52 protein-coding genes and 3 pseudogenes (1 of these 55 running past the window's edge) are annotated in these 57,671 nt (G+C 42.3%); 22 read left to right on the top strand and 33 right to left on the bottom strand.

The window, feature by feature from the left end; translation table 11 throughout:
- Positions 1-1,932: the 3' portion of an outer membrane beta-barrel protein gene (locus tag B2400_RS09975; RefSeq protein WP_293933056.1), read on the top strand. 855 nt of this gene lie to the left of the window's left edge; 1,932 of the gene's 2,787 nt are visible here — the last part of the coding sequence; the start codon falls outside the window, past its left edge; the stop codon is at positions 1,930-1,932.
- Positions 1,933-1,943: 11 nt separating this feature from the next.
- On the opposite strand, the gene pncA is transcribed toward B2400_RS09975, so the two are convergent.
- From pncA to B2400_RS09960, 3 genes are read right to left on the bottom strand one after another with little or no spacing between them, the layout of a single operon-like run.
- Positions 1,944-2,534, bottom strand: coding sequence for a bifunctional nicotinamidase/pyrazinamidase (pncA, locus tag B2400_RS09970; protein WP_293933054.1), 591 nt, complete (start codon positions 2,532-2,534; stop codon positions 1,944-1,946).
- A 20-nt stretch (positions 2,535-2,554) separates the two neighbouring features.
- Complete coding sequence (locus B2400_RS09965; RefSeq protein WP_149527314.1) at positions 2,555-3,229, bottom strand: response regulator transcription factor; 675 nt, start codon at positions 3,227-3,229, stop codon at positions 2,555-2,557.
- Positions 3,230-3,233: 4 nt separating this feature from the next.
- On the bottom strand, positions 3,234-4,664 hold the full coding sequence (locus B2400_RS09960) for a sensor histidine kinase (protein ID WP_293933052.1): 1,431 nt from the start codon (positions 4,662-4,664) through the stop codon (positions 3,234-3,236).
- 116 nt (positions 4,665-4,780) lie between these two features.
- On the opposite strand from B2400_RS09960, the gene B2400_RS09955 reads away from it, so the two are divergent.
- Together B2400_RS09955 and B2400_RS09950 are read left to right on the top strand one after the other, a co-directional pair.
- Complete coding sequence (locus B2400_RS09955; RefSeq protein WP_293933050.1) at positions 4,781-6,202, top strand: DUF4270 family protein; 1,422 nt, start codon at positions 4,781-4,783, stop codon at positions 6,200-6,202.
- A 3-nt stretch (positions 6,203-6,205) separates the two neighbouring features.
- Positions 6,206-7,189 carry a Kelch repeat-containing protein gene (locus B2400_RS09950; RefSeq protein ID WP_149527317.1) on the top strand — a complete coding sequence of 328 codons (984 nt, stop codon included), beginning with the start codon at positions 6,206-6,208 and terminating at the stop codon, positions 7,187-7,189.
- 644 nt (positions 7,190-7,833) lie between these two features.
- Here B2400_RS09950 and B2400_RS09945 read toward each other — a convergent pair.
- The gene (locus B2400_RS09945; protein ID WP_293933048.1) at positions 7,834-8,823 is read right to left on the bottom strand and encodes an aspartate-semialdehyde dehydrogenase; all 990 of its coding nucleotides are present in this window, start codon (positions 8,821-8,823) and stop codon (positions 7,834-7,836) included.
- A gap of 512 nt (positions 8,824-9,335) precedes the next feature.
- Between B2400_RS09945 and B2400_RS09940 the strand changes: the two genes are divergently transcribed.
- The 4 genes from B2400_RS09940 (at position 9,336) to B2400_RS09925 (ending at position 12,912) form a co-directional block, all read left to right on the top strand.
- A complete protein-coding gene (locus tag B2400_RS09940) occupies positions 9,336-10,283 on the top strand; it encodes an NAD-dependent epimerase/dehydratase family protein (protein ID WP_293933046.1) in 948 nt (315 codons plus the stop codon).
- A 4-nt stretch (positions 10,284-10,287) separates the two neighbouring features.
- The gene (locus tag B2400_RS09935; protein WP_149527320.1) at positions 10,288-11,013 is read left to right on the top strand and encodes a YebC/PmpR family DNA-binding transcriptional regulator; all 726 of its coding nucleotides are present in this window, start codon (positions 10,288-10,290) and stop codon (positions 11,011-11,013) included.
- 115 nt (positions 11,014-11,128) lie between these two features.
- Complete coding sequence (locus tag B2400_RS09930; protein ID WP_293933044.1) at positions 11,129-12,115, top strand: hypothetical protein; 987 nt, start codon at positions 11,129-11,131, stop codon at positions 12,113-12,115.
- A 53-nt stretch (positions 12,116-12,168) separates the two neighbouring features.
- The gene (locus tag B2400_RS09925; RefSeq protein WP_149527322.1) at positions 12,169-12,912 is read left to right on the top strand and encodes a DeoR/GlpR family DNA-binding transcription regulator; all 744 of its coding nucleotides are present in this window, start codon (positions 12,169-12,171) and stop codon (positions 12,910-12,912) included.
- A gap of 3 nt (positions 12,913-12,915) precedes the next feature.
- On the opposite strand, the gene B2400_RS09920 is transcribed toward B2400_RS09925, so the two are convergent.
- Genes B2400_RS09920 through B2400_RS09910 form a run of 3 tightly spaced genes read right to left on the bottom strand, consistent with a single transcriptional unit; the run spans position 12,916 to position 16,842 of the window.
- Positions 12,916-14,034, bottom strand: coding sequence for a CapA family protein (locus B2400_RS09920; protein WP_260043633.1), 1,119 nt, complete (start codon positions 14,032-14,034; stop codon positions 12,916-12,918).
- A complete protein-coding gene (locus B2400_RS09915) occupies positions 14,012-15,388 on the bottom strand; it encodes a hypothetical protein (RefSeq protein ID WP_293933040.1) in 1,377 nt (458 codons plus the stop codon). The genes B2400_RS09920 and B2400_RS09915 overlap by 23 nt, the downstream gene beginning before the upstream one ends.
- Before the next feature lie 5 nt (positions 15,389-15,393).
- Positions 15,394-16,842, bottom strand: a complete 1,449-nt coding sequence (locus B2400_RS09910; protein ID WP_293933038.1) for a lipopolysaccharide biosynthesis protein — start codon at positions 16,840-16,842, stop codon at positions 15,394-15,396.
- Positions 16,843-16,964: 122 nt separating this feature from the next.
- On the opposite strand from B2400_RS09910, the gene B2400_RS09905 reads away from it, so the two are divergent.
- The gene (locus tag B2400_RS09905; RefSeq protein ID WP_293933036.1) at positions 16,965-17,888 is read left to right on the top strand and encodes a sugar transferase; all 924 of its coding nucleotides are present in this window, start codon (positions 16,965-16,967) and stop codon (positions 17,886-17,888) included.
- Here B2400_RS09905 and B2400_RS09900 read toward each other — a convergent pair.
- A complete protein-coding gene (locus B2400_RS09900; protein WP_223110835.1) occupies positions 17,885-18,577 on the bottom strand; it encodes an FkbM family methyltransferase in 693 nt (230 codons plus the stop codon). The genes B2400_RS09905 and B2400_RS09900 overlap by 4 nt on opposite strands.
- 96 nt (positions 18,578-18,673) lie before the next feature.
- A complete protein-coding gene (locus B2400_RS09895; RefSeq protein WP_293933033.1) occupies positions 18,674-19,339 on the bottom strand; it encodes a hypothetical protein in 666 nt (221 codons plus the stop codon).
- A gap of 492 nt (positions 19,340-19,831) precedes the next feature.
- On the opposite strand from B2400_RS09895, the gene B2400_RS09890 reads away from it, so the two are divergent.
- From B2400_RS09890 to B2400_RS09860, 7 genes are all read left to right on the top strand, one after another.
- Positions 19,832-20,590, top strand: a complete 759-nt coding sequence (locus B2400_RS09890; RefSeq protein ID WP_293933031.1) for a glycosyltransferase family 2 protein — start codon at positions 19,832-19,834, stop codon at positions 20,588-20,590.
- Positions 20,571-20,807: a DUF3820 family protein gene (locus B2400_RS09885; RefSeq protein WP_187773904.1), complete on the top strand. Its 237-nt coding sequence runs from the start codon at positions 20,571-20,573 to the stop codon at positions 20,805-20,807. Before B2400_RS09890 ends, B2400_RS09885 begins: the two co-directional genes overlap by 20 nt.
- A gap of 88 nt (positions 20,808-20,895) precedes the next feature.
- On the top strand, positions 20,896-21,867 hold the full coding sequence (locus B2400_RS09880; RefSeq protein WP_149527329.1) for a rhodanese-related sulfurtransferase: 972 nt from the start codon (positions 20,896-20,898) through the stop codon (positions 21,865-21,867).
- An 86-nt stretch (positions 21,868-21,953) separates the two neighbouring features.
- Positions 21,954-22,295 (top strand): TM2 domain-containing protein, encoded by a 342-nt coding sequence (locus tag B2400_RS09875; protein ID WP_149527330.1) that lies wholly within the window; start codon positions 21,954-21,956, stop codon positions 22,293-22,295.
- Positions 22,193-22,705, top strand: coding sequence for a DUF2752 domain-containing protein (locus tag B2400_RS09870; protein WP_293933028.1), 513 nt, complete (start codon positions 22,193-22,195; stop codon positions 22,703-22,705). Before B2400_RS09875 ends, B2400_RS09870 begins: the two co-directional genes overlap by 103 nt.
- Positions 22,681-23,139: a DUF4870 domain-containing protein gene (locus B2400_RS09865; protein ID WP_293933027.1), complete on the top strand. Its 459-nt coding sequence runs from the start codon at positions 22,681-22,683 to the stop codon at positions 23,137-23,139. The genes B2400_RS09870 and B2400_RS09865 overlap by 25 nt, the downstream gene beginning before the upstream one ends.
- Positions 23,136-23,930: a M48 family metallopeptidase gene (locus B2400_RS09860; RefSeq protein WP_293933025.1), complete on the top strand. Its 795-nt coding sequence runs from the start codon at positions 23,136-23,138 to the stop codon at positions 23,928-23,930. The genes B2400_RS09865 and B2400_RS09860 overlap by 4 nt, the downstream gene beginning before the upstream one ends.
- On the opposite strand, the gene B2400_RS09855 is transcribed toward B2400_RS09860, so the two are convergent.
- The 8 genes from B2400_RS09855 to trmB form a co-directional block, all read right to left on the bottom strand.
- Positions 23,927-25,366: a M28 family peptidase gene (locus B2400_RS09855; protein ID WP_293933023.1), complete on the bottom strand. Its 1,440-nt coding sequence runs from the start codon at positions 25,364-25,366 to the stop codon at positions 23,927-23,929. The two genes, B2400_RS09860 and B2400_RS09855, sit on opposite strands and share 4 nt — an antisense overlap.
- A gap of 164 nt (positions 25,367-25,530) precedes the next feature.
- Positions 25,531-26,448 carry a sugar phosphate isomerase/epimerase family protein gene (locus B2400_RS09850; RefSeq protein WP_293933022.1) on the bottom strand — a complete coding sequence of 306 codons (918 nt, stop codon included), beginning with the start codon at positions 26,446-26,448 and terminating at the stop codon, positions 25,531-25,533.
- Positions 26,449-26,451: 3 nt separating this feature from the next.
- A complete protein-coding gene (locus B2400_RS09845; protein WP_149527336.1) occupies positions 26,452-27,774 on the bottom strand; it encodes a Gfo/Idh/MocA family protein in 1,323 nt (440 codons plus the stop codon).
- A 22-nt stretch (positions 27,775-27,796) separates the two neighbouring features.
- Positions 27,797-29,311, bottom strand: a complete 1,515-nt coding sequence (locus B2400_RS09840) for a RagB/SusD family nutrient uptake outer membrane protein (RefSeq protein WP_286651154.1) — start codon at positions 29,309-29,311, stop codon at positions 27,797-27,799.
- A gap of 10 nt (positions 29,312-29,321) precedes the next feature.
- Positions 29,322-32,624 (bottom strand): SusC/RagA family TonB-linked outer membrane protein, encoded by a 3,303-nt coding sequence (locus tag B2400_RS09835; protein WP_293933018.1) that lies wholly within the window; start codon positions 32,622-32,624, stop codon positions 29,322-29,324.
- Between the two features lie 90 nt (positions 32,625-32,714).
- On the bottom strand, positions 32,715-33,953 hold the full coding sequence (locus B2400_RS09830; RefSeq protein ID WP_293933016.1) for a FecR family protein: 1,239 nt from the start codon (positions 33,951-33,953) through the stop codon (positions 32,715-32,717).
- Between the two features lie 69 nt (positions 33,954-34,022).
- Positions 34,023-34,625 carry an RNA polymerase sigma factor gene (locus tag B2400_RS09825; RefSeq protein WP_293933014.1) on the bottom strand — a complete coding sequence of 201 codons (603 nt, stop codon included), beginning with the start codon at positions 34,623-34,625 and terminating at the stop codon, positions 34,023-34,025.
- A 193-nt stretch (positions 34,626-34,818) separates the two neighbouring features.
- The gene (gene trmB / locus B2400_RS09820; RefSeq protein WP_149527341.1) at positions 34,819-35,472 is read right to left on the bottom strand and encodes a tRNA (guanosine(46)-N7)-methyltransferase TrmB; all 654 of its coding nucleotides are present in this window, start codon (positions 35,470-35,472) and stop codon (positions 34,819-34,821) included.
- 56 nt (positions 35,473-35,528) lie between these two features.
- Here trmB and fcl point away from each other — a divergent pair, with 56 nt between their 5' ends.
- Positions 35,529-36,470, top strand: coding sequence for a GDP-L-fucose synthase (gene fcl, locus B2400_RS09815; protein WP_149527342.1), 942 nt, complete (start codon positions 35,529-35,531; stop codon positions 36,468-36,470).
- Here fcl and B2400_RS09810 read toward each other — a convergent pair.
- The 3 genes from B2400_RS09810 to B2400_RS09800 form a co-directional block, all read right to left on the bottom strand.
- Positions 36,467-37,021 (bottom strand): hypothetical protein, encoded by a 555-nt coding sequence (locus B2400_RS09810; protein WP_293933011.1) that lies wholly within the window; start codon positions 37,019-37,021, stop codon positions 36,467-36,469. The two genes, fcl and B2400_RS09810, sit on opposite strands and share 4 nt — an antisense overlap.
- A gap of 6 nt (positions 37,022-37,027) precedes the next feature.
- A complete protein-coding gene (locus tag B2400_RS09805) occupies positions 37,028-37,522 on the bottom strand; it encodes a hypothetical protein (RefSeq protein WP_187773906.1) in 495 nt (164 codons plus the stop codon).
- Positions 37,523-37,609: 87 nt separating this feature from the next.
- Positions 37,610-37,879 (bottom strand): YtxH domain-containing protein, encoded by a 270-nt coding sequence (locus B2400_RS09800; protein WP_149527343.1) that lies wholly within the window; start codon positions 37,877-37,879, stop codon positions 37,610-37,612.
- Positions 37,880-38,182: 303 nt separating this feature from the next.
- Between B2400_RS09800 and bla the strand changes: the two genes are divergently transcribed.
- Positions 38,183-39,085, top strand: a complete 903-nt coding sequence (bla, locus tag B2400_RS09795; protein WP_293933009.1) for a class A beta-lactamase — start codon at positions 38,183-38,185, stop codon at positions 39,083-39,085.
- An 85-nt stretch (positions 39,086-39,170) separates the two neighbouring features.
- Positions 39,171-40,259: pseudogene (locus B2400_RS09790) on the top strand (YifB family Mg chelatase-like AAA ATPase); the annotation flags it as partial.
- 274 nt (positions 40,260-40,533) lie between these two features.
- Here B2400_RS09790 and B2400_RS09785 read toward each other — a convergent pair.
- From B2400_RS09785 to B2400_RS09745, 9 genes and pseudogenes are all read right to left on the bottom strand, one after another.
- Positions 40,534-41,619 (bottom strand): thioredoxin domain-containing protein, encoded by a 1,086-nt coding sequence (locus B2400_RS09785; RefSeq protein ID WP_293933007.1) that lies wholly within the window; start codon positions 41,617-41,619, stop codon positions 40,534-40,536.
- A gap of 51 nt (positions 41,620-41,670) precedes the next feature.
- Complete coding sequence (locus B2400_RS09780) at positions 41,671-43,089, bottom strand: RagB/SusD family nutrient uptake outer membrane protein (protein WP_286651161.1); 1,419 nt, start codon at positions 43,087-43,089, stop codon at positions 41,671-41,673.
- Between the two features lie 43 nt (positions 43,090-43,132).
- On the bottom strand, positions 43,133-46,726 hold the full coding sequence (locus tag B2400_RS09775) for a SusC/RagA family TonB-linked outer membrane protein (RefSeq protein WP_293933005.1): 3,594 nt from the start codon (positions 46,724-46,726) through the stop codon (positions 43,133-43,135).
- A gap of 168 nt (positions 46,727-46,894) precedes the next feature.
- A complete protein-coding gene (locus B2400_RS09770) occupies positions 46,895-48,025 on the bottom strand; it encodes a FecR family protein (protein WP_286651163.1) in 1,131 nt (376 codons plus the stop codon).
- A 122-nt stretch (positions 48,026-48,147) separates the two neighbouring features.
- Positions 48,148-48,741, bottom strand: coding sequence for an RNA polymerase sigma factor (locus tag B2400_RS09765; protein WP_293933002.1), 594 nt, complete (start codon positions 48,739-48,741; stop codon positions 48,148-48,150).
- A 268-nt stretch (positions 48,742-49,009) separates the two neighbouring features.
- Positions 49,010-49,381, bottom strand: a complete 372-nt coding sequence (locus tag B2400_RS09760) for a transcriptional regulator (protein ID WP_293933000.1) — start codon at positions 49,379-49,381, stop codon at positions 49,010-49,012.
- A gap of 222 nt (positions 49,382-49,603) precedes the next feature.
- Complete coding sequence (locus tag B2400_RS09755) at positions 49,604-50,614, bottom strand: helix-turn-helix domain-containing protein (protein WP_293933089.1); 1,011 nt, start codon at positions 50,612-50,614, stop codon at positions 49,604-49,606.
- Positions 50,615-50,757: 143 nt separating this feature from the next.
- Positions 50,758-50,985, bottom strand: a complete 228-nt coding sequence (locus B2400_RS09750) for a recombinase family protein (protein ID WP_293933087.1) — start codon at positions 50,983-50,985, stop codon at positions 50,758-50,760.
- 90 nt (positions 50,986-51,075) lie between these two features.
- Positions 51,076-51,510, bottom strand: a pseudogene (locus B2400_RS09745) (recombinase family protein); the annotation flags it as partial.
- Between the two features lie 107 nt (positions 51,511-51,617).
- Here B2400_RS09745 and B2400_RS09740 point away from each other — a divergent pair.
- Positions 51,618-52,103 (top strand): annotated as a pseudogene (locus B2400_RS09740) (ATP-binding protein); the annotation flags it as partial.
- 54 nt (positions 52,104-52,157) lie between these two features.
- On the opposite strand, the gene B2400_RS09735 reads toward B2400_RS09740, so the two are convergent.
- Genes B2400_RS09735 through rsfS form a run of 4 tightly spaced genes read right to left on the bottom strand, consistent with a single transcriptional unit; the run spans position 52,158 to position 55,970 of the window.
- Entirely contained in the window at positions 52,158-52,793 is a 636-nt protein-coding gene (locus B2400_RS09735; protein ID WP_293932998.1) for a rhomboid family intramembrane serine protease, read from the bottom strand.
- Positions 52,793-53,440, bottom strand: a complete 648-nt coding sequence (locus tag B2400_RS09730) for a LutC/YkgG family protein (RefSeq protein ID WP_293932996.1) — start codon at positions 53,438-53,440, stop codon at positions 52,793-52,795. Before B2400_RS09730 ends, B2400_RS09735 begins: the two co-directional genes overlap by 1 nt.
- Before the next feature lie 43 nt (positions 53,441-53,483).
- Positions 53,484-55,562 (bottom strand): ATP-dependent zinc metalloprotease FtsH, encoded by a 2,079-nt coding sequence (gene ftsH / locus B2400_RS09725; protein ID WP_149527355.1) that lies wholly within the window; start codon positions 55,560-55,562, stop codon positions 53,484-53,486.
- Positions 55,563-55,595: 33 nt separating this feature from the next.
- The gene (gene rsfS, locus B2400_RS09720; protein ID WP_260043567.1) at positions 55,596-55,970 is read right to left on the bottom strand and encodes a ribosome silencing factor; all 375 of its coding nucleotides are present in this window, start codon (positions 55,968-55,970) and stop codon (positions 55,596-55,598) included.
- A gap of 49 nt (positions 55,971-56,019) precedes the next feature.
- On the opposite strand from rsfS, the gene B2400_RS09715 reads away from it, so the two are divergent.
- The 3 genes from B2400_RS09715 to B2400_RS09705 all read left to right on the top strand — a co-directional run.
- Positions 56,020-56,799 carry a biotin--[acetyl-CoA-carboxylase] ligase gene (locus B2400_RS09715; RefSeq protein ID WP_149527357.1) on the top strand — a complete coding sequence of 260 codons (780 nt, stop codon included), beginning with the start codon at positions 56,020-56,022 and terminating at the stop codon, positions 56,797-56,799.
- Positions 56,800-56,890: 91 nt separating this feature from the next.
- Positions 56,891-57,343 carry a protein-disulfide reductase DsbD domain-containing protein gene (locus B2400_RS09710; RefSeq protein WP_260043557.1) on the top strand — a complete coding sequence of 151 codons (453 nt, stop codon included), beginning with the start codon at positions 56,891-56,893 and terminating at the stop codon, positions 57,341-57,343.
- 74 nt (positions 57,344-57,417) lie between these two features.
- A partial coding sequence (locus tag B2400_RS09705) for a hypothetical protein (RefSeq protein WP_293932990.1) occupies positions 57,418-57,671 on the top strand: 254 nt, incomplete at its 3' end.

Genomic DNA, 57,671 nt, shown 5'->3' with positions numbered 1-57,671 from the left:
GGTAATAATAATACCGATCGCGGGATTGCGGACACCTATGCAGGCGCATTGAACTATAGCAATACCTTTTTGGCGGACAAGATGGATTTCAATGCAGATTACAATTTCCGTCGCTCCGATGCTTACACCAATTCTTTAACCGCATTGGAATACCTCATGCAGGAGCGAGCAAATCAGTTTCAAGATTCGCAGACCGAGTCTAACGTGGGCAACATTAACCATAACTTTAGTACGCGAGTGAAGTGGAAGATCGATAGTTTAAACCAGTTGGACTTCTCTCCAAATTTCACCTATACCGAAAACAACAACCATAACATTGGAAATAGTATCCGTAGAATTGGTGAATCTGAGCTTTTGAATACTTCAGACCGTAATAACACCAACAACACTAGCAATTTCACGTTTGGCGGTAATATGACTTATATGCGTAGGCTGAAAAATCCTGGGCAGACCATTTCCTTAAATGTCAATGGAAACAAGAGTACCAATGACGGCTTCGGCCAGACCCTCGCTTTTAATGAATACTATAGGGATTCGCTCTTAAGCCGTATTGACACCAACAATCGGGAAAGCATTACCAATGGCTATGGATCGGGCATCAACAGCCGACTCAGTTATACGCATCGCTTAGCACAATATTCAAGATTGCAGGCGAACTACAACTTCCGAAATACTAGAAATTATTCCGACCGTAAAACAATGGAGTTTCTTGCAGAGACAGGACAGTATGACGAGCTCAATGAACGCCTCTCTAACGAGTTTCAGAACGATTTTAATTTCCATAGCGTAGGTGCCTCTTACGCCTACAACAAACGTGATACCCTACGTATCCAGGTAGGACTTAATTACGAACATGGAATGCGCGTGAATGATCGAACTTTTCCAATCGACCTTCGTACGACAGCTGATTTCGCCAGCCTTTTACCGGAAGTAACAGCCGTTTATTATTTTACGAAGACTAAAAACGTCGAATTCAATTACAACACAAACACCAATACGCCTAGCATCAATGATTTACAGGATTATGTCGATGTATCCAACGAGCTGAATATCCGCAACGGTAATCCGAATTTGAATCAGGAATATATTCATACCGCACAATTGCGTTATCGGGATGTAAACCGAACAAATGGCAGAAGTTTTAATAGCAATATCAACTTCAGTTATACCAACAACAAGATCGTACGCTCGGTGTTGATTACCGATACGACGATGGTCCTCTTCGACGATGTTATTCTCGGAGCGGGTGGACAGTACTCAGTTCCTGTGAATGTGGATGGAGTCTACTCAATCCGGGCGACAAATAGCTATGGTTTACCAATAAAAAAACTAGGCATTAACCTCAATCTAAACAGTAATCTATTCTACAATAAGAACTTTGCTTACCTGAACGATAAGCTAATTCCAAGCAAAGGATATGGTTTCAGTCAACATGTCGGGATCTTCACAAACTTCAGCAAAAACATTATAATCGGTATGAATTATAATGCGAACGTGAATTTCACGAACAACCCGACTGCGCGCATACAGAATTACACGGTACAGACCCACCGAGTGAGCAATACTTTGACGCTGGAGTTTTTGAAGCGCATGGCCTTCTCTTATAATTTAGCTTATTTATACAACTCCGGTATTGGTGGTTCTGAGGGGATTTCAACGACTTTATTAAATGCCTCCTTGGGCTATAAAGTCTTCAAGCAGAAGAATGCGGAATTGTCTCTAAAAGCATTCGACTTATTGAATAATGCTTCGAGCATCCGACGTACGGCGTCTGAAACTGCCATAAGCAGCGTAACATCCAATACCCTAAATCGGTATTTCTTATTGAGTTTCACGTATAACCTGCGGAACTTTGGCGGAAAGATGATCTTCGGTGATGATGACGGTGGTCGAGGAGATCGACCTCGAGGAAACCGCAGAGGAAGAAATTAAAAGGAAAGGGGCTACAATAATGAGCCCCCTTTTTGTACAAATTCGTTTTTCTTTTCGATAAAGGCTCCCTTATCGATTGCTTTAGTTGCCTTGCTGACAATACTTGTTTTAAAGCCTTCGTCTAGTGCATCCATAGCGGTATAAAATACGCAATAGTCTGCCGCGAGTCCACAAACATGCACCTCTGTCACCTGGCGATCCTTTAAATATCCTGCGAGGCCTGTATTCTTGCGACGGCCATTATCATAAAATCCACTATAGCTATCGATCTCGGGGTCCATGCCTTTTCGGAAGATTGCTTCCACACGGTCGGTTTCTAATTTTTCCGATAATTCAGCGCCATAAGAACCTTGGATGCAGTGGTCAGGCCACAGAACCTGCTGCAGGCCATTGAGCTCGATGACATCGAAGGTGAGCTTATCAACATGTTGGCTTGCGAAACTCTTATGATTATTGGGGTGCCAGTCTTGGGTGGCAACAATCAGGTCGTAATCTTTTTGGATGCTATTTATAACTGGGATAATTTCGTCTCCCTTTGCAACGGCTAGTGCACCCTCTGGTAGGAAATCGTACTGTACATCGACGATAATAAGTGCTTTCATGTGGTTTTATTTTAAGGTAATCAATCCAAAGATAACATATATCCAACGCCTCGGATATTCGTTATCTTGATTCGCTCATCGGCGGATAGGTATTTGCGTATTCTACTGATGAATACGTCCAGGCTTCGGCCTGTAAAGTAGGTGTCATTGCTCCAATAGGTACGAATGATTTCATCGCGTGGAAGCACTTTATCTTTACTTTCGATCAAGCGCTTCAGCAGTTCTGCTTCACGATAGGACAGCTTTTCGTTGCTTTCGCCATTGGATAAAATATTTTTGACCGTATCCAGCGTATAATTGCCGATTACAAACTTAGTATCCGACATTCCCTGACCCGTTTTCTTTAAGGCTGCCTCTATACGTACGATCAGCTCTTCGATCTTGAAAGGCTTGCGCACATAGTCATTTGCGCCTAATTTGAAGCCCTTCACGACATCTTCAGTCTGCGTCAAAGCTGTTAGGAAAATAATAGGCGTATGAAGGTCTGTCTTACGAATTTCCTTAGCAACGGTGAACCCATCCATGAGGGGCATCATCACATCCAAGACAATGATATCGGGTTTATATTTCCCGTGGAACAATAGCGCTTGCTGACCATTAGGCACATGCCTAACCATAAAGCCATGGGCTTCTAAACTATCAGAAACAATCATCGCCAAACTCTCCTCGTCCTCTACATATAGCACATTGGTCATATCCTTACTTTGGTAAGCTTATTACAAAATTGCTGCCAACCGAGAGTTCGCTATCGAGCTCGATATGACCTCCATGTTGGTTGACAATCTGCTTGACATAGGCTAATCCTAAGCCAAAGCCTTTGACGTCATGTATATCTCCAGAAGGCACGCGGAAGAATAAATCGAATACAGACTTCTGATAAGCTTTCGGAATACCATTGCCGTTGTCGCGGATTTGAAGGATATACTGATCGTCCTGTTCCTTCAAATGTACGTCAATTTTTACCTCATCGGATGAGTATTTCACAGCATTGTCGAAAAGATTCGTCAATACATTTTTCAAATGTGCATGATCGGCCTGTATTAGGCTGTTCTTGCTGTCGTTTTGGAAGGTTATGGATATCGGCTTTTTTGCAAATAGTCGCGTATTCTCTACGCATTCATCGATTAAGGTCGCTAATTCGAAGGATGTTTTATTCAGTGATACGCCGTTCGTCTCGGCAATATCTACCTGCAGCACCCGCTCAATCATACTCGAGAGGTGCTCAAGCTCATGCTTCGAGATATTGAGATAACGATTCATCCGTTCCTTATCATCTTTCGCCCCAAAGCGCTGTATAGACTCCACCGCAGCCATCACCGTAGAGACCGGAGTTTTCAGCTCATGGGTCATGTTATTAACAAAAGACTTTCGCAACATAGCCAGCTGGTTCTGCTTCTTGATCGTAGTCAGCAAGTAGAAAAATGTACCCACGAGCGCTAATACTAAGAATATCGAAATCGTTAATTGCCAACCGATGGAAAATAATAAGAAGGATCGAGGATCCAAGAAGTCAATTTCCAGATACTTGTCTTCCGAGGGGTCGATCAAAATCGGACGTGTCTTAAACAGCTTATACCTCGTTTTGTAAATTTCATCTCTGCTCATGCTGTCGACACCTGTCAACGTGACGACTTTTAACTCGAACGGACTGTATTGCTTTCTGGCGCGTAGGGCCTGTTCCAATCGATTGGAAAGCGTATCAACGGTTCTTTGATCCCATTTGATGTTGCGGATCGCCATGGTAGAAATAAGATGTCTAGAAAACTTGCCGCCACCAAACTTCCCACGTTTGGAAACCGCCACCTCATCTAGGATATTATCTTTGTTGAAGCCATTATCTTCCACTAGCTTCTTCACCGTGTCTCTGTTCATGTTGGGATAACGATCGCTGATCGCTGTCACGACGCGCTCAACACGGTCGTACCTTAAGATTTGATTCTGCTCAACCAGCTCCTGTTCGTTCTCCTGATAAAAGTCTTGAATTACATCAAAAAGGATATGATCGGCAGCTCCTAGGAAATACATTTTGCGGTTCTGGTAGTTGCCGTAAAGCCATACGCTTAGCACCAACGTTATACCTCCAGCCGTCAGGATAATCGCCAGTATCAATATTTTATACTTTTTTAACATAATTAAAACAAATTTAAATTAGTAGATTTGCACCGCATAGGTTCAGGGCCACTTTTAACAAAATATAACACTGATTAACAGTTCCCATTAATTACTTTTGCATGACTGGTGATTTTATGATTAAAAATATACAATTAACTTTCCTTATTATCCTAAGTTTGAGTGTGAGCCTATTCTTCGTAAGTTGCGATAAGGATATGTCTATTTCATTGAAAAATGAAAACATCGATAACTTAAACTTAACTTCATCCGATACACTTAGCGCTATTGTTTCTACTGTTCTTATGCCGAACATTCCGACTTCCGGAACTGGTGACACAACAACGCGTTTATTGGTAGGTAAAGTTTCACAAGGTCCAATAGGAAGTGTTACGTCTAATGCTTATTTCCGCTTAATGCCGGAAAATGTAAGCAGTGATATTCCAAAGAACGCAGTTTATGACTCTATCACGTTAGTTCTACGTCCAACCTTTGACAAATATACACATGGCGATACAACGAAATTACAAACCATTGTAGCACATCGCGTAACTCAAACGTTAGAGCAAACAACATTGAATAACACGATGACAGGCCTACCGATTCCAGCATATATCTCAGGTGCTTCCATTTTTGGACAGCAAAAGTTCGCATACGATGCGAATCCTTTGGGTTCGGTGACCTTTATGCCACACATGAACAAACGCGACTCTGTAAGCATTCGCCTAGCTGATGCTTGGGGCGCTGAGTTATTCGAAAAAATCCGAACTGCAGACTATATCTTCAATTCAACAGCGAACTTCCAGGAATACTTCAAAGGGATGGTATTAGTGCCGGCATCTAGCAACACAGCAATGATCGGCTTCCATAATATACTTTCTGTGAAAATCCATTACTCGTATAATGGCGATGATGGTTTTAAGAAGTCATCTGCTAAGACGCTTCAGATGGGCGATCGTAGATTCCATTACAACAATTTCGTGGCAGACAGATCAGGAACAGCTTTTGCGAGCTTAAGTACAACCAAAGAAATTCCTAGTGCAGCGAGCAATGGTGTAAGCTATATTCAAGGCGGTACAGGTGTAGTAACAAAAATTACTTTCCCGGGCTTGGCTGAATTTATGCAGACCCAGAATATCGCTATCAATAAAGCTGAGTTGATTATAGAAGTGGCTTCCAAAGATCTTGGACATTATACTGCTGCATTGAAACCTATGTTGTGGATTGCAACAGATAATATTGCGACAGGTTATGTAAATACACCATTCGCGAATGCGATTCAACACGGGAACTATGTCGTAGGAAATAATACTGGGCGTAACGGACGTTATGTTTTCAACATGATCCAATACATTCGCTCAGCCAATGATGAGAATGCAAAAGATAAATCCTTATTTTTATCTGTTTCACCACAAGGAGAACAAATTAATCAAGGACAGCAAGTTCCACCATTGATCATCCCTTCGGAATTGTACTATAGCGCAAATACTAGTATTTTAGCAACGGAGAACAACAAACCAAAAATTAAATTAAACATCGTATATACAAAATTTAAATAATCTATGAACAAGAGAAACTGGCTTGTATTACTTTTAGTCGGCGTTTTTGCTATTACATCACTTAACTCATGTAAAAAAGACGAAGAAGGTACGGATACAACAGACAATGGACCGACAGAGTGGACAAGATCATCAGTATTTACTGGCGACCCTCGTAGTAACGCTGCTACTTTCACATTAGATAAAGTTGCTTACTTAGTAGGTGGTTACATCAAAACTGGTAATACGTTGAACGACAACTATGCTTTCAATGGTACAGAATGGACTCAAAAAGCAGATTTTACAGGTTCAGCTAGACATTCAGCAGTAGGTTTTGCTGTGGATGGAAAAGGATATGTTGGTTTAGGATATGATGGCGAAAAAGCATTAAAAGATTTCTATCAATACGATCCAACAGCAAATACTTGGACTAAGAAAGCTGATTTCCCTGGCGAAGCTCGTTTTGGTGCTGTAGCATTCACTATCGGTGACAATGCATACGTAGGATTAGGAGCAACTCCAACTGACAAAACATTCAGCGATTTTTACAGATACAACCCTAAAACAGATACTTGGACTGCAATCACTACTAAATTTACTTACAAAAAAGCATATGCTTTCGCGTTCGTAATCAATAATGTAGCATACGTTGGTGGTGGTACTTCAAACAATGCATACCCTGAAGAGTTCTTCTCATTCGACGGAACAGAATGGAAAAAATTAGGCGACTTAAAAACTGATGATATCGATGTTAGACGTGCTAATGCTTCTGCATTTGCGATTGGTAGCAATGGTTATGTAGTTAGTGGTCGTTCAGCTTCAGGTGTTGTAACTAGCGTTTGGAAATATACGCCTTCAGACGATTCATGGACTAGCAAACACCAAGCCTTATCCATTGCTCGTGAAAAAGCAATCGGTTTTGCAATCGATGGTAAAGGTTATGTAGCAACTGGTATTTCAGCTTCTACTTACCTTGATGATAACTGGCAATTCGTTCCTGTTAGATAATTAACAGAAACAAGACATACAATGGAGGTCTTTTAACGGCTTCCAAAAAATAAGATAAAGCTGTCCAAAAGGACAGCTTTATTTGTTTTAGATCAGCCCTCAGACTGAACAATACAGACCATGCCATTGCTCTTTATATGTGTAAAAATGCACACCTTTCTATTAAAGGTCAAAGGCATCGTAGAGATACCATATCAAAATGTCAAAGAGCAGTTTATGCCTATTCCTCTCGGAACGACAAACAGCATACTTTATGTTCATCTTCGTTCTCACCCTATCAAATTCATCGGCTCAAAACTGTAGCTTTTACTGGCAAAAGAATAATCATTTCAACATTAAGTTTTTATGAAGCCAGCGCATTCAGCATGTGTACCATCTCTATAAAACACAAGGCTAACCACTATGTAACACTGCCCCCAAAACATCTAATATAATCAGTTTTTTAAACAGAAAAGAAGAGTTGCAAGCTTCTCGCACTCCCCAGTCTCGCTAGGCATCGATCAAATAAAACTTTCATGTTTCCTTTGAAACACCAACAGGGATGAAAGTTCTTGATGGCCTCTGAAAACAGACACTTTCAGAAAAAAATGGCCACCCTATTCAGGCGGCCATCCATCTTATATCTTAAATCTAACGTCTAAAATCTAAATCAATCCCTTCTTTTGCAATAACTCTGCTACCTGAACTGCGTTTGTTGCGGCACCCTTACGTAAGTTATCTGCTACGATCCAAAGATTTACCGTATTCGCTTGCGACTCATCGCGACGAATACGCCCAACGAATACCTCGTCTTTACCGTGAGCATCCTTAGGCATTGGATACTCTAGTTTAGCTGGATTATCAACAACAATAATTCCTTCTTGCGCTTCTAGAGCAGCTCTTAATTCCGCAAGATCGAAATCATTCTCAAACTCAATATTCACAGACTCTGAGTGGCCACCAACTACCGGAATACGAACTGTAGTAGCCGTCACCTTGATGGAATCATCACCCATAATCTTATTTGTTTCTTTAATCATTTTCATTTCCTCTTTCGTGTAGCCATTATCTTGGAATACATCAATATGAGGAATAACATTTAAGTCGATCTGATACGGATAAGCTTTCTCTCCATCCTTACCTGCACGCTCGTTCATCAGCTGGTCAACAGCTTTAACGCCCGTACCGGTTACCGACTGATAAGTCGAAACCACTACACGTTTGATTTTATATTTCTCATGAAGCGGCTTCATCACGACTACCATCTGAATTGTAGAACAATTCGGATTTGCGATGATCTTGTCGCTCGCTTCCAACACATCTCCATTTACTTCAGGAACGATCAACTTCTTGCTAGGGTCCATACGCCATGCCGATGAATTATCGATTACCGTAATTCCAGCCTCCGCGAATAAAGGAGCAAACTCCGTCGATGTACCGCCACCTGCAGAAAATAAAGCAACATCTGGTTTCAGTGCAATAGCTTCAGTAGGCGTCACAACCTTATACTTCTTTCCCTTAAAGTCAATTTCCTTACCCTTGCTACGCTCCGAAGCTACGGGAATCAACTCTGTTACCGGGAAATTACGTTCCGCTAATACTGTCAACATCTCTGACCCGACAAGTCCTGTCGCGCCTACTACTGCAACTTTCATAGTTTAAATTTTTGCTTTAAATTTTAAGTAAAATAGATTATAACTCATTGTATCTAAGTGAGCAAACTTACTAAATAAACATCAATGTTTGCAATTAATTTTAGCTATTAATAAGCAATAAGCCTATTCACGGAACAATATTCAAGACATCAGTTATTTCGCTGAAATAAATTCAGAAAGTCCAGTACTTTGTTGACAATATATCAATCTAAAAGGAGATAGTAGAATTTGGCGATTTAGTACTTTCGTGGAGAAAATGATTTTACCCCTGGAAATGATGAAAAAACGCTCATGTTTCCGTCGAAACCGCAACAAGAATGAACGCTCTTGATGGTTTCTCAAGACAGAGATATGCAGAAAAAACAGGGTTAAAACACTTATTTTCTCACTCATACGTTTGCGTAAAATCGCTCTCGAGGGGGATTACCCAGCATTAATTTACTAATTTCGCCGGGGTAATCGATTTACATCGTTAATAACAGAAAATACCTTACATAAATATCATTGCAGCAATGAAAGAATGCATTTTGATGATTGGAGCCAACGGTCAAATCGGCTCTGAATTAGCAGCAGCTTTACGAATTAAATTCGGAAGAGAAAATGTGATCACCTCTGACATCAGACCTCCCAAAGAAATTGCCGAGGGTGAAATATTCGAAACATTAAACGTCCTTGACAAAGAAGGGATCCGCGCCATATTAGAGAAATACAAGCCCACACAGATTTACTTACTTGCCGCTATGCTATCTGCAACCGGCGAGCAATACCCTCAAAAAGCTTGGGACTTAAACATGAACGGTTTATTGAACGTTCTGGACCTTGCCGTAGAATTGGGAATCAAGAAAATCTTCTGGCCAAGCTCTATCGCTGTATTTGGACCACATTCTCCAAAAATCGATACCCCGCAGTATTGCGTTATGGATCCTAACAGTATCTATGGTATCAGTAAGCTTGCCGGTGAGCGTTTGGTAGAATACTACCATAACCGTTATGGATTAGATATCCGCAGCGTTCGCTACCCAGGTATTATCTCTTGGCGTACAGAACCAGGAGGCGGTACAACGGATTATGCGGTGCATATCTTCTTCGAAGCCATTCGCCAAGGAAAATACACGAGCTTCCTATCCGAAAACAGCGAACTCCCTATGCTATATATGGACGATGCCGTACGAGGAACAATCGAGTTAATGGACGCCCCGGAATCAGCATTAACCATTCGTTCGAGCTATAATTTAGCAGGAATTAGCTTCACTCCTAAACAAATAGCCGAAGAAATTAAAAAAATTCTTCCTAATTTTGAAATCTCGTATTCCGAGAATGATCCTCGTCAGGCAATTGCAGACTCATGGCCAAAAAGCATCAACGATGACGAAGCAAGACAAGATTGGGGTTGGAAACCAACTTTTGATCTGAAAGCGATGACAGAGGACATGTTATCGAATCTGAAATCAAAATTATAATAAAATGGGTAGAGCTTTCGAATTTAGAAAAGAAAGAAAATTTAAACGCTGGGCCAAAATGGCTGTCCAGTTCACACGTCTTGGAAAAGAAATTGCTATTGCAGTAAAAGAAGGCGGCCCTCACCCGGAAAACAACTCCAGACTGCGTACTGCTGTTCAAAACGCGAAAGCAGTAAACATGCCGAAGGACCGTGTAGAAGCTGCCATCAAGCGTGCTTCCGAAAAAGACGCAAAAGGCTATGAAGAATATGTATACGAAGGCTATGGTCCGCATGGCGTTCCAGTTTTGATCGAAACAGCAACTGATAATACCAACAGAACCGTAGCAAATATCCGCAGCTACTTTACAAAGTCCGGCGGCTCATTAGGCAAAACGGGTTCATTAGACTTTATCTTCCAACGTAAATCCATCTTCCGTTTCCCTGCTACAGAGGAATTGGATGTAGAAGAGCTAGAATTAGAACTAATCGATGGAGGTTTAGAGGAACTGTATGTAGAGGCTGATGAAGAAGGAAACGATGTAGTCGTTGTACAGACTTCTTTTGAAGACTTTGGTAATATGCAAAGATTACTGGAAGAGAAAGGTATTGAGGTAAGCTCTGCGAAGCTAGAACGCATTTCCCTATCACATAGTACACTTAGCGAAGAACAGGCAGCAGACGTCCTTAAATTGATCGATAAGATCGAAGAGGATGATGATGTGCAAGCGGTCTACCACAATATGGACTAATCCAACAACAGAATATTTAGAAGAGGGCTTTGCCCTCTTTTTTTTGTGCCTTATCCCTTCCAATCAACATTACCGTGCATAACTAAAAAGTAATCCCGATTATGTACATTTGTATATGCTGACATTCGCAGACTTTTTTGCCAAGAAGAAAATCGACATCAAAGCTTTAAAGAAGGCTGAGCCCTCTTTATATCAAGAATTTGCGGAACATTATGAACTGATGGGCGAGAAGAGTTTCGATCACAGTAAGAAGTTCTGGTTCAATAGACTTCGTAAAAGCTATCTCCTTCCGGAGGAAGCTATCAGTACAGCATCAGCGGCAAAACCAGCTCCTGCATCTAGCCCAACAGCGAACAAGCCGGAGACGGTAGCAGCGAAGCCAGCAGGCTTCCGTCCTAAGTTTAAAGCGGCAGCAAGCGCTGGAACGGCAGAATCGAAAACAACAGAAGCGGAGGAAAAAAAGGACGTGCCAGCAGCGCCAAAACCTGCCGGATTTCAACCTAAGTTCCGCCCTAAAGTAGCTGCAGCGGCAAAGCCTACCGAAGAGAAAACCGAAGAGGCTGCGAACGAAGAAACAAAACCCGCAGCGCCAAGCGGTTTCAAGCCTCGCTTCAAAGCGGACAACCTTCCTAAAAAAGTAGAAGATAGTCCAGCAGAAGAAACCAAGACCGCAAGCGATTCGGCCACAGCAGAGGCAGAGAATAAACCGGTTATTACGAAGCCCGCAGGCTTTAAGCCTCGCTTTAAAGCAGCCAATCCGCCTAAAGCGGTCGGGCCCAGCGCAGGGACTGCGCCTACTGCAACCGAGCCCCCTGCTTCCGAAAAAGAAGAGGAACCTAGCCCGGTCGCAAAACCCAAAGGCTTTACACCACGCTTTAAAGCAGGATTAACAAAAACAACAGCGAGTCCAGAGACTACATCTACCCAACCTAGCCCAGACATCCCAGATCAGCTGCCGGAGGAAAAACCGCAGACGCCCGATACGGAATCAAGCGAAGAAAGCGTTATTATAGCAGCAAAGCCTAAAGGCTTCACGCCGCGCTTCAAAGCAAAGAAAACAGCTGAGGAAGGAAAAGATTCTCCAACAGATGATGCTTCTTAATTCGAACTATCCAATATTTTTATATTTTTACAGACCTAATCAATACATATGTTATGTTAAAAGAAGAAAGACAGGCATTTATTATCCATCAAATTAATCTCCACAATAAAGTACTTTCATCTGATCTAAGTGTACAACTTAATGTTTCGGAGGATACGATTCGTAGGGATCTAAATGAGTTGGCGGAGAGCGGACAAGTGCTAAAGGTATATGGTGGTGCACTATCGAAGTCTTTCCACTACCCTTTCCAGGAAAACAATGTCTATGCAAAAGAGGCAAAGAAAGAAATTGCCAGCAAAGCAATCTCCCTTATACAAAGCGGCATGACCGTACTAGTTGGCGGTGGTACCAGTATGATCGAACTAGCGCGCTTGATGCCGAAGGATATACAGTGTACTTTTTTCGCCATCAGCCCATTAGTAGCCTTGGAACTTGCCGAGAAAGAAAATCTAGAAGTTATTTTACTAGGCGGGCATCTATCCAGAAACACCAATATTGTTTCGGGTTCTCAGGTGATCAATGCCTTGTCAGAAATTAAGGTCGATCTTTGTTTATTAGGAACCAACAGTTTATCTGTAGAAGAAGGAATTACAGATTCTGACTGGGAGGTTGTTCAGATCAAAAAAGCGATGATTAAATGCTCGAAGAAATTGGGCGTATTGAGCATCGTAGAAAAGCTGAATTCCAATCAGAAGATGCGTGTAGCACCATTGCGCGATATCAACTACCTGATTACCGACTTAGACCCCAATCATCCAAGCTTAAAAGAGTTCAGAAACCAAGTAACGGTTATTTAAATCTTACTTTTGTTCCTGCTTAAATTTATACCGAATGGCTCTTTCAACGAGCCATTTGTTGCTTTCGATAAACATATTGTGCCAAATCATATTGTAATCAATATTCTTATTGAACAACACCCTTTTCGCATGCTTCAGCATGTTCTTCAAGCTATATTTCGCTAATCCGTTGAACGGTTTCGCATAGTATGCTGCATGGTGCTGTTCCCAATCGCGCACGGCAGCCTCGTTCACATATTCTATATACGAGGCAGAATTTAGCTTCTCATTAAGGTTCTTCAGCCAAGTTGCAGAAACCGACTCGTCCTCCAATTCCACACGAGTCCCCGTTTTCTTGACCACTTGGAAGTCATACGCAACGCGCTCTTTGTTCTGGAAGTCTAAAGTCAACACCGCACCAAGATTCCACTGTGGATGATTGCTGGGGTAGTCAAAATAAAAATTCCCCAAGCTATAGCAAATCAGCTTGCCCTTGTATTCTTCAATTCCCTGCATCACATGCGGGTGATGGCAAATGATCGCATCAGCTCCTAAATCTACCAAACGACGATAGCGAGCACGCCATTCCGGAATCGGCACATCCAATAGCTCTACCCCTGCATGAACCTGAACAATCAACACATCGACCATTTTCTTATAGCGCTGTATATCCTCCTGAACGCGTGGGCTATTTACCCAAGCATGCCCAGCCTCTCGATCACCATTTAACGCCCCATAACCATTCTCGCCATACGCCAAAAAGCCATACTTCACATCGTCAAAGGTCTGCACTAAAATATCATAGGCATCTTCCTCCGTTCCTACGCCTAAAGTAACATCGTGCGGAAAAGCTTCCATGGTATGCAATAAGCCTTCGATTCCATAATCATAAATATGATTATTCGCCATCGGAAAGAGGTTGAATCCCGAAGCAATCAGCCAATCTGCCGCTAGCCGATTTTGTGCCACCAAAGGTCCTGTCTTTGCAATAGGACTACCAAAGCCCTGCAAGGGTGCTTCCACATTGCATGAGCGGATATCAGCAGAGAAAAGCAAGGCCTTTAATTCTTCCGACAGTTCAGGCTCCGTTTGCAACACCGCGTCGCCCACGAATAGAAATCTATGCTGATGTGATGCTTGCATTGCGTTTCTTTAATAAGGTTTCGATAGGTTTAATCGTAATATACGCAAAATAAGCTGCTAATAGACCGTTCCTAGCCCCTAATAGCTTCAGCACGCCTTTCACCTTCGGCGTATGCATAAGCGTTTGGAAAACGCGCTCTTTCGCGCCGATATTTAGGATTCGTTGGTTTATCCAGTCCAGATACCCCGGCTTGATCAATTCGCGCAATAAAGATGCATCCAGCGGTTCTAGCTGTTCATGCAGCAAAGCATAATAGTTTAGCGAATTTTGGTAGGTATATTTATGCTTCTCCTCTTCGAAGAGCAAATTTTGTTTTCTAAAATAATCTCGCTGCCATGCACGATCTTGCTTTCGCTCTACAGGCAAATTGAGCATCGCTAAGGCAATATCCTCTTCCACGAAAGGTGAATACCCCGGGAACCCCATACGCGCCGGCACAGCGATTAAATATTGTAGCATCATCATCTTGGTCCGCATTGCGGTAACAATTCGGAAGTCCGGACTTTTCAAGTCTTCTTTCTGTTTATCAAACAATGTTTCCGCAATCCCTGTGTAGTCTACGTTCATCGCCAACTTGGAGTCCGCACTCATCCCATGGGTATAGCCTAAGGTACGATACTGACTTGCCGACGTTATTTCCGGCACTTTGACGGCTCCTGCCCAGGCATCGCCAATGATACCGCTCAACAGTCCCAATTTCGCTTGATTTTCCTTCGCTCTAATCTTCTCGTAAAACTCCATATGGTAAGTTCCCGAAGCCGCCACCGCTGGGCCGAACTGATCGTACCAATCGTCCATATAGACGTTGAACTGCCCCAAAGGAATCCGATCCCATTGCGTCCCTAAGCGCTCGGAAAGCAAACCGGCATACACCGACTCGCGCGAAGCCCCCTGATTAAACGAAGTGCCATAGGTATAAGCATGAATACGGGATTTGTCATCGATCAATACATTCATTAATCGCGAATCAAAGCCTCCGCTGGTAGGGATAAGGATGTTCTCGGAAAAACCATTCGCCCAATTGTTTACGCGATGATGTATCAATTGGAAAACATCGTCCTCATGAGTTTCTTTCCCCAGTTCTGCAGCAATGGCATCCGCACGCTCGCGTACCACTGGCTTTCCATCTTCCAGATAAAGACGTTGGTTCGGCAACAAGAATTTCACATGTTTGACAGGGGTATGTCCGAACACGGAATAACCAAAGTCCAGATAAGCTGCTAAGCCCTCTTGATCAATCTCCAGGTTGCCGTAGTCAATGACATCATTGATATCCAAACCATAAGCACCTGTTTTCTCATGATAAAAAACAGTCTGATATCCAACCCAATTTCCTTGTGCAACAAAATCCATGAAAACTATTTAGCAATTTTTTTTTTAAGCATGCCGAGCACCTCCATCCAAATGGCATTTCCAATCAGGTGATTGATGCCGACATAAACGACTACGAATATAAGGCTTTGGCAGATGATGAGCAGTAAATCGTGCGAAATAAGCTGAAAATATAAAGGTAGATACGCCAATACCGCAGCGAATATACTGATGAGAAACGAAGGACCGAGATCTTTCATTTGCGAGAGGAAATGATAACCATAGACCTTGCCGCTCATCACGGTTGTTGCCAAATAGATCAATATTCTTACCACAACCTGCCCGTAAACAATATATATAATACCATGTTGATAAGTCAACAACAGCGCGATTATCGCCAAGGAAAATTTAGCAATTTCCAGGCCTAGGGCGTATTTCGAACGCCCCTTAATATTTAAGAAGTTGACATTCATATCTGCAAAGGAGATAAAGAAGCCAGCAAAACATAACCATTGAAAATATTCGACAGAAGGCAGCCACTTTTCCGTCAGGAAATAACTGAAACCCGGCCTAGCGACTGCAATCGCCAAAAGGCTAACCGGCAGCAACACAAAAGCCAAAGAAGACATCGATTTCCTGCAGGCATTTAGGAATCGCGGATAATCATCTTGGATAGGCGTTAGGGTCGACAGGGTTGTGCCCTGAATGATCGCAGAAATCATCATCCCCGGTGTCTCTCCCCACTTATTCCCGGTATAATAATAGCCGGTTTCCTTAATGGAAAAATGCTTACCGATAAAAGAATAATACAAAGGCGAAAGTGCTTTCCCCATCATATTAGCAACCATAAAAGACAATGAAAAGGAGGAATGATGCTTAAGCGAGGCCATGGACACCTGCGTGCTCAACTTCCAATCGCCCCAATACCAGAGCATCGCGGTGCGAAACAAGGTATAGAGTACCGTCTGTAGCAGCAAAGCCCAAACGCCAAAGCCTGTCAAAGCCAGAACAACGACGATAATCCCGGAAAAAAAGATCGCCAATACATTGATTCTCGCGGTCACATTGAATTGGAAATTCTTCAGGATCTTCACATACTGTACAATTCCGAAAGCGTGAATCAGCAACTGCAGGAACAGCACTCGCGCATAGAGCGCAAGATTCGGAATACCATAATAATCCTCGATATAAGGCGCAAAGAAAAATAAAATCAGGTAGAAAAAAATACTGACAAATAGATTAAAAACAAACATGGTCGAATAATCCAATTCATCCACTTTTTTGGAGCGTACTAAAGAAGTGGCTAGTCCGCTATCGACAAATGCTGTGGCGATCGTCGAGAAGATCATCAAAACACCAATCACTCCAAAATCCTCTTCATTTAAAATTCGGGAAGTGATGATCGTGACGAGGGTAACAATGATCTGATTACCAAAACGATCAAGGGCATTCCAGAAAAGGCCGTTGAGGGTGATGTTTTTTGTATTATCGCTCATGAATTTTAAAACTCATCAAATTTAGGAAAGATATTTGTACAGCATATAAAAAATACCAATATACATAAGCATTGCGAGATTAACTCCATATATTTGAACAATATAGATAGTAAAACCCCTTCATGTTAGCACCGATTGCACTATTTGTTTATAACAGACCCGTTCACACTAGAAAAACACTACAGGCTTTAGAAGCCAATAGACTGGCTGATCAGTCTGAAATCTACATCTTCTCTGATGCTGCAAAGACGGCCGATGATATCGACGATGTCAACAGCGTACGCGCCATTATCCGAGAACCCTGGAAGTTTAAGCATATCTATATTATTGAACGTGGACAGAATAAAGGTCTTGCGAATTCGGTTATTGACGGAGTAACGCAGGTGGTGCAGAAACATGGGCGCATCATTGTGTTAGAAGATGACCTCGAGACTTCCCGCTTTGCGCTGACCTATTTCAATTCCGCATTGAATCAATATGCCGAGAACGAGAAAGTGATGCAAATTGCAGGCTATATGTATCCCGTTGAGAATCCTAAGTCGCTTCCTGAGTCATTCTTCTTTCGTGTAGCCAGCAGCTGGGGATGGGCAACATGGGACCGTGCGTGGAAGCATTTCAATCCGGATATCGAAGAACTGACGAAGGATTTTAAACGCCGCGACATCAAAGCCTTTAGCGTAGACCATAGCGAGAACTTTTGGAAACAGGTGAAGCAATTTAAAGCCGGAAAGATCAATTCCTGGGCAATCCGCTGGTACCTATCGGTATTTAATAAGCAGGGCTTGGTCCTCTATCCGCGCAATTCCTATATACAAAATACCGGAACTGACGGATCCGGAACCCATTCTGATGTCGATCAGGTCTATAAAGTCCAATTGGCGAAAACAACAATCCGTAAATACCCGGCCCTTGTCGAGGAAGACCCGATTGCATTCTCAGCGATTAAGCATTTCTACAAGAATAGAAAAGGAACATTTTTCGAACGCTTAGCTCGCTTCATCGAAAAGAAAATAAACCAACGGAAGGCTAAAAAAGCAATGCGCTAAAGTGTATCAGCACGTTTGAACACCAAGGTGCGTTTCGTTTTGCCGGCTAGTTCGTATCCTTTCTCATTCAGAAAGCGGTAAACTGCCGACTGGCTCAAATCCTTAATGCTCAGCTCTTCTTCCACCAACACAAAAATAGGTCTATAGCGCTCCCAGTCGTTCGACTGCAATACGATATAGTCAAATCCTTCCGCATCGATCGACAGAAAGTCAATCTCCTGTCCTTTGGGCAAATGCTTGTCCAAAACTTCCGAAAGTGGCAGCGTAGGAACAGGAATGCTCTTGACCAAATGGTATTTAGCATTCAAGCCGTCGCGCTTCTCTGAAATCTCCTGAGAAAAGCCATTTAAAGCAGGCTCATTGAAACAGTAGTAGGTCAGCTCCTGCGGACTCTCACTGATTCCGATATTCAGATTCACATCCCGACGTCGAAAAAATTGAAACCATTTCATCGCTTCCGGTGATGGCTCAATATTGATTCCGCGCCAACCTTGCTTGTAAAAAAACATCGTATTCGAAAAACGATAGGGATGATGTGCACCAACGTCTACATAGTACCCTTTGTAGCGCTTGCGTGTCTCGTAAAAACTGCGGATGAGCATATCCTCGCCCTCTTGTGAATAAGATCTGGAAAAGAAAAACTTATCGATCGGAAAGTACTTTAAAATGGTCTTTTTTAATGAGGGCATTCAGTTTACTGGTTTAACTTATTAAATAACAGCAATAAGTTACAAATAGTATCTGGAAAGATAAAGAATGGGAGAACTTTTAGTATAAATCGCGTATTACTTATTTTTTTTCAACATCTGCTCATAATACGGCGACTCCAAGGCTTCCCCTTTTAAATCCTCAAAATTCTTTAAGTACCGCTTATTCTCTTTATCCATGTTCGATTGAAAGAACACAAAAAAGCTACTCACCGCTTCATTTCCGAACGAGGCGGTAAGCTTATCAAACTCGTTCAAAAATACTTCATCAGCATTTGTATCTTGCTTATACGCTTCAATCTGCTGGTACTTCTCCTTGCTTGATGCATCCTTCTCATCCAAAGCTTTATAATATACCTGGCTCAGCTCCTTGATTTTCGAGTCCTTACGAGCAATAAAGTCATGATAAGCTTTCCAATAGGTTTCTGCAATAGCGCAGCTGCTGCACTCTCCTAATTCTAAATTCACCTTTTCCACTTCGTTCATTTCGATATCTTCAGCGCGAAGCCCCTTATCGAACGAAAACTTATAGTCTGCTTGCTCCTTCGGATTGACGTAGAAGGTCTTATTGACTAAGTACTGCGTGCCTACGCCCTGCTGAAATTCGCGGCTCCGCAGATAATGATGCGGGATATAAGTTCTCGGCCAGCGCAGCATAACGATGTACATATCCTCTGGCAAACCCGAAATCGTAACGAAATCACCTACAGGGACCACGGTATCTAATATTTCTTGCCCGGTCATATAATGAGAAAACTGGATACCAACGGAGTCCAAGTCTAAATTTTCGACCGCAAGACGTACATCAGAACCAGAAGATTGACAGGAAGTGAAAGAAATCCAAAAGAGAAAGACAAAGGGAAAAAAGCGCATCAAATAAAAATCAATAAATGGTTAAATCGCGAAAAACCTTTTTTGAACAGCTCAGCAATCTCATAGATAATTTCGCAACACAAACTTAAAAATATTTCGCAAAAATAGAAATGTGATCCGCTAATAATTTGTAGAGAGCTCGTTGAAGGTCCACTCGTATCATCATCTGCTTAGAACCCTTTCACTCCCCTTTCAAACCCAATGTATAACCCAATCAAAAGCGCTTCCAAAGGGCTTTGATTTGGGTTTGATTAAGGTATGATTTAGGACTATCCCGAAGCAGTCTATAACTTTGCCAAAATACGGTCGAAGATAATACCGCGATATTCCGTACTTTTGTGTTTTGAAATTCGGGACATCAGCATGCTTGAGAAGAAGCCAAAAATTTCCATAATCACCATTGTGTACAATAATGTTCGGGATATCCGCTATACCCTAACCTCCGTTGCTAAGCAGGACTATCCGAATATTGAATATATTATTGTGGACGGTCTATCGACGGATGGAACCTTGGATGTTATCCAGGAATTTAAGACGCATATAAGCGTTTTGATTTCGGAGAAGGACAAGGGCATCTACGATGCGATGAACAAGGGCCTGCGTGCTGCCACTGGCGATTATGTATTATTCTTGAATTCCGGCGATGAGTTGTTTGCGAGCGATACCTTGAGCAAGGTCTTCAACTCTGCGCCTGATGCAGACATCTATTATGGGGAAACAAAGCTCGTGAACGAGGATCGGGAGATTCTCGGCGACCGCCGTCATGCCTGCCCGGAGCAGTTTGACTGGAAGTCGTTTAAATATGGCATGAATGTGTGCCACCAGGCGATTTACGTCAAGCGCAGTATTGCTGAGCCCTACGACTTGCAATATAAGCTTAGCTCGGATATTGACTGGGTCATTCGTGCGGCAAAAAAGGCGAACAAGATTGTCAACGTCAAGGATTATGTAGCGAAGTATTTAGTCGGTGGGATGTCACAGCAGCGACACAAACAGAGCCTCAAAGAACGCTACGAAATCTTCAAAAAATACTACGGTTTCATTCCTAATCTTTTTAACCACGGCATTATCGCCTTGCGCTTAATGCTACATCGATTTAAAAATGGCAAAACAAGAGACTGATTTGTTCCGTCCGGAGATGCTCATTGAGCTGGCAAACACGAAGATGCCCTTTGGCAAATATCAGGGTTATCTGCTTTGCAACTTACCGGAACCCTATCTAGTGTGGTTCAAAAAGAAAGGATTCCCACCCGGAAAATTAGGGATTCAACTTGCTAGTCTGTATGAAATCAAGGTGAACGGACTGGAATATTTATTACGCCCTTTGATCAAAAAGTGATGCGTATCAATTTTTATTTTTCCTAATTACGTATCTTTGCGTATAATTTTTAACATTAAACGCCGTTTGCAGCGGTATCAATGAATATATGGCAAAATATCAAACCCTGCTGTACTATTGTTACAGCCCGATCGAGAACGCAGAACAATTCGCTGACGATCATTTAAACTTTTGTAAATCCCTTAATCTTGTAGGTCGTATTATTGTTGCTGACGAAGGCTTGAACGGTACTATTTCCGGCACGCCTGAATCGGTAAAAACCTATATGGACACGGTACACGCGGATCCTAGATTTGCAAAGACTGAATTTAAGATTGACGATGTGGAAGAACTTTCTTTCATCAAAATGCATTGTCGCTACAAAGAGGAAATTGTACACTCAGGACTTAGAGACCCTAAAGTAATCGATCCGAACAAGCAGACAGGTAAGCACCTAGAGCCTCAGGACTTCATGAAGATGAAAGATGATGAGGATGTTGTTATCTTGGATGTTCGCTCAAATTATGAGCATTCGGTGGGCAGATTTAAGAATGCTGTTACATTAGATATCGAAAACTTCCGTGAGTTTCCTGAAAAAGTAAAAGAACTGGAGCAGTATAAAGGCAAGAAGATATTGACATACTGTACTGGCGGTATCAAATGTGAAAAGGCATCTGCATTATTATTAAAAGAGGGTTTTGAGGATGTTTATCAGTTACACGGGGGTATCATCAAATATGGTAAAGAAGCTGGCGGAAAAGATTTCGAAGGCAAATGCTATGTGTTTGATAACCGCGTTACGGTAGATGTAAACTCCGTAAATCCGGAAGTAATTTCTACTTGTAGAAACTGTGGAAAGACAACTTCGAAGATGATCAATTGTGCCAATCCAGTGTGTAACGAGCACTTTACGCAGTGCGATGAGTGCGGCTGGGAGATGGACGGCTGTTGTTCAGACGAATGTAAAACACATCCTCGTAAACGCGAATATGATGGAACCGGATATTACGTAAAAGTTCCGCAACCGGTGAACATCGAAAAAATTAGTAAACGCAAGCATAAAAAACTTATTAAAAATTAAAGTTTTCTATATTTATCAAAAAAATCCATTTATCTTAATACCATAAATGGATTTTTTATTTTCTAACAATAAACCTCAAAACACTAATGGAAAGCCAAAGAGTTGACATGTTTTTAATGTCTCATAACAAGTACTTTGAATCGTATCATTTAATGGAAATCAAAGACTTACTAACAAAGGCGGACGACAGCAAATTTACCAACGTACAAATACAACAGTATAAAGATCCAACGACGGTATTGATTGTATCCTTACTAGCGGGCCCTTTAGGTATCGACCGTTTTATGATCGGAGATACAGGACTTGGAATCGGTAAACTTTTAACATGCGGCGGCTTCGGCATCTGGGCAATCATCGATTATTTCTTGATCATGGGTGCTACGAAAAGCAAGAACTTCGAAAAATTAGTACAATCATTGAGTTACTAAAAACGATATCAGCAAAGAACAAACTATACTTTACGACAGGTATAGTTTGTTTTTTCGGACTAATATGGCTTTATATCGATTATCATAGTCCGATCGGAACAACCTTATGCCCGATTAAGCATGTTACGGGTTATCCCTGTCCATCCTGCGGAACAACCCGATCTGTAAAAAGTCTGCTTGACGGCGACATCATGCAAGCCATCATGATCAATCCCTTAGGATTGCTGGTCAGCGTTCTAGCCATCGGAATAATCGTGTTGATGCTGATCGATGTTATTTTTCGAAAGGACTACTTCTTTCGCGCATACCGCTGGATCGAGCACACCTTGCAGAAGCAGCGTTTATTAAGTATCATCTTAATTCTTTTCATCCTTTTAAATTGGATATGGAATATCAAGAAAGGACTATAAACTTCTCGCCAAGAGAAATTACGGAGAATGAACGGGAGTATGCTTCCAATAGCTACCTCATGTCATTGTTTGCTCTTTTTGTGGGCTTACCCCTCCCAATTTTTAATCTTTTAGCAACGGTCATCTTCTATTTAGGGAATAGAAAGTCGACGGCCTTTGTCAAATGGCATTGTATGCAAGCGTTAATATCGCAACTGTTCATCTTTTTCTTCAATACCGTTGCATTTTGGTGGACAATACGGATTATCTTTTGGAGAGACGAGATGATGACCGACGCGGAATTCAATCGTTATTTTTCCTACCTGACAATCGTTATCCTCATCAACATCATTGAGATTATTTCAACGATTTATACTTCAATACGTACCAGAAAGGGCATTCATGTGCGTTGGTTTCTATTTGGTGATATCACAGATAATTTGTTTAAGAGATGAAGATAGTTGGAAAATTCATTTTACTTTTAGCTGGTATTGCGGCTTTATACTTTGGTCTTTCTCAGGTAAACTGGAGCAAGCTTTTCGAGTTGGACGAGAAACAAGAAAAACTGGAGAAGCGGTTGGGCAGATTGGTGGTTGATGAGTTGGAGCATACGATGACCGTGATTCGAGATGATAGTGTCAAGCAAATTGTAGATTCTATATTCAATCCCTTAGCTTCCAAAAATGGCATTTCGCGCAAGAGCTATAAAATCATGGTTGTAGAGGATTCGCAGGTCAATGCCTTTGCGCTTCCTGATCGACATATCGTACTGACCACCGGTATCATCAATTTTCTTGACAGCGCAAACTACCTTTCCGCAATACTAGCTCATGAAATGGCACATTGCGAAAAGAAACATGTGATGAAGTCGCTGATTACGCAATTCGGATTGGACTTGCTCTTATCAGGATCGGGCACCTCCGAAGTAACCAATTTTCTTACAGGCCAGGCCTTCAGCAGGAAGTTAGAACGCGAGGCCGATGAACAGGCACTGGTTTATCTAGAAGAGGCTCGTGTAGATCCGAAAAGCCTCCAGCAGGTGATGGAATTATTTGCTGTGTATCTAACAGGTGATCTTGACCTGACTTGGGCATCAACGCATCCCTCGCCGAGTGATCGCAAAGCCTATATTGAAGCTAAAATAGAAACATTGGACGCTGATGCAGGCTACCGAGCGCCGATCAAGTCGAGTACCTGGAAGAAACTACAATTGCTAATAGAAAATTATTCACCAGAAGTCGATTAATCTTGTCCCCAACGCCATTCACCGGAGATTTTTAGCGGCTCTTTCATCCCTTTGTCTTCGAGGAACTGCTTGATAGCGGTATCCGATAGTTTAATTGCCGGAATTTGGTCCGCATTCGCTAAAGCATAGAGCAATGCTGCGCTTACGCGAATGGTTTGCTCTAAGCCCCCTTTATCTACCAATCCAAAAACATCGCGGTTAGAGTGATAGTACATGCCTGCATTATTCGGCAATGCGCCACCCCTTCCTGTAGCCGTAGGAATACCTTGCAGCATAAAGGGCTGGTGATCGCTATGTAGACCTGCTGCTATGCTGTTTTCGTTTTTAAATTTATCATCAACCTCCGCATATACAGCTCCCCACTGATCAAAAAGTTGCTTCATTTCTTCTCTCGTGGTAGTAAACCCTATCGGGGCATTCACCATGTCAAGGTTTATCATATACTTGATCTGGTCAATTTTGCCCTCTTTAATTGCCTGATCCACGTAGGCTTTGGCGCCTAACAAGCCCTGCTCTTCCCCCATGAACAGCACAAGATCTATCGAACGCTTGTTTTGGAAGGCTAATTTTTTGAAAGCTCGTGCGATATCCACTACGGCAAAAGAGCCAATTCCGTTGTCGATTGCTCCTGTTGCCAAATCCCAGCTATCCAAGTGACCGCCAATAACAATCTTTTCATTCGCCAGGCTCGTCCCTGGAATATGCACCAGCACATTGCGCGCCGTTGCCGCGCCGGACTTATTCTTCATATCGATTGCCGCCACTATTGGCTGCGAAAGTAAGGTTTCTTTCCATTTCATCCCATCTTCAAAACCGATGCAAACAGCCGGAATATTAATCAACTTACCGGTGATCGATGCTGTACCGGTTAAAAGCACATTGCCTTTTACGCTGTTGATAAAGATAATGCCCGCAGCTCCGTATTTCTCGGCAAGTGCGGTTTTTTCCGATCGGTGCAGATTCTTTAGGCCTTGACCTGAATTCGGCAGGATATGCAGAAATACCAAAGCGATTTTATCTTTTACCTTTTCGCCCACATGCTGATAATCGGCTTCTAGGCCATTCCCAAGGTCGACAAGCTCGGCCTCAACCTTTGCGCGAACGGGAGAATGTGCTAGGGAAACTGATGGCACCTCCTGCTTATTGAACCGCAGCTTTAATGACTTTCTGGACCATGCCTCCGCGGAAAAAGGCTGATAGGATACTTGATAGCCATAAGACTTCAAAAGATCATGCACATAGGTCTCTGCCTTCTTTCCGTTTTTAGAACCGGTGAGGCGGTGTCCAATCTTTTCCGTGCTATATTTTAGTCTGTCGTATGCTTCCGAATGTTGATTGATATCCTGGTATATTTTTTCAAAATTATCTTTCAACGCCTGCTGCGCAAATGCAAATTGGCTTAAAAATAATAGGCTGATTAGGTAGATTCTTTTCATAATAGAATGAAATTACAAATTCTTAGGGAAAATGGCGAGCGGATGGAGTGCTTGGGTTTAAATATCCCTAGCTATCCTAAATAGATGGGCTGTAAATAAGATCTAAAACGTAGAGCCCTTTGACTAAAGGGCTCTCGAAAGAAAATTCGAACAATATTATCCCATTAATAATGAGCAATAATATCATCCATCTGTGCAGAAATAGTTTTTAATCGGGTTCTATCCCCGCCCGGTATTTCTACGGTTATCCATTGTCCTTTGTAATTCACCTCGCGTACTTTCTTCATGACGGTCGCCCAATCGATATCGCCTTTGGTCAATTCTACGTTAAATCCCTTCCATAGGCCTTCGTTGTTCATCTTCTCGCGGCTGAACTCTTTGATATGCAATTTGAAGATACGCTTGTCGAGTACTTCGATCCAGTGTTCCGGCCAGCCGTAGCGAAGGACATTGCCGATATCAAAATACCAGCCGACTAAGGGGTGGTTTATTTCATCGACAAAGCGTGCAGCTTCAATCGGGCTCAGAATAAAGTTGTTCCAAACGTTTTCCAATCCTATTTTCATACCGGTCTTCTCGGCGGCAGGGATTAATTTACGAACGGAATCCAGCGCATTATCGTAAGCAGTTTTATAGGATACTTTCTCGTTCACAACACCCGGCACGACCAGTACAGTGTCACCGCCTAGCTCTTTCACCTCTTGCAATGACTTCGTGCAGGAGTCGATGATAAACTTGCGCACTTCGGGATCAGGATCCGAAAGTGGTTTTGACCAATGGTCTTTATTGACCAAAGTAGGTATTTCGATGCCGGAGGCTGCTTTTGCTTTCAATAGATCTTTGATTGAATGGGCAACCGGGCTATTGAATTCAATGCCATCAAAGCCTAAATCTTTAACCAGTTTGAATTTATCGACCAAGGGAATTTCCTCCTTAATCATATCAAAGCCTATCCCCTTTTTAAGCTTTCCCTGTACCGCGGCCTTCGGGAAGCCGAAATTGGCTGCTGCTTGTAGTTGGGGTGCAACGATTGAAGACCCGGCTAGTATGGCTGCAGATTTTAAGAAATTCTTTCTGTTCATAGTTTAGATTTTAATGTTTACACCGGGAATCGCAATCGGTAAATCGTACTTCATGTCCCATGAGAACTCCGCCGGACTATAGGTCTCGTTAGACGCTAATGCGGCGTCTAGCGTCACTGTTTGCCCGGAATACGCTGCCATTCGTCCGGCTAATGCTACTAAATTAGATTTTACCATCCATTCTCCATCATTTTTTGGTTTATTTTTTCTGATGGATTCGAAGAGCTCATCATGTTCTTGTTGGTACATGCTTCGCGAGTTGGATTTCTTATAAGCATTCTCGTCCGTAAACTTCGTTTCATCATCATACTTCCACGGCGATTTTCCGGTGATACTGTGCACACCAGTACGGCAGTCGACAAGGCATTTCCCTTGATCGCCGACCAATTCCACCATGTAAGACGGTGCTGTGTCGCTTTGCTGTCTGGATGAGAAATAAGATTTGGAGCCGTTTGGATATTCATAAACTAAAGCGAAGTGGTCATAGATATTGCCAAACTTCGGATCGGTTCTTTTTTGGCGCCCACCGGAACCTGTCACTTGGATAGGCAGCTGATCGCCCATTGCCCATTGCAGCATATCGATACTGTGGATTGCCTGTTCAATGATATGGTCGCCGGAAAGCCAGTTGTAGTACAGCCAATTTCGTAGCTGGTATTCAAAATCTGTCCATTCTGGTTTTCGCTCTTTATACCATAATTCACCGGTGTTATAGGTGCTTTCGGAAGCTAAGACATTCCCGATCTGTCCATTCAATACTCTGTTGAACGTTTCCCGCTTCGGCAGGTGATATCGCCAACAGAATCCTGCCACTAGGGCTAGGTTCTTTTCTTTGGACTTTTGTGATGCCGCAATAACGCGGCGCAGACCAGGTGCATCGACTGCGAACGGTTTTTCACAGAAGATATGCTTTCCAGCATTGACAGAAGCCTCTAGATGGCTTGGTCGGAAGGCCGGTGGAGCAGCTAATAACACCACATCAACATCCGTCGCCAAAAGCTTCTGATAAGCATCTAGACCTACAAACTGATTGTTTTTTGAAACCTGCACTTTCTTGCCCATCTTCTCTGTAAGTGTCTTATGCGACTCGTCTAGGTGATCCTGAAAAGCATCAGCCATCGCATAGAGAATGACGTTGGGATCTGCGTTGAGGGCTTCCATGGCAGCGGCCGTTCCACGACCACCGCAACCTATAAGTCCTACCTTCAATGTCTTATTATTTAGCGACCATACACGTTCTGAAGCAATCCCGGATTGGTTCAGTAAGATGCCAGACATGGTCGTAAGGCCTGCTGCTTTGATAAATTTCCTTCTTGAAAAAGTCATAGTTGTTAGGTTTTAATGTTGATTAAGGATTTTGTTTCAAATTGCTATTTCTATTGATCTCTGCCTGCGGAACATAAAATACAACGCGTGGATCCGTAGGTAAAACCTTTTGCGTGATATTCGTTGTTGGGGTATTATTCAAGGAGTGCGTTCCTGGATAATTTCTTTCCATCGGCATATTATTTCTGAACAAGTCATATGCACGGTGGCCTTCGAAAGCTAACTCTAGATATCTTTCTTCCATTACGGCTTCAAGAACAGACATTCCCGCAGTTTGCAGATTGCTTGTCGTGCGCAATGCAGCGCCTGTCAGTCCGGCACGCTGACGCAATAAATTAACATCGGCAAGTGCTGCCGCTGTATTTCCGGACTTCGCTTGTGCTTCTGCACGAATCAGATATATTTCTGCCAGACGCAGGAAGATCGGCGAGCTAAGATTGATCTGCCCTTCTTGTAAAGCGTACTTATTGACATAATACATCGGAGTAACCGGAGTTAACTTCTGATTGTATTGCAGTTTTCCATCCAATAAATAAGGGGTGATAAATGAGTTCCTTAAGTCGTTCGGATAGGTTTGAACCAGATCATAATATTTTTTGGAAGCATAGATCTCCGCCCATCCGCTGACGCCTTGTCCAAGCGGATTTCCTGCGACATCGCCACTGAAATACATGGAATTGATAGAGCTCATGCCTCTATCTTCCACTTTGGTATGGCGGATACAAAAGATCGTTTCCCTGTTATTATCCGGCGAGCTCTTGAAAAACCCTTGATATTCCGAACCTTCGAGGAGCGAATAGCGACCGGAGTTGATGACTAGATTGGCATATTTGATGGCATTCGCATTGTCTTCCATATAGAGATAAACACGCGATAGCAATGCGTAGGCAACCTCTTTAGACGCAAAGGAATTGCTTTTGTCTTCAGACATTAATTCTGCAGCTTTCAATAGGTCTGCAAGAACGAAGTTGTACACCTCTTTCACCGAGCTGCGCGTTAAGACAGCGGTTTCTTCGTCTGTCAATCCTTCTCTTAAAATCGGAACACCCATATTCTCACCTTTTCCTTGCGGATAGGGACGTCCGAATACACGCACGAGATAAAAGTGAACCATTGCACGTAGGTATAGATTTTCGCCTTTTAGTTGAAGGAGACCGGCAGAAGCGTCATCTGGGACGAATTCGATTACTTTGTTCGCCGCAGCAACTATCTTATAGGATTGCGACCAGAAGTTGGTTGCATGGCCGGAGGTATTGATATGGTTATAGCGATACGCACGTGTTAAGTCGTCGCCGGAGGATTGTCCCTGCGCAACGGCATCACCCGGGTATTCCATCAGGAAGTGACCGCTACGGATATAGGCTTCGCTTTTTAGTAAGGCATAACTACCGATAGTAGCCGTTGCGACATCGGCCTCATTGGTCAAGGCAGCCTCTTCATCGATGTATTCGGTTGGGTCGTAGTATTTCTCACAGGAGAACAGCAGCGTAAAGCATGCAATGAGTGTTATCGAGCGATATAATGATGCTAATTTCATTTCTCTAAGTTTAAAAGGTTAAGTTTAGACCAAAAAGGAATCGTCTTGTTACCGGATATTTGAAGCTCGACATACCTGAGCTTAAATCTACCTGGCTAAGGGAAACTTCAGGATCTGGTCCCGAAAAATTGGTTAATGTCCATACATTGTCCGCACTTACGAAAACATGTAGTTTGGATAAACGCATCTTGGAGATTACGGATTGCGGTAGGTTATACCCTAGCTTGATATTTCTTAGGCGCAGGTAACTACCGTCTTCCAAGTAACGTGACGAGGACTGATTCGACTCCTTATTTCCGCCGACAATTGGTTTCGGATGTGTTGCATTATCACCTGGTTTTTCCCAACGTGTCCAACCATCAGGCAATACCATCGAGTTGAACGCCTCGTACAGACCATCATTATCAAAATACGCACGGGTATCATTGTAAACATAGTTGCCATAGACAAAGTTGAAGAATGCCGAGAAGGTAAAATCCTTATAGGTTAACGCATTGTTCATACCTCCGGTAAACTTTGGTGCTGCGGAGGTTCCTGTGAACTGACGAGAGTCTGAGGACGCTGCTTCGCTGTATTTGTTGGTTGTTGTTTTGGTTTGATTGCCATTGCCATCAACGGTAATCTTTTCCCAAAGAGGATCTCCGTTCTCTGGATCCACACCCGCCCAAATTGGGAAGTTATAGGCATCCATATCGTAGCCTACTGCAATTGGTTGTCTCGCTCCTGGGTTGAATACCTCAGCGCCATCGCTTAACTCCAATACTTTATTTCTGTTGAATGCCATATTGAAGTTGGTTTCCCAAGTGAAGTCCTCTTTCTTGATATTTTGAGAAAGGATACTGAACTCAAGACCTCTATTGCGTACCGAACCTGCATTTACCCATACATAGCTATAGCCTGTTGTTGCTGCAAGGGGCTTTCTATACAAGAGCTCACTTGCTTTCTTCTCATACACGTCCAAGCTTACTGAAATACGGTTCCATAGGGAGAAGTCGGCTCCGATATTTGCGGACTCGATCTTTTCCCAGCTCAGATCTGGATTACCCTTTTGATATGGTGCTGCTCCCGGAAGACCGGAGTAGCTAGCCTCCTGCGTGATGCTGTATAGACCACGCGCACCGAAATTCGAGATACCATCGGCATTACCCACCGTTCCGTAAGATCCTCTGATCTTTGCGAAGGTGATTGCCGGGTGATTTTTCAAGAATTCTTCATTAGTTAATATCCAGGAAGCACCCAATTGATAGAAGTTAGCGGTGGAGTTATTTCTACCGAATTTCGAAGAGAACTCATTGACAAAGGAACCGATCAAGAAGTAGCGATCATTAAAGTTGTAATCTGCTTGTGCCAGGTACTTTCTGAAGCCTACTTGATCTCTTGCGCCGCTAGGGTTCTGCAGAACTCCTGTAGCAACAGACATCACGTCTTTGCCTGCAGGAAGTCCTTTTCCGGAGGTGTTACCCCAAGCTGAAGTGGTAGTTTCTACTTCGGCTGCACCTAATAGAACGAGGTTATGCAATCCGAATTGTTCCGCATAGCGAACGCGGTTGGAAGTCAGGTATCTTCTGTACTCGTCTGTTCCGTTATAGAGCTCGCCAATATTTGCACCGCCTTGTTTGGTTCTGCGATCGTAGTAAGTTGCAGAAGATCCATTGCCAAGCTGAATACGGTTATAGCTGGATAGCGTTAGCTTGCTGGTAACATTATAATCTAAATTTAGGTCTCCACTTACTTCCCAGTTTTTCGAGCGATTGTAATTGTATTGCAGGGAATGTAGGAAGTTTTCTTTCTCACGGCCTGTCCAGCCTTCATAGAAACGACCATCGATTGGATTTCCATCCGCATCGAATGCCGGGTCAAATGGCAATCCCGTATAGGCGTCATACATGGTATTGCTGTTTTCCAGCTCGTTCTTATTGACCAATCCATTGACATATACCGCTGCTTTGAAACGATCGGTAATCTGTACGTTCAGATTGTTACGGAAGTTATAGCCCGTATTGCCGGTACCTTGAAGTGTTCCCAGTTCTTTGTAGAAAACACCGGAAGTATAGTATTGCACTTTTTCCGATCCGCCAGAGATCGAAAGGTTATGGTTATTGACATAACTGGTTCGGAAAGCTAGATCCCACCAGTTGGTATTATTCTCTAGTAACTTGGCATCGCGGTTATAGAAGGTGTTTTGGAAGTCGTATAATTCCTGAGAGTTCATCAAGCGGAAGCTTCCTGTCGTTGCTTTTCCCATCCCGAAGGAGTTATTGAACTCTACTTTGGTCTGCCCCGGCTTTCCGGTCTTGGTGTTGATGATGATAACTCCGTTCGCCGCTCTGGAACCATAGAGGCCTGTAGCAGCAACATCCTTCAATATAGATACAGATTCGATATCCGCCGGGTTATAGCTACCTCCGATATTTCCATCGACTACTGTCAATGGCGAGGTACTTGCTGATATGGTACCTGCGCCACGAATGAGCACGCGAGGAGGGCTAGAAGGGTCTCCAGATGCCGTAGAAACGACTACCCCCGGCGCTTTACCTTGTAGCATGCTTGGAAGATCATTAGCAGTAACGTCTTTTAGTTTTTCTGCTGATATGGTGCTTACCGAGCTCGATAAGTAACGAACTCTTTGGGTGGAATACCCCACGACAACAACTTCGTCGAGGTTGTCAACTTGTCCTACCAATGTAGCATCCACTGTTGCTTGCCCATTGATCGGGAGTTCTTGGCTGTTATAGCCCATTGCTGAAAACACGAGTACCTGCGCGGCAGCCGGAAGGGTAAGACTGTAATTACCATCGTTGTCTGTGGAAGTACCAACGTTGGTTCCTTTCACAGTCACCGTTACGCCACTGAGCGGAGCTCCTTGATCATCAGTCACTTTACCCGTTACTGTACTTTGTTGCTTTGCACTAGTTGCTCGGATACTGTTAGTGGTAGGCTTCGAATTTGCATTCGCTTCTTTGATAACAACAGTATTGTTATTGATCTCAAAGGTGAGATGGGTTTCGGATAACACCTGCTTTAACGCGTTCTTGTAATATACATTCGTTACATCAATGGTCACCTTTTTATTTGCGCGGTTGACCAGGGTGTTGTTGTATAGAAGCTCTAAGCCTGTTTGCTGTTGGATTTCATCCAATACTTTTTGCAGGTTAGCATTTTTAAATCTTAAGGAAACATTCTGCGCATAGCTTGCTGCAAATGTTTGCACGAACATTAAACATACGATAAAAACAATAAGTTTAACGGTCATAATGCCTCGGATCAGCTTGCGCCGATCAAAAAGCGTCGTTTTAGGGTTGAGTTTTCTCATTGGTTAATAGATAGGGTTATAAGTTTAATTGATTGAATGCGATAAACGGCCCCTTAAGCGATAGGCTCAGGGCTACTTAGAATTTAAAATTTACGTTCCTTTGCTAACGATGATCCTCCTGTCTTTAATTTGAAATTTATAATTCGATATCTTTTCTAGGTTCTGAAACAACTCGGATAACTGGCGCGTGCGCTTGACCGTCCCACTAAAGCGGTCGGTGGTTTTGTCGGATATTTCAATCTCTTCGATGTCATACCAGGTTTGAAGCTTTTCCATAACGGTGTATATATCCTCATCGGCAAATTTGAATAAGCCTTCTTTCCATGCCATTTCATTGGCGATATTCACATGTGCCGTATCGATTTTGCCGTCGTTCAGATGGGACGCCGACTGCATCCCGGGCGTCATGTGCATCTCCTGCTGTTTAGTTTTTACCAATACCGATCCTTCCTCCAAGGTGGTTACTACCTGCTGCTTTTTTTCATCGGTAACAACATTGAAGGAGGTGCCTAAGACGTTGATTTGTGTCTCATTGGCATTCACGATAAAAGGACGCTTCTTGTTATGACTCACTTGAAAGTACGCCTCACCTTTTAAGGAAACGCGACGTTCTGCTTGCGTGAATGCATTGCTGTAACTCAATTGGCTCGCCGAATTGAGCAATACTTGGGTGCCATCCGATAAGATAATGTGCGAGACAACGCCTTTGGGAGAACGAAAGGTTTGTTTCAGATTAGGGGCATTGCTTACTGCACTGATCTTAAACTGCAGTTCTTTATTGGCAGTTTTGAGTACCTCAATGCCTCTACTTCGAAGAACCGCTGAATCAGCATCCAGCAGTGAAAGAACCTCACCATCTTCGAATAAGATCGTTGCAGCATTTGTTGAAGGAAGCGAGATGTCGTATTTCTTTGCGGAAGGTGTGCTCGTATCAGTAGCCGTGCTATTCCACAAGACAGGGATAATAAAACAAAGACCTAGAAAACAGGCGGCAACCAGAAACCACTTCTTGGGATTGAGGAACTTGATAATATTCGATTTAAGCCCTTCTGCGCGCGTCGGCTTCTCAGGCTCACGCTCATCCCCCTCGCGTAGTGATAGTTCTTCTGCGCGCTTCATATTAAGGTTTAAGAGCACTCTGTCGAGTATCTCTTGATGTTTATTCTGCGGAGGACTAATCTCCTCTGTCGTTAGCTCCTGAAGGATACGTTGCTTTAGCGTTTCGTCCTCTTCACGCTGAAGGCTATCCAGAATAATCTGTAAATCTTCTCGCGTAGAGTGACCAGCAAGATACCTGTCAAAAGCGATTTGGATATCGGATTTCGGCATTGGTCAGTTTAGGTTTTATAAGCTAATACGCTCAACTCCTAAAAAGTACCTATCCGGATTTGAAAAAATTTAAAGTTGGCACCAAAGGAAGACAAAAGTTGCTAGCAATCTGTACTGATACAGCGGTAGATTGCTTTTCAATAGGGAATTTGCTTTTGTCAGATGGTTGTTGACAGTGGATTTACTGATATTTAAGGTTTCGCAGATTTCTGCGTAGCTTTTTCCTTCGATCTTAAACAGGATAAAAACCTTTTGACACTGAGGGGGCAGTGCTTTTATCGCATTCATCACGTTTTCTTGCGTCTGTTTAAAGGTGAGCTCCTCTTCGATATGTTGATAATCCTCTGCATACTGCTTGATGAATTCATTCCTGAACCGCTCGTCTAGCGCCATTCTTCTGAAATGGTCGTAGACTAGATTTTGTGCTATCGTGAATAGGAATGGTTTCAACGATTTATCAGCGTCTATCTGATCCCTCCGCTCCCAAACCTTGAGAAAAAGCGTTTGGAGAATTTCTTCTGCAGTCTCCTCGGATTTGACAAGGCGAATGATTCGACCAAGCAACCGGAGGCTATACCGCTGGTAAAGCTGCGTAAAAGCTTGATAATCTCCAGATTTTAAACGGAGAAGTAGCGTTTGCTCTTCATTATATGGCTCATAAGTCTTCACCATCAGCTAGATTCAAAAAGGTATTGTAATGGGTATTGGTTGAATATCAAATATAAATAAAAAAGTATGATAGCAAAATAGTTACAATTCTTTTAAACCGTTTTTGCAATCGAATTTTGAACCTTTCTTTAGGCAATACCGTATCTAGCCGCTTTTACAAGCGGCAATCATCACAAACAGGAAAATCTATTGCTGTTTACTTTTTAAACTTCCACTGAACGTAGTTGATGTTCTTATCTACGGCAAGGTATTTTTTCTCGTAGTATGTTTTGATAGACAATACCTCGTCCACTAGATCAGAATGATATAGATCGGTGGTTTCTTTCAACTTAGGAAGATTCTGCAGTTCGATCTGTTCTACCGTATAGGCGTAGAAGCCATCGTTGTCAGTCTTTAAGTGCATAATACCTTCCGGAACAAGGATGTGTTTATAACGCTCTAAGAAAGTGGGATTTGTTAAGCGTTTCTTCTCGCGGCTTTCCTGTGGTTGAGGATCTGGGAAAGTGATCCAAATTTCAGAGACCTCACCCTCCGCAAAATACTCCAGAATCGTCTCAATCTGGATTCTCAAGAATCCTACATTAGAGATGCCTTCTTCAATTGCCGTCTTTGCACCTCTCCAGATACGATTCCCTTTGTAATCAATACCTATGAAGTTTTTCTCTGGAAATAACTTTGCCAGATTGACGGTGTATTCACCTTTTCCACAAGCTAATTCAAGGATAAGTGGTTTTTCATTTTTAAAGAATTCTGATGCCCATTTGCCTTTAAACGGTTTACCGGCATCTAATTGTACAACATTTGGAAATGTCGCTACTTCTGCAAATTTTCTTAGTTTATCCTTACCCATTACTTTGAATTAAGTCGCAAAAATAACCTTATATTTGTACTAATCAATACATTCTCGTGGAAAAACAAGCGAAAATATACGTTGCAGGCCATCGTGGCATGGTGGGATCTGCGATCTACCGCAAATTAAAAGAGCTAGGATATACCAATATTGTCACTAGAACATCTAAAGAGCTCGACCTTCGTGATCAGCAAGCAGTTAAAGAATTCTTTGAGTCAGAAAAGCCCGAATATGTGTTCCTAGCGGCCGCTAAGGTCGGTGGAATCATGGCTAACAATACGTATCGGGCGGATTTCATATATGAAAACCTCGCTATTCAGAACAATGTCATACACTTTGCACATGAGAACAATGTAGAGAAACTGATGTTCCTAGGCTCGAGTTGTATTTATCCGAAGATGGCGCCACAGCCTTTGAACGAGGACTCATTGTTGACCGGCACTTTGGAATACACCAATGAACCCTATGCAATAGCGAAGATCGCCGGTATTAAGATGGTAGAGTCGTACCGTCTGCAATATGGCGACAAGTATATTTCCGTTATGCCAACGAATCTCTATGGCATCAATGATAATTACCATCCGGAAAACTCGCATGTGTTGCCGGCGCTGATCCGTAGATTCCATGAAGCTAAGGAAGCCAACGCAGCATCAGTTACCATTTGGGGAACTGGCACACCACTCCGCGAATTCCTGTATGCTGATGATTTAGCAGACGCCTGTGTTTTCTTGATGGAGAATTACGATGAGTTGCAGTTCATCAATATCGGGGTAGGAGAAGATATCAGTATTAAAGAGTTGGCAGAAACCATTCAGGAAGTTGTGGGCTATACAGGAAAGCTGGAGTTTGACAGCAGTAAACCCGATGGCACGCCAAGAAAGCTTATGGATGTAAGCAAACTACACAGCCTTGGCTGGAAGCATAAAATTAATCTAAAGGAAGGTATAGCTTTGGCTTATCAGGACTTCCTGTCAAAGGAAAACGAAAAACGAGACTAATAAGTCTCGCTGTCCTTCGGAATTCCGTAAATATTGTCTTGCACACTCTCCTCTGCAGTAATCATTGGAGGGTGTTGCGGAGGCGCCACTTGAGCCGTCACGACTTCGGCTTCCGCTAATTTTTCTTTCTTCTTTTTCTTTTTCGGCTTAATAAAGGATGTAATCTTGTCAATTACCGAAGACACGCTAGTTTGATTGACCTCACGAGCAGCAGTCTCCGAAGCAAATAGAACAAGTCCTTTCTTCAACCAACTCGCATTTTTCAATAGCGTACGATTGAGCACTAATGGTAGTGCAAGTTGCACTGTCTTAGTTAACCAATCCGACTTGCCAGATCCTTTCTTCGAACCTATTCCCGAGATTAATCCTTTAACCATATCAACACCCGGCACATTAGAAACAACCATATTGAAGATTCGAGCAGGTGCTTCTACTTTGTGTTTCAAAAGCTGATATTGATTCGCTAAAAATTGCTCATGCTCCTTCTTTTCTAGCTTCAGACGAGCAATCTCAGTTTGTAAATCGGTAATATTTGAAATTTTGATTCTCATAGTTGTCTATACTCGCTCTTTTTCTTCTTGTTCCTGTTTCAGTTCTTCTTCAGCCAATTTCTCTTCTGCTGTTTCTTGGGCATTATAGGTCGTATTGGTCGATGCGTAAGCTGTATCCGTATTAAGCTTCTCCTCTTCCTCTTCATCATCGGGATCATCCCACTTCGCAAGGATCCGCTTAATCGATAAGTTCATGAACTTCGCTTCCAATTTTGGTTCAAAAACACGAATCAATAGAATGATGATCAAAAATATCCCTCCTGTTGCAAGAAAGCCTAATGAATAGCTTCCGAGAACTTCGCCTAGATAGAAACCTAGAGCGAGCGACCAAAAGAAGATCACTAAGAGTGTCAACAACAACTTACTGGCATCAACGATTAAAGATCCCATTATCCGCGTCATCCGCGAGATGGCTTGCAGCTTTAATAGTTCGAACTGAGTGTCGAGATACTCCTTTGATTTCTTAAAGGATTCTGAAAAAGAGAATTTTTGTTCTTCCATGCATTGATTTGATTAAATAGAGCTGTAGAATAAGCTATTCACAGCTCTATTAAATTATGTGAATAAGTTTACTAGATGTAAACGAAATTACGCGTGTTCTTCGATTTCCTCGTCGATCATCGACTCAGCTTTACCTAATTTAGTTTTCAAAGTAGCTACGACCTTTTCTTTAAAATCATTTAATTGATCGAATTGCTCTTCAGCACGCTCTTTAATCGCATCGCCTAAGTCAGCTAAGGATTCGTTGATTTTCTCTCTCGTATCAGAACCTTTGTCTGGTGCGAATAAAATACCTAATACAGCTCCTGCTGCCAAACCAGCTAATAAAGCTGTTACGATTTTTCCATTATCATTCATCTTAATATAGTGTTTTGTTAGTTATACAATTGTTAAACTCTACTTTCATTTAATATAACAAAAAAAAGACCGTTTCGTTTTCATTTCCTAAAACTTTGTAGAAACTTAACTCTAAATGACAAAATAGCATTTCTTATGTTTCAATAAATAACGAGTCCGCTTTTAATTTCCTTTATATGAAGTGTCTTATTTCTACAACACTTTGTCTACTTAGACAGAAATATTAACGAAGAGTTTAATGCACGTGTTTAACGAAATACAATAATTTTTGAGGAGATTCGTTAGACATTAAAATATAGACAGATGTATAAAAGCCTGAAAAACATTCTTCCGATTATTGCCCTTCTTTTGTTTAGCACTTACAGCAATGCACAGAAAAAAGAACAGCTCAAGATTGATATGGATAGCATCCTTGCGAAGTATCAAGCTAAAGTCGGGATAGCTATACACAATCATGATTATACTGACAGTCTGACTGTAAACGGAGATTTCCACTTCCCTTTTCAAAGTGTCTATAAGTTTCACTTAGGGATTGTGATTCTAGATCAGGTCGACAAAGGTAAATTAAGCCTGGATCAGCCTATCAAAATATCTAAAGAAGCGGTTACAACGGAAATGTATAGCCCCATAAAAGATAAATATCCTAATGGTGTCACTTTACCCCTGCGAGAAGTCTTAGAATACACCATAGCAGCCAGCGATAATGTAGGATGCGATGTTTTGTTTGAGTTGTTAGGTGGGCCAGAATATGTCCAAAAGTATTTTGAAGATAAGGGATACAGCAACCTCTCCATCAAACTTATCGAAGCAGTGCAGCAGAAAGAGTGGAATAGGCAGTTCGAAAACTGGACGACGGTAGGCTCGAGCAACCAGATATTATATGATTACTATACGAACAGCAAGAAACTGCTTTCAGCAAGCTCCCACCAATTTCTATGGGATACCATGCGCGGTACAACAACCGGACCGGACCGTCTAAAAGGCGATCTCCCCAAAGGTACAGTCGTAGCACATAAGACAGGCTATTCCGGCAGGCACAGAACGACGGGTGTTATAGCTGCCCTGAATGATGTAGGTGTGGTCAGCCTTCCTAATGGCGAAGTCTACTATATCTCGGTTTTTGTAACTGATAGTGAAGAAGGAGAAGCGGGAAGCGCAAAAATCATCGCCGAGGTATCAGCGGCAGCTTGGAAGTATTTCAATTAAACATATACACAACAGCCTTTTAGCAAAGAATTAATATTAACTATAAAATAAGTTAATTATTTTTATAGAAATATCTAATTCTAAGATGCTTGCAAAAACCTACAGTAGCGCAGTACATGGTATCGATGCTACAACCATCTCCGTAGAAACCCATATCACATCCGGAACACAGTACTTCATCGTCGGCTTGCCGGATGTGGCGGTCAAAGAAAGTATACAGCGTATTGAGAGTGCTATTCTTGCGATCAACCATCAGATGCCGCGGCAAAAGATTGTTATCAACTTAAGCCCTGCCGATATCCGTAAGGAAGGCTCGGCGTACGATCTAGCCATTGCCATCGCGGTATTAACCGCCTCCTATCAAATCCACAGCACAGAACTGGAGGACTATGTCATTCTTGGCGAACTCTCCCTCAACGGCAAGATCAACCCCATCAAAGGCGCTCTCCCCATTGCTTTACAAGCCAAACGGGACGGTTTTAAAGGCCTGATTCTTCCTAAAGAGAATGCTGAGGAGGCTGCCATTATCGATGGATTGACCATCTACGCCGCTAACCATCTTTCGGAAGTTGTCGACCATTTAACTAATCTCGAACGACTCCCGACCGCCAGCATCTCCATTGATGATATATTTCAAGAAAACATCAACAACTACGAAGTGGATTTCTCCGAAGTTCGCGGACAAGAGAACATCAAGCGAGCCCTAGAGATCGCTGCTGCAGGGGGACACAACGTGATTCTCATTGGCCCACCGGGCGCAGGGAAGACCATGCTAGCAAAACGACTACCAACCATCTTACCCCCGCTAACAATAGACGAATCCCTGGAGACTACTAAAATACACTCGGTGTCTGGCCTACTGCCTAGCGTCTCCTCGCTTATGACCGCGCGCCCTTTCCGCGCGCCGCACCATACCACCTCAGACGTAGCGCTCGTTGGCGGTGGCAAGAACCCCCGACCTGGAGAAATCTCCCTTGCTCATAATGGTGTGCTGTTTCTCGACGAGCTGCCTGAATTCAAACGATCAGTACTCGAAGTGATGCGCCAGCCGTTAGAGTCCGGCAACATCACCATTTCACGCGCCAAAATTACGGTAGACTATCCATCCAGCTTTATGTTGATAGCAGCCATGAACCCCTGTCGCTATGATAACTACAGTACCCCGAAAAAAGAAGCACAAATCGTCGTTAACAGAGTTGGGTACCCAACATTTCAAAAATTCAATAAGTTCCTTTAGATTGGTAAAATTCTAAAACGGATAAGACAGAAGAAGAGCAAGTTTTAGATATACCAAATGAACTACTTATTGGAACTGTAAGACTTAAATACTGATCTGTTTCACATACATTGAAGATCCAAAAAGTCTCAAAAACAAAAAAGAGGCTATTTAACAGCCTCTTCTATTCAAAACGTCCTTTGGAAAGAACAAAAAACTAAAAAGCAAAAACTTACATTTTACTCCTATAATCCACTAATTTCTTTTTATAATCCTCTACTGTATAGTCCATTATTGTACCAACCATCTCTCCATTCTTAAGTGCTTTTTCAGCAATTTCTAAAGCTTTAGACTGATTATCAACTGCCTTTGCATATTGACCTGCTCTGCTATAACAGGTAGCTAGCGCATCAAAAATCAGCGGATTGGTCACCTCGGCCGTACTTCCAAAATTCTCTGCAGCCCAGAGATAGGTCTCCCCCGAAAGCTTTTCACTTTTAGACACTTCACCCAAAATTATAGCAGGAGCCGTCTTATACTGCTTTTGAAATTCGGCAGCAAATGCAATAGCCTGCTTTTCATCAACGTCGTTCAATAATGTCGTAAACTTTAGAAGATCCATTGGAATTTTAAGGTCCGGTTTTTGAGCAACTGCTTTGTCCATCAGCTCAAATGCTTTCTTATGATCTTTGGCAGCCAATGCGTCCTTTATTGGATTAAAAATTGCCATCATAACTTCGTTCTGCTCACGAGTTTTCTGAGCGGCCTTATCGGCCTTTTCTTTAAACTTATTCATATCGTACGAACCGTCCAGCACTTTCGGAATAATAGAATCCAGCTCGCTGGGATGTCCTATCCAGATAATGTGGCTGTTCTTAACCACAAAACTGGCCGGAATTCCGTTCTGGCCTGCTGCCCTCAACCATTTGGTAGCCATCGACTGATCCTTGTCATCCACAAATACCGTGTAGCCCATATTTGTATCATTGCCTTTGACAAACTTCTCAACTGCAGGAACAACCGTTTCATAAGATTGGTCTTTCCCGACTTTCTCCCAGACATTGACACCAACAAAAGTTATTTTACTATCATACTGCTTTTGAAGCGTAGTGAGGTGCGGCATTGCCCCTTTACATGGGCCACACCATGTCGCCCAAAATTCCATCACATAAATATGGTTGGGATCAAATGCTTTAAACTCTTTACCCTTCAACCATTTGGAGTAGCTGATAGCTGGCGCAGGGTCGCCTATATCCAGCTTTTCGGGCGTCTGCGCATGAGTATAACTGCCAAGGGCAAATAATGATATTATTATCATCAAAAAACCGTTTATTATCAGATTCTTCTTCATTTTGATTTTATTGTATTGTTAATAGTTCTGTGTAAGTGTAGTATTAAACTGGGTCGCACTCTGGGGAAAAGGCAGTATCCATAGTGGAGAACTGGCTTTTAGAACATAAGTCTTCCCATTGATGATCCTCTTGGTCGTTTCTGCATAGGCGGGCTCGGTGTTCCATCGCTTAATATTGACAAAGTTGCGCCAGGTAAACAGAAATTCGATCCGGGATACTTTCTTTAGATGGGCCATCGCTGTGGCAACATCTTTGGCCACAAGCGGCTTATATACTTCCGGTGCAATTCGGCGGATCCGGATCTTTTCAATTTCTTCCATACCGGCAGAAACCTTGTCCGAGCGGATTAAACACTCGGCTTTCATCATCACTAGATCAGAAACCGTCATACCACCACTATTTCCTTCATAACTAATGGCAATCCATGCAGGAATATCAGGTAGTCCAACATAAAGGGGCCCAAGTTGATAATTATAAACATTGGTATAATCTTTAATAATGTTACCGGGCTCATAATAATCGCTCAATATTTCGTAGGTGGGTGTCAGCAAACTTGGGTCAAAAGTATCGGAAAAGGCATAGAACAGATTGTCCTGGGCCGTCAGGCCTTTTCTGCTCAGAACACGATTGGCTCTGACGGGTTCCGACAGAAGATATCGATGGTCTTCTAATGTGTTATTGATTGCCAGAGCGCTGTTTACCGCATCGAGCGCTCCAGAGTAATTCCTTATGGACATCAGAATCTTTGCTTTTAAAGCATATGCAAATGCTTTTCCAAACCTCATACTGTTTTTAGGCCTGTCAGGAAGTGCCTGTGAAGCAATAGCCGCATCCACATCAGCAAGCATCCTATCATAGACCTCCTGAACTGTCAGCTTGGGATTTATCTGCTCAAAATTGATATCGGTCACGTAAGGTATTCCACCGTCGGTAGCAGCGGTGGCTGGATCATATGCTTTGGCATACATATTAACCAACAGAAAATGCATGTACGATCTGAGGGCATACGCCTCGGCTTTGAGCTGGTCCAGAAGCTTTCTGTCGCCGCTCGCCTGATCGGCATTGGCCAGCACAATATTTGCTACCATAGCTATATTCTTGTATAGCCCGTCATACCTTGAATCCGTAGCTGTCAGCGCCGCTCTATCAGCAGACTCATCGTAAGTCAACAAGACTTTGTCCATCGTCAGAACATTGGAAGAAATCACATTGGGGACATTGTATGCCAGAAGATACATATCGTTGACAATCAAGGAGAGTCTGTTAAAATTAAATGCACTGCCGGAGTAGTTGACATTCATCAGCTGGTCAAGGTCATCGGCGCGATTCAGTAGATTCTGTCCTTTCGGCACGAAGTCTGTGTATTTTGCACAGCCATATAGGCCAAACAGGAGAACAAAAAGCGCCATAAAATATGGTGTAAATCTTATTTTCATCTCTTTAATTTTTATAATTCTGATCAGGGTTTCTTACAGTAGGTTAAAAATTAGCGTTAATGCCAAACACAAAAGATGTCTGCACTGGTGCTCCACCGGTTCCCGAATCGATATGGACATCATTTTGCCGAGTCCATAGTGATCTTGGATTATTCAGCTGGAAACGAAGTCTGATATTCCTTGCTCTCATCCGGGCCGCCAACTCCGCTGGTAAAAGATACCCTAAGGCAATATTGCGTATTTTAAGAAAATCTGCCCGTCGCACCAGATTGTCTGAATAATAATATTGATTCGACGGTGCAATCTGATAATACTGTCCGCTTCCGGGTATATCTGTGTCGGTGTTTTCCGGTGTCCAGCTATCTAGTAAATACGAAGGCAAAGCGCCATAGCCGGCAGACTGATAGGCAACTGGTACCGGTCTCGCTCTAAAATAGTGCCCCCCGTAATACATGGTAAAGATACTCAGTGTAAAGCCTTTGTAGTAAAAATCGTTATTGAAACCAATCGTTGTTACTGGATCACTGGTTCCAGAAAACACAACGGCATCAGCCTCGTCAGGGCCCAATGTGGTCTTCGTGGCTACACCGGCAGTATTATACCATTGTGCCATTCCCATATCGTCAAGACCTGCAAAACGGAATGAGAAAAGCGAATTGACCGGAAAACCTTTACGATATGAATCCCCTCCTGCAAGTGTTATCGGATTGCGCGTTAATTCATCCACTTCGACAATTCTGTTTTTATTATACGATCCTGTTAAATTACTTGTCCATCCGAATGTTCCTGCTGAAGAAGGCCTAAACCAGTCATAGCTTAAATTGAACTCCAGTCCTTTATTGACCATGCTGGCATTGTTAATAACCATTGATGAAAACCCTTCCGAAGGATCGAGCCTCTTTTGTGCGAAAAGGTCCGTACCCTTACGGTGGTACCAATCCATAGTTCCCTTCAGTCGATTGTCCAGAATACTGAAATCAATTCCTATATTCATTGTAGCGGTCTTTTCCCAACGCAACTGTGGATTAGGCGGATTGGAGACAATGGCATTGGGCTCCTGAGTCAGATTATTGATCCCAGCAGTACCGACAAGCAGTGCGCTCACATTACGGATGTTTCCTGTCAGGCCATAGGAAGTCCGGAGTTTCAGATAATTGACCCACGGATACTGCCCAATAAAATTTTCATTGGAAGCGACCCAAGATGCTCCTACTGACCAAAGTGGTCTGCCCCTATATTTTTCATCGCCTCCAAAAAGGTCAGCATAATCTTTGCGCAGGGATCCAAACAGATTATATTTCCGGTCGTAGGTATAAGTGATGTTCGCATATCCCGAAGCAAAGCGATGCATAACATCCTTCTGGAGTCCCATGGATACTGCTTCTGCAAAATGATATTGATACAGAGGATAGTTGAGGTTCCATAGGGTTCCCATCTTCTTCTCATCCATTGCATCAAAATTGACGGTATTGGTCAGCTGTGTCTGGAGTTGATCATCGTATCCCAATAAAATCCCATTTGTACCATAAGACCGTGTCTGTCGAAACTCCATTCCGGCCAGGGCAATAAAACGGTGTCTGTCAAACGTACGGTCGAAGTTAGCCTGAAAACGCGCCGTATAATTGGGACTGCGTAAATGGGATGTCGCCAGTTTGCCGCCTTTCGGAATGTAGGATGGGTAGGATACCACTTTCGTAACAGGATCTTCATAACGGTATGTATACACGTTATGGAGCCATCTCATCGTATAACTGTCTTCCTCTGAATAACCAGAAACATCTGTACGGATATCTTCATATTGAAACATCGGCTGCAAAGACAAACCATCGAATGGTTTGATATTTAAATTCAGATAATATCGCGTATTCAGTGTGGAAGTGTTTATAAAATCACGTTCCAGCTCATCCATATGGTTGAAAAGCGCAGACTGCAGCTCGGGACGGCTCTCGGCGATAGTGTTGTAGATGTTGAAACGACTGTTTGTATAATAGGCACGGCTGCCGTCGTCGTTAAACAACCGCAGATAAGACGGCACATTAAAAGGAGTTTGTGCGAACTGGTTGTTATGAGTTCTCTCCTTCCCGATGACACTGTTAACGCCGTAGTCAATATCAAGCCACTTACCGACACTATAACCACCTTTATAGTGCAAATTCAGGCGGCGGTCAAATGCATTGATCAGACCTTTGTTATCATTCGTATAATTTAGAACAAAACTATTCTGGGCTTTGCCACTATTGGTACGCAAGGCTAGATTGTATTGTTGCAGGACGCCTTTTAACAGGGCATGGTCATGATATTCTTTTGCAAAGTCATTCCTTTTGTAATTGTTCAATATTGCATCGAGTTCCGATTGGCTGATACGGTCTGTCGCGAGCTGATAATAGGCATATTGCACAGGAGTAACAGGCTGTCCTGTAGTTATGTTATTCTCTAAATCTTGAATAGGCTGTTTGACGCTTCCGCCGCCGCCGCTGAACCACCATTTGTAATAATTACTTTCCCAGTCTACCTGTTCACGGGGCGACATGTAATTATTGTAGCTGTATTCCGGTTTTTCGGTCACAGTTACATTAGCTGAAGCTTCAACAGCAGTCCGCCCTTTTTCGGTCGCCTTTTTTGTCGACACAACAATAACGCCATTGGAAGCCCTTGCCCCATATATTGCCGCCGCAGCAGCATCCTTCAGCACGGTTACGGATTCAACGTCATAAGGATTGACATCAGCAATCGAACCTTCGATCGGAAGTCCGTCGACAACCACCAAAATGCCCGTTGATGCTGCCATTGTACTTGTGCCACGAATAGTGGCTTTTCCCTGATATTGCACCAGCCCGGGCACAACACCCTCCAGATTATCCATTACATTTACGGTATTGCGTTTTTCAATCTCCTTGTTGCTGACCGTCGTGACTGCTCCGGTAATATTTTCCCTGCTTATCTTCTGAAAACCTGTATTTACAATCGTCACTTCATCCAGATTGCGCAACAGTGGCTTCATAGTAATTATCATATATTCCTTCTGGGCAAGCTGTCCGGCCGTGACAATTGTTTCAACAGTTTCATAGCCAACATAGCTTACTTCCAGAACCTCGTTGACACGCAGCTGATCAAAGCGGAAAAAACCTTTACTATCGGTGGCTGTCGACTGATCGGTATTTTTTATTTTTACGGTAGCTCCTGCGAGAGGAACAGATTTATCGCCAACGACCAGACCCGCGAGTCCTCTCTGCAGATTGTTTCTGTCCGTAGTCCCTTCCTGATCCGTTTTTGTGCCGGGCACAGTTGTGATCACCACAGATCTGCCTTCGATGGAAAAGGTGAGCTTGCGTCCCTTGACAATAGACTGTAAAGCTTGGGGGAGGCTCACATTTTTCAAATCAACACTGACGGATTGATACTGTTTAAAAATATCCCTGTCCAATAAAAAATCATATCCTGTCTGCTTGCGCAAGCTTTTAATGATATGCTCCAAGGGTGCATTTTTTTCCATGATCGTAACACGCTGTGCATACGTCGCCCCGTAGGCATGCATCAACATACATGTCATGATAAAAAAGACTAATTTCATAATTAATAATAGTTTAGGTAAAGGCCACATGCGGTGAAAGCCACCCAATAGCACATTTTTTTTCATACTTTTGTTCTGGTTAATGGTTCATGTCTGATTAGAGTTGTTTGTTTCATTAGCAGGTATTTTTTGAGACAGAATCATTTTCATTCTTGGCTGCGGGGTGGTGGTGCACCCCGCGGCTTTTATATGAATTCTACTGATTCTCCCCCCATTACCTGACCTTGGCAAATTTTAATTGGTCACTGTGATAGTCCTTTCTTTAATTTTGAATTTTACTTTATTTGTTCTTTCGATCTGACGCAAGGTAGTGATCAGATCATTGGATCTAGAGATGTATCCCCACAGTTTTAGCTCTTTCGGCACAGTTTCTGTAAATTGAACATCAACGTCGTACCAGCGTCCGATGGACAGCATAATTTCATATATATTTCCGTCAATCTTAAAATACCCGTTTTTCCATGCCAGTATATCTTCTGTATCCTGAAGATGCACGTCGATCTGGCCCATTTTGTTGACGGCCTGCTCGCCCGGTAATATCTGTTGCTCAGACTTCCCGGTCACAACATTGACAGCGCCTTCAAGCAAAGTTGTTTTAACAAGCCCTTTCGATTCTGCATAGGCATTGATGTTGAAATGTGTCCCCAGAACGTGCACTTGCTGGGATTCTGTGGCAACAATGAATGGCCTTCTGTTTTTGCTGACCTCAAAATATCCCTCTCCCTGTAATTTTACAGTACGTGTACTATTTTTTGCAAGATCGGATTTAAAGGTCAGGCTGGAAGCAGAATTCAGCCAAACCCTAGATCCATCAGGCAGAACGACCTCAAATATTTCACCGTTTCGCGTAGTAACAGTGTTGGTAATATTGTTTGGGGCCTTGTGTGCGTCCTTCTCTTCGGTATAGACAAGGGCACCTTGGGCATTTTTAGAGACACGGACACCATACCCCGATGTGATCAGTCCGGCGTCCGCAGAATTGAGGTCGATCTCCGTGCCATCTGATAATGTCAAGGTAGCACCAGTATGCCCTGCTTTGATTTCGGGCCCGGCATAATTGATAACATCATATTCCTTTTGCGGTAGAAGCCACTTATATATGCCCACAGCGCACATCAAAATGAGCACCGCTGCAGCATATGAAAGCCATCTACGCTTTTGCATTGTCTTCGAATTTATCCGCGAGCGATGGTCTATAGTCGCCCACATCTCCGATTTTATCCTCATAAAATCTTCAGGCGAATCGATTGCGGGCTCTCCCATTCTGTTAAAAGCATACCATTCCTCAACGATGTGCTGCTCCTTTTGTGTGGCCAGACCAGAAAGATATTTCTTGACAAGTTGTGCGCCGAGTTGTTTATTCATAAATCGATATGTGTTTTTTTGACCCTTCAGTTGTATTATACCGTTGAGGAAAGCTTTGGGAGTAGAAGAATTTAAAAAAATATTAAATTACGTATAAAAAGAGAGCAACGTAATCAAAAAACCTAGTTGTCCCTTAGGAAAATCAGTAGTATAACTCCGAGCGAATGGTAACGAGAAAGTCTCACTTTCAGAATTTTGAGGGCATTCTGAACCTGCTTTTTTACAGTGGACTCACTTAGTCCCAGTCTTTGGGCGATTTCCCTATGCGACAGATCCTCAAGCCTGCTCAGTTCGAATACTTCGCGCATTTTGGCAGGTAACTTGGCAATTTCAGCCGTAAGTAACAGCATCAGATCTTTTTCGTCAATTTTTTCAAGCGTTTGATCACTGACCATCAGGTTATACTTTCCTATTTCCGCCAAATAATCACTTCTTGTCTTTCCTTTTTGGATGTATTTAAGCACCCGATTACGTGCGGCGACATAGAGATAAGACGAAATGCCTACATTATCTCGGATAAGCTCGGATTTCTCCCAAATCGAGGTAAAGAGATCCTGTACAAGATCTTTGGATACATTTTCATCTCTGAGCATTTGGTTGATCTTGTAATAGATCATCATGCTATAGCGATCGTAAATTTCTGCAAAAGCACTCCTGTCCTGCCGCTTGAGTAACGTGACCAGTTCGCTATCTGACAAAATGTTATAGTTATCCATGATAATTGTTCTGCTGCATCACAATGCAGTTCCGGTTAGCACAGGTAAATTCAAAATCGATTAACTGCTACAATAGTAGGAAAATATTGTAAAATACAACTGCTTTTTATTATTTTATTGAAAAGAGTCGCTTAGTCGATCCTTCAACAAATTCATAAAATTCCACTTACTTTCATTATTAAATGAGCAAAACAGTCTGATATATTGATAAAAAATATATTTAATTACTTTACACTAACTGCCGAATCACCATTAAAATCATAATCAGCTAGTAGCCTTTCAATTTTTGCCTTTTTAGATTTTTTACCTCGACCATTCTCCCATCCACAACTGTTTCGGGGTCTACTCCCATTATTTTAGCGAAATGTTTACGACTTAATCCATTTAAATACCTATAAGCCATTATTCTACCTTTAAATGTATTCAAGTCCAACACAAAAGGACAATAACCTAAAAATCTTATTACATCCGGATAAAAATAAATTAGAGGCTTGCTACGATTATTCTCCCAATAAGTTATACAATCTTCACTCACATTGAAAATTTTGGCAACATCCTTTTGTAATAATTTCAAATCCAACCTTTTTTTTCTTATATGATCTCCAATTGTTTTAGGATTATCAGGGTATGAAATATCCACCGGCTTTACGGATCCTGTTTCAAAACGCAAACAAGGCAACGCAGGAATGTCGCTTTGATAAATACACTCACCCGAAAAAAGGTGGGTAAATCGTTCGAAATTTCAATCTTAGGGCACATTTTCAAATTTTACATAAAGACCATTTCCGTAGGACAGGGGTTCGTTGACATGTTGGTTTCATGTCTCAGATTGACAATGTTTCAATGAATAATTTATAGAAATTTAATACTTTATCTTGGAAAAACTATCTCCAAATACGGCCACTAGTTTTTCATTCATTTTTCTTGAAGGCAAACTCAATCCCTTTTCCCAAGCTCGTACAGTTGTAGCATCTACTTTCAAAAGACTTCCAAGAGCTCTAAAGCTAAACCCGTCTTTCCACCTATACGACCTTAGCAGATCGCAAAAGTTAGTTTCATTAAACGTAGTTGTATAAAAACCTAAAAAATGATGGATCCTGGGATAGTAAGTTATTTGTGGGCTGCTTCGATTGTTTTCCCAATAGGTTAAACAATCGGTACTCACCCCAAGAATTTTTGCCAACTCTGCTTGGGACAAATCGCTATCAATCCTCTTCTTTCTTAGATGTTCACCTATAGTCGTCGGATTTTGAGGGTAATTTTGATGGATAGGTTTGCGAAATTCCAGCTTAAAAAGTAAAGAAGGTAAAACGAGGGGAGAGTTGTGCTGGAATTTTCTATCTCCAAGGAGCTTCTGTAAATTGATAGAGAATTCAATAATAATATCATTTTTGCTGACCAAAATCTCCTTGGTTACGGTTTCTATTATAGATCGCTTTCTTGCGAATGCCATATCAGTCCAATTATACACAAGAAGTTGGATTTCATTGAATAGATCTTTTCCGAGTGCGATTTGGTGCATTTCAGAGTCCATTTCGGACCTTAGATTTTTCAAAAGTTCTTCTAGATTAGCAAGCTGTGTCTTTAGAAGATAGAAATTAGCTGTAAAATTTTCTTTTGTAATCTCACCATCCATTCTCATTTCCGTGCACCGATTTATCTTTGTTTCCAAAGTTGCTTTTTCACTTTTCGTCTCTTCTAACAAGGCTTGTTTTTTACCGAGTAGACTATTAGAGTTTTCGTTGATTTTCGATAATTCGATGTTACTTAAGCAATCAGAAAGAAAGCCCCAAAACATTCCTTCAATGTCACTGATGGCAATTTTTACCCTACAGTCCTTACATTGGTAAACTTTGGTCCTTTTAACATACATTTTCTTCAAACAAGAACACTTCACGAATCCCGACAACAGGTACCTAGATTTTCTACCAGCGTATGAGCTTCTACTCTCCTGTTCGTCGAGTATGTAGTTTACTTTATTCCACACCTGTTCTGAAATGATTCGAGGACATTTAGTTATGATCCATTCACTTTTTTGCTTAAGTACAGTACGCTTTCCCTCTTCTCCGATTTTGGTATAGTTGGCCGTTCTCCTTTGGCAGTAGTATCCCTAAGCAACCTTGTTACAGTTGTGTCTGAAAACAATGCCCCTTTACGGGTACGATAGCCGAGTTTGTTCAACTCATCGGCTGTCGTCTTCTTTCGTCGGGTTCGAAGGAAGATTTCACAAATCAACTTTCTAATAGAAGCTTCCGATTCATTTATTACATCTTCTTTATTCCGCCAGGAATATCCGAATATAGCTTGGCCTCCGAATGGTTTGCCTAGTTTTGCACGAATAGGAATTGAAGAGGAAACTCGATTTGAGATTTCCTCACGTTCCCATTCCGCCATCGCAGATATGTCCGTAAAAATAAGCATCCCTGACGGAGTGCTAGTATCAATGTTTTCAGAGATTGAAACTAGATTTGCTTTGGCAGATTTGAATATGTCGGCGAGCTCCTAAAGTTCCTTTGTACTTCTTGCAAGACGTGATAGCTTAGAGAAGACCAGACCGTTGATTTCTCCGCTCCTAACATCTTTTAACATTCTCTTCGTTTCCGGATGTTCCATAACAGTCTTTCCGCTGACTCCATCACCTAAGAACCCGAAGATAGGTGGATAGTATTGAATTTGAGGTTCACTTATATTGTTCTCCCAATAGGTGATGCAGTCTTCACTAACATTAAATATTGCTGCTACATCCTTTTGAAACAGCTGTAGCTCCATCCTTCTCTTCCTGATATGTTCTCCAAGAGTGGAAGGATTTAATGGCATCGACGCCAGCAGAGGTTTATTGATTTGTTGTTCAAAAAGCAAACAGGGCAACGCATGAATGCCCCTGCGGATTCTACAACCATCCCAACCGTCCCTGCATCTGTGGCACAGCCAACGTTCAAAAATACCTGAGCAAGGTATCAGGACCACTTCTCGATCGAATAGACATACACATCGAAGTTACCCCTGTAGAGTTCAACGAATTATTGGAAACCCGCAAAGCCGAAAAAAGCGAAGCTATTCGAGAGCGTGTCATCCGGGCTCGAAGCATACAGGAGTCGAGATTCAAAGGCATTGCCAACATTCATAGTAATGCACAGATGCGCGCGAAACAAATACGAGAAATCTGTTTGATCGACGCGACGGGGAAAGGCCTCCTCAAGTCTGCCATGGAGCGCCTTAACCTATCGGCAAGAGCTTATGATCGCATCTTAAAAGTTGCCAGAACAATCGCCGATCTAGAACAATCCATCGATATCAAAAACGAGCATCTCGCTGAAGCGATACACTTCCGTAGTCTCGACCGACAAAGCTGGCTGGGTTAAAAACAAAATCGGCGTGGGGAGACCACGCCGATTCAATATCTTTTCTTGTACAACCTATCCTATAAACTGCCCGATGAAATGCTTAAAAATCCAAGGGTAAAGTATCAATGTAAATACAACTCCGGTCAATGCCCCGAATAAATGCGCGTCATGGTTAATCCCATCTCTAGCATTCTTCGACGCCCAGATACAATATCCTAAATACAGAAACGCAAAAAGATAAGCGGGCATCGGAATAGCCATAAAAATATACAACAGCATCTTCGGATAGAATAAGATATAACTGAACAACACCGCACTAATAGCACCTGAGGCACCTAAGCTATGATAACCATAGTTATCCTTCTGCTGTCTAATCGTAGGGATATCGCTCAAAACCAAGGCTACCACATACAATAAAGCAAACCATAAATGTCCGATGGGGCCGCTTATTTCAACAAATATCCCTTCCAGGCCAAAACCAAAATAGTAGAAGGTAATCATATTGAACAGCAGGTGCATCCAATCTTTATGGATCAGCCCACTAGTTAAAATCAGATACCATCTGCTTTTGTCGCGATGAATTGAGTAGGGGTGCAACATCAATCGTCCAAACCACTCCGGATTGGAAAACACATAAATACTAAGGCCAATTGTTAGTGCGAAAATTACACTTGCAACAGGCATATTTAAGATATAATATTGTAGCATTAAAATCTATCTTCTAGGAGTAAAAGGTATAGTTCTTTCGGACCATGCGCACCGAGTACTAACATCTTCTCGATATCCGCCGTGCGGCTGGGGCCAGTAATGGTTGTAATCATGCTAGGCAAATCGTTTCCATACTTCTCGCGCATCAACGCCATACCATGCTTGATATCCATTACTAATTGTGATGTCTTTGCAATAACGATATGCACAGGAGGATAAATGCTCAATCTTCTACCGGAAGCGTCGGCATTGCTAATCAAAATACTGCCGTTTCGCGCAATCAGCGCCTCACATGCCGTGACACCGACCTCAATATCATCAAAGTCTGTTCTATGCTTATGATACGGAAAGCCATACTGATCTAAGAACTTCTGCAAGTTCTTATCCCATACATATAGCTTCGTCAATTTCAATTTCTCCAAAAGGATAATCAGATTCTCGATCAGATTGATTTCTCCATCGCAGTAAACGAACTGTCCGGCAACATTAGTAAACTCACGAGCAAAGGTCACATCCAAAGGATCTTCCTCGTCCTTATACAAAGGACTATCCTCAAAAGCAGGATTAGGATTCTCACGCTTTTGAAGCAGGGCTTGCCGAATCTTCTTCAGCATCTTCTCTTTGGCTGTTGTATTTCGAATATTCATATATAAAGAACAGACATGGTTGGTAAACCATGTCTGTTAAGTATTATTGATTGTTTTCTTGACTAGACTGATTATCAGGCGAACTTTGCGGAACATCACCGTGATCACTCGACGGCAATGATAAATCCGTCTGCGGAACGCCGCCTCCATCTGCTCCACCATTCACAAACTCATCATAAGTCGTCTTATTTTGGAACGGACGTTTACCCAATATCTCTTCTAAGTCTTGTTGGAATAAGATTTCTTTCTCTAATAGCTTCTCAGCAATTTTGATCAATCCCTCTTGTTTCGACAACAACAATTCTTTTGTTCTATCGTAAACCGTCGAAATCAATACGCGTACTTCGTCGTCGATCAACTCAGCCGTTTGGTCTGAATAAGGTTTTTGGAACTGGCTGTTCTCCGAACTATCGCGGAAGGATACATTCCCTACCTTATCGTTCATACCATATACAGCCGTCATCGCATATGCTAACTTCGTGATACGCTCTAAGTCGTTCTGAGCACCGGTACTGATTCTTCCGAAAGTAATATCTTCAGCAACGCGTCCACCCATTGTCATACACATACTGTCAATTAACTGCTCAGTCGTATATAAGAACTGTTCTTTTGGCAGGTATTGCGCATAACCTAATGCCGCAACACCGCGTGGAACGATCGATACTTTAACCAAAGGATCCGCATGCTCCAAGAACCAGCCCGCAATCGCGTGACCTGCCTCGTGGTAAGCAACGATCTTTTTCTCCTCAGGAGAGATAATTTTATTCTTCTTCTCAAGACCACCGATTACTCTATCAATCGCATCTTGGAAATCCTGCATATTGATCGCTTTCTTGTTCTTACGAGCTGCAATCAAAGCCGCTTCGTTACAAACGTTCGCAATTTCTGCCCCCGCAAAACCTGGAGTCTGTGCCGAAAGTTTCTTCGCATCCACTTCCTCCGCCAATTTCAATGGCTTCAAGTGCACATTAAAGATTTGCTCACGACCAATCAAGTCTGGCTTATCAATAGAAATCTGACGATCAAAACGTCCTGGACGCAATAAAGCTGAATCCAATACATCTAAACGGTTGGTCGCTGCAAGGATAATAACCCCTAAGTTCGTACCGAAACCATCCATCTCCACCAATAATTGGTTCAATGTATTCTCGCGCTCATCATTCCCTCCCATAATGGAGTTCTTGCCACGAGCACGACCTATCGCATCAATCTCATCGATAAAGATGATACATGGTGCTTTTTCTTTTGCTTGCTTAAACAAATCACGAACACGAGATGCACCAACCCCAACAAACATCTCCACAAAGTCAGAACCGGACAAGGAGAAGAAAGGAACTTGTGCCTCACCCGCAACCGCTTTTGCCAATAAGGTTTTACCCGTTCCCGGAGGGCCTACTAATAAGGCTCCTTTTGGAATTTTACCACCTAAATCGGTGTACTTCTTCGGGTTTTTCAAGAAATCAACAATCTCCATAACCTCTTGCTTCGCCTCTTCAAGACCAGCAACGTCATTGAAAGTAATGTTGATTTGAGATTCTTTATCAAATAATTGTGCTTTTGACTTGCCGATATTAAAGATCGCACCGCCACCGCCTCCAGCACCACCGTTCATACGGCGCATCAAAAGGATCCAGATCGCTACGATAATTAACAATGGAAGCATAAACGAAATAAACCATCCCGCCCATGGGTTCGATCTATCTTCGTAAGACACGCTAATCTTCGGTTGGTCGGCAGCTAAACTATCTTGCGATGCTTTTAACTTCCCTTCCAAGATCTCGGCAGAAGGCTCCGTAAATTTATACTGAGGACCTACGCTCGGCGATAAAGAAAGTGCATTTGGATTTGGCGCAACATCTTTATATTTCTCGTCGGCTAATTTATCTTTTTTGATATATACTTCAACATCTATTAAGTCGTTGCTTTTTGATGCAACTAGCTTCTCCACATCTCCGGGGATAAGCATCTTGGTTTCGAATTCTTTGTAGGTTGTCTTCTTCGCACCATCCCCACTGAAGAGGTACTGAAGCCCGATGAAGCCTACAATCATTGCAATCCAAAGCCAAATCATATTAAATTTTGGTGGCATTGGTGTAATTTTTTTACTAGGAACTTTCTTCATTTATACACTTAAACTACGTTTCACTTATTCTCACTATGCACTTTGGTAAGTGCTAATTTGGGCATCGCCCCACAGATCTTCAATTCTGTAATGCTCCCTTGTTTCGGTTTTAAAAATATGAACGACAACATCAACGAAGTCAAGTAAAACCCATTCGCCATTACCGTGCCCTTCCTTGTGCCAAGGATCTTGACCAAAGGATTTATAAACTTCTTCTTCTACACTTTTGGCTATTGCATTGACTTGCACGTTGGAGTCGGCATGGCAGATAACAAAATAATCAGACAATGTCCCATTAACTTCGCGCATATCCAACCTCACAATTTCATTACCCTTCTTTTCCTGCATCCCATGTATCACAACATCGGCTAGCTTCTCGGACAACGAAGACTTTTTGTTTTTACTCATCAAGATTTATTATACTTTTGACTGATAAATTTTTAAATGATATTATCTTTTGCAAAATAACACATTTTCGGGAGATTCACTACGCCTAAGTTTAATTGTTTTAGACGAGGTCACTTCCACAAACGATTATTTTAAAACTCAACTGTCAAATTTCAAGCCACTTCCTGAGTTTACTGCCATTATGGCAAAAAAGCAAACAAACGGACGTGGACAACGCGACAGCACCTGGTTATCAGAGGAAAATGCCAATATAACTTTCAGTTTATTGCTATATCCTACTTTCCTTAAACTGCATGATCATTTTATCCTCAATATGTGCATCAGTCTAGGGCTAATTCATTGGTTTCATTCGTTACAAATCGATGCAAAAATCAAGTGGCCTAACGACATCATGATAAACAATAAAAAAGTATGCGGGATATTGATTGAAAACACGAGCAATTCGAAAGGTATTAAACACGCTATCGTAGGTATTGGAGTCAATGCTAATCAAGAAAACTTTCCAGCCGAAATCAAACACAAAGCAAGCTCCATTCTACGCGAAACTTCTTATCGTCTGCCCTCCCTCGAAACGGCTTGTGAAGCAATCATAAGACATATTCATCAGCTTTATAGTAGACTGCAGAAAAAGGAAATATCGACAGATCAATTACTCGAAGAGTATAATAAAAATCTATTCTTACGTGGTCAGACGGGCCTTTATCGTGCGGGCGATGAAACCTTCGAAGCTGAAATAAAAGAGGTAAGTCCGGATGGAAAACTTCATTTATTAAGAAATTACCAGATATCAACATTTTATTTTAAGGAAGTCGAATTTCTTTTGCAATAAATCGATTACATAGAATTAAATTTCATTATAAATCCTAACTTTGATTTAAACTTTATTGGCGTCAACAAGTCAATAGATAAAAGTAATTTACATGAAAAGAATAAATTTATTAATTGCGTTTTTAGTATTTGCCGTTTCCGGCGTTATGGCACAGGTTCATAACCCAGTAAAATGGTCAGTAGGATTTAAAAAGCTAGCTAACAATGAGGCAGTTATTTTGATCAAAGCAAACGTTGAACAAGGATGGCACATTTACGGCATGAACGTTCCTGCCGGTGGTCCAGAGTCAACATCCTTCACTTTCACTCCAGCAAACGGAGCTAAAGTTCAAGGTAAAACACTAGCAAAAGAACCTAAAACAAAATTCGAGGATGTGTTCAAGATGAACGTTCCTTACTACAACGGTGAAGTTGTATTCCAACAAAAGGTGAAACTTGCTAACAACAAACCTACTACAGTTAAAGGTGTTGCATCGTTCATGGCATGTGATAAAGAGCGTTGTCTTCCACCAGATGAGTACGAGTTTGCTGTAACCATAAAGTAAAACTTTAAGAATTACAATCTACAAAGGCAGGGAATCCCCTGCCTTTTTGTATGTTTGGACTTTAATTTTCGAATATGAGCAAATTAAAATTCCTATTTATCGTCCTCTCGTGGCTATTCCTCAGCACAACATCCCCTCTAAGTAGCTTCGCCCAAGATTCTTTAATCAATTACGAAGATGTAGACTTTGGAACGGGAGAAGTGGAAACAACAGAAGATCAAGATACTTTATTCTCCACGGAAGACGTTGTCTTCTCCGACGGTCAAGATACGGTCTCGCAAGACACGACGGCTACAAGTACTGTTGCTGCTACTGCAGCTCCAGAAGA

The organism is Sphingobacterium sp. UBA6645, assembly GCF_002455685.1.
GTDB classification, from domain to species: Bacteria; Bacteroidota; Bacteroidia; order Sphingobacteriales; family Sphingobacteriaceae; genus Sphingobacterium; species Sphingobacterium hotanense.
The sequence above is the reverse complement of the archived record's forward strand: the minus strand, read 5'-3'. Positions and strand labels throughout refer to the sequence as shown.

Bases quoted from the DNA above. Each gene is read 5' to 3' on its own strand.
- pncA (WP_293933054.1), bottom strand. From the start codon at position 2,534: ATGAAAGCACTTATTATCGTCGATGTACAGTACGATTTCCTACCAGAG.
- B2400_RS09965 (WP_149527314.1), bottom strand. From the start codon at position 3,229: ATGACCAATGTGCTATATGTAGAGGACGAGGAGAGTTTGGCGATGATT.
- B2400_RS09960 (WP_293933052.1), bottom strand. From the start codon at position 4,664: ATGTTAAAAAAGTATAAAATATTGATACTGGCGATTATCCTGACGGCT.
- B2400_RS09955 (WP_293933050.1), top strand. From the start codon at position 4,781: ATGATTAAAAATATACAATTAACTTTCCTTATTATCCTAAGTTTGAGT.
- B2400_RS09950 (WP_149527317.1), top strand. From the start codon at position 6,206: ATGAACAAGAGAAACTGGCTTGTATTACTTTTAGTCGGCGTTTTTGCT.
- B2400_RS09945 (WP_293933048.1), bottom strand. From the start codon at position 8,823: ATGAAAGTTGCAGTAGTAGGCGCGACAGGACTTGTCGGGTCAGAGATG.
- B2400_RS09940 (WP_293933046.1), top strand. From the start codon at position 9,336: ATGAAAGAATGCATTTTGATGATTGGAGCCAACGGTCAAATCGGCTCT.
- B2400_RS09935 (WP_149527320.1), top strand. From the start codon at position 10,288: ATGGGTAGAGCTTTCGAATTTAGAAAAGAAAGAAAATTTAAACGCTGG.
- B2400_RS09930 (WP_293933044.1), top strand. From the start codon at position 11,129: ATGCTGACATTCGCAGACTTTTTTGCCAAGAAGAAAATCGACATCAAA.
- B2400_RS09925 (WP_149527322.1), top strand. From the start codon at position 12,169: ATGTTAAAAGAAGAAAGACAGGCATTTATTATCCATCAAATTAATCTC.
- B2400_RS09920 (WP_260043633.1), bottom strand. From the start codon at position 14,034: ATGCAAGCATCACATCAGCATAGATTTCTATTCGTGGGCGACGCGGTG.
- B2400_RS09915 (WP_293933040.1), bottom strand. From the start codon at position 15,388: ATGGATTTTGTTGCACAAGGAAATTGGGTTGGATATCAGACTGTTTTT.
- B2400_RS09910 (WP_293933038.1), bottom strand. From the start codon at position 16,842: ATGAGCGATAATACAAAAAACATCACCCTCAACGGCCTTTTCTGGAAT.
- B2400_RS09905 (WP_293933036.1), top strand. From the start codon at position 16,965: ATGTTAGCACCGATTGCACTATTTGTTTATAACAGACCCGTTCACACT.
- B2400_RS09900 (WP_223110835.1), bottom strand. From the start codon at position 18,577: ATGCCCTCATTAAAAAAGACCATTTTAAAGTACTTTCCGATCGATAAG.
- B2400_RS09895 (WP_293933033.1), bottom strand. From the start codon at position 19,339: ATGACCGGGCAAGAAATATTAGATACCGTGGTCCCTGTAGGTGATTTC.
- B2400_RS09890 (WP_293933031.1), top strand. From the start codon at position 19,832: ATGCTTGAGAAGAAGCCAAAAATTTCCATAATCACCATTGTGTACAAT.
- B2400_RS09885 (WP_187773904.1), top strand. From the start codon at position 20,571: ATGGCAAAACAAGAGACTGATTTGTTCCGTCCGGAGATGCTCATTGAG.
- B2400_RS09880 (WP_149527329.1), top strand. From the start codon at position 20,896: ATGGCAAAATATCAAACCCTGCTGTACTATTGTTACAGCCCGATCGAG.
- B2400_RS09875 (WP_149527330.1), top strand. From the start codon at position 21,954: ATGGAAAGCCAAAGAGTTGACATGTTTTTAATGTCTCATAACAAGTAC.
- B2400_RS09870 (WP_293933028.1), top strand. From the start codon at position 22,193: ATGCGGCGGCTTCGGCATCTGGGCAATCATCGATTATTTCTTGATCAT.
- B2400_RS09865 (WP_293933027.1), top strand. From the start codon at position 22,681: ATGGAATATCAAGAAAGGACTATAAACTTCTCGCCAAGAGAAATTACG.
- B2400_RS09860 (WP_293933025.1), top strand. From the start codon at position 23,136: ATGAAGATAGTTGGAAAATTCATTTTACTTTTAGCTGGTATTGCGGCT.
- B2400_RS09855 (WP_293933023.1), bottom strand. From the start codon at position 25,366: ATGAAAAGAATCTACCTAATCAGCCTATTATTTTTAAGCCAATTTGCA.
- B2400_RS09850 (WP_293933022.1), bottom strand. From the start codon at position 26,448: ATGAACAGAAAGAATTTCTTAAAATCTGCAGCCATACTAGCCGGGTCT.
- B2400_RS09845 (WP_149527336.1), bottom strand. From the start codon at position 27,774: ATGACTTTTTCAAGAAGGAAATTTATCAAAGCAGCAGGCCTTACGACC.
- B2400_RS09840 (WP_286651154.1), bottom strand. From the start codon at position 29,311: ATGAAATTAGCATCATTATATCGCTCGATAACACTCATTGCATGCTTT.
- B2400_RS09835 (WP_293933018.1), bottom strand. From the start codon at position 32,624: ATGAGAAAACTCAACCCTAAAACGACGCTTTTTGATCGGCGCAAGCTG.
- B2400_RS09830 (WP_293933016.1), bottom strand. From the start codon at position 33,953: ATGCCGAAATCCGATATCCAAATCGCTTTTGACAGGTATCTTGCTGGT.
- B2400_RS09825 (WP_293933014.1), bottom strand. From the start codon at position 34,625: ATGGTGAAGACTTATGAGCCATATAATGAAGAGCAAACGCTACTTCTC.
- trmB (WP_149527341.1), bottom strand. From the start codon at position 35,472: ATGGGTAAGGATAAACTAAGAAAATTTGCAGAAGTAGCGACATTTCCA.
- B2400_RS09810 (WP_293933011.1), bottom strand. From the start codon at position 37,021: ATGAGAATCAAAATTTCAAATATTACCGATTTACAAACTGAGATTGCT.
- B2400_RS09805 (WP_187773906.1), bottom strand. From the start codon at position 37,522: ATGGAAGAACAAAAATTCTCTTTTTCAGAATCCTTTAAGAAATCAAAG.
- B2400_RS09800 (WP_149527343.1), bottom strand. From the start codon at position 37,879: ATGAATGATAATGGAAAAATCGTAACAGCTTTATTAGCTGGTTTGGCA.
- bla (WP_293933009.1), top strand. From the start codon at position 38,183: ATGTATAAAAGCCTGAAAAACATTCTTCCGATTATTGCCCTTCTTTTG.
- B2400_RS09785 (WP_293933007.1), bottom strand. From the start codon at position 41,619: ATGATAATAATATCATTATTTGCCCTTGGCAGTTATACTCATGCGCAG.
- B2400_RS09780 (WP_286651161.1), bottom strand. From the start codon at position 43,089: ATGAAAATAAGATTTACACCATATTTTATGGCGCTTTTTGTTCTCCTG.
- B2400_RS09775 (WP_293933005.1), bottom strand. From the start codon at position 46,726: ATGAAAAAAAATGTGCTATTGGGTGGCTTTCACCGCATGTGGCCTTTA.
- B2400_RS09770 (WP_286651163.1), bottom strand. From the start codon at position 48,025: ATGAATAAACAACTCGGCGCACAACTTGTCAAGAAATATCTTTCTGGT.
- B2400_RS09765 (WP_293933002.1), bottom strand. From the start codon at position 48,741: ATGGATAACTATAACATTTTGTCAGATAGCGAACTGGTCACGTTACTC.
- B2400_RS09755 (WP_293933089.1), bottom strand. From the start codon at position 50,614: ATGTATGTTAAAAGGACCAAAGTTTACCAATGTAAGGACTGTAGGGTA.
- B2400_RS09735 (WP_293932998.1), bottom strand. From the start codon at position 52,793: ATGCTACAATATTATATCTTAAATATGCCTGTTGCAAGTGTAATTTTC.
- B2400_RS09730 (WP_293932996.1), bottom strand. From the start codon at position 53,440: ATGAATATTCGAAATACAACAGCCAAAGAGAAGATGCTGAAGAAGATT.
- ftsH (WP_149527355.1), bottom strand. From the start codon at position 55,562: ATGAAGAAAGTTCCTAGTAAAAAAATTACACCAATGCCACCAAAATTT.
- rsfS (WP_260043567.1), bottom strand. From the start codon at position 55,970: ATGAGTAAAAACAAAAAGTCTTCGTTGTCCGAGAAGCTAGCCGATGTT.
- B2400_RS09710 (WP_260043557.1), top strand. From the start codon at position 56,891: ATGAAAAGAATAAATTTATTAATTGCGTTTTTAGTATTTGCCGTTTCC.